The following is a 57,671-nucleotide window of genomic DNA, read 5'->3' as shown; positions in this document are numbered from 1 at the left end:
CAAATCTAGAAGTATTGCTACTGTTAATATTTATGGTTGCTGGCATTTACTTCATGAAGCAGCTACTGCTGTTTGCCTTTACCAAAATGATTACTAAGGTGCGATCTAAAGTCGCCGTGTCTATCATGTTTTGTGTCGCATCTGCTTTTTTATCAGCATTTCTAGACGCATTAACGGTGATCGCAGTCATTATTGCTGTCGCGGTAGGTTTCTATTCGATTTACCACAAAGTGGCATCGGGCAAAAACTTTAATGATAACCATGACCATACTAACGATGGCAAAAACCAGTTATGTGAAGAGGAGCTAGAAGCATTTAGAGGCTTTCTACGTAACTTACTTATGCACGCGGGAATTGGTACTGCATTAGGCGGCGTTTGTACGATGGTGGGCGAACCACAGAACCTCATTATCGCTGCTCAAGCAAATTGGCAGTTCGCTGAATTCGCATTACGTATGTCCCCTGTGACAGTGCCTGTTTTCTTTGCGGGTATTCTGACTTGTTACCTTGTCGAAAAATTTAAAGTTTTTGATTATGGTAAGCAGTTACCCGATGCCGTGCATAAGATTTTATCTGACTATGCGGCTCACGAAGACACTCATCGTACTAATCACGATAAGATGAAATTGGTCGTTCAAGCGCTTGTCGGTATTTGGCTAATTTTGGGACTAGCGCTGCACTTGGCATCGGTTGGTTTAATTGGTCTATCGGTTATCATTTTGACCACCGCCTTTAATGGTGTGACAAATGAGCACGCTCTCGGAAAAGCATTTGAAGAAGCCTTGCCGTTTACCGCGTTATTAGCCGTTTTCTTTGCTATTGTCGGTGTAATTATCGATCAACATCTTTTCGCCCCAGTAATTCAATGGGCGCTAAGTTACGAAGGCAACACCCAGTTAGTTATTTTCTATATAGCCAACGGTCTGCTTTCAATGGTGAGCGATAACGTGTTTGTCGGCACTGTATATATCAATGAAGTGAAAGCAGCATTGCTTGATGGTCAAATCACAAGAGATCAGTTTGATCTTTTGGCGGTTGCGATTAACACCGGAACTAACCTTCCGTCAGTAGCAACGCCCAATGGTCAGGCAGCATTCCTGTTCCTCCTCACTTCAGCTATCGCTCCTCTCATTCGTCTGTCATACGGACGTATGGTGTGGATGGCACTACCTTATACGATTGTGTTATCTATCGTTGGTATACTTGCGATACAGTTTGGTGGATTAGAACAGATGACCCAATATTTTTACGATACTGGAATACTGATCCATCACACAGTTCAAGAAGTAGGCAATAGTGCTGTATCAGCACATTGATAATGCAGTAACTGAACTATTTTAATAATAGTTAGTCATATAAAACGCCCTAATCAGGGCGTTTTTTATTTGTAATGGAGACCTTATCGTTGAATGTATTAATCCGTTTTGCCCAATCAAGAGCCGCTTGGCTTACGCTTGCAGCGACTGCTCTTTCATTAGAGTTAACAGCACTATTTTTTCAACATGTCATGAAGCTCGATCCCTGTGTGATGTGCGTCTATCAAAGATTAGCGATATTCGGCATTTTGTTTGCTGCGGTTTTAGGTTTAACAGGTTATCAATCTCGCATCACCAGATTAGCTGCAATGGGTATTTGGGGCGTAAGTGCTGCTTGGGGGCTGAAACTGGCACTCGAATTAGTGGATATGCAAACTAACCCTTCGCCATTTGCAACCTGTTCATTTCTACCTGAGTTTCCAACCTGGATGCCACTGCATGAATGGCTGCCATCCGTGTTTATGCCAACGGGAATGTGTTCAGATATTCCCTGGGAGATGATGGGTGTGACAATGGGACAATGGATGATTGTTGCATTTTCAATATACCTCGTTGCCTGGTTAATCTTTTTTGTACCTGCTTTACGGTCAAAGAAGTAGTTATTCCTCGGTTACAAATATGTGGCATTAACAACTAGCCAACCAACATATTGCCCTTGATATACAGCGACTAACTCATCCGAGCTTTCTATGAGCTCGGATTTTATCTATTCTGACTTCATTTTCGATGACGTAAAAATCAATGCACTTTAGTTAAGCCCCCTCAGCACTCTAGACACACAATGATAAAGCATCGCGTTAACGGTTCGATCTATTCCTCTCGCATTGTTAGGATCTAAAAGTGTAAAACAATGATTGATTAAGGGTCATTATTTTAAATAAAAACACGTTATTACACTATTATTCTCATCTGCAACTATTGCAATTGCAACTATTTCTTATTGTTTTTATTTACTTTTTTATCTCAGCCCTACCAAATTAGGTCTAACCTTAATAGTAGGAGGCCACTGTTATCAGCCTCTCATTCTATTTAGATTGTTTAGGGGGTGGGTTATGGGTATTTTCGAGCATTACCAACAACGTTATGAAAAAAAACTTGATGAAGAGTATTCATTAGAAGATTTTTTAAGCATATGTAAAGAGGACCATAGCGCATTTGCATCAGCAGCTGAACGACTAATAATTGCCATTGGTAAGCCAGAGTTAATTGATACGTCAAAAGAGCCTATTCTAAGTCGGCTATTTTCCAACCGTCTGGTTTCCAGATATCCTGCTTTTAAAGACTTTTATGGTATGGAAGAGGCCATTGAACAGATTGTGGCCTATTTGAAACATTCGGCCCAAGGGCTGGAAGAATCGAAACAGATCCTCTATCTCTTAGGGCCTGTGGGAGGGGGGAAATCCTCATTGGCAGAAAAGCTTAAAGCATTAATGCAAAATGTACCTATTTACGTACTGACCGCAGACGGTGTTCGCAGCCCTGTGAATGACCACCCATTTTGTCTATTTAATCTTGAAGAAGACGGCCAAATTCTTAAGCAAGAGTACAACATACCAAAACGTTACTTAAAAAGTATCATGTCGCCTTGGGCAGTTAAACGTCTGCACGAGTTTGGTGGTGATATTTCAAAATTCAAAGTAGTCAAAGTCTACCCTTCAATTTTAGATCAGCTAGCTATCGCAAAAACTGAGCCTGGTGATGAAAACAATCAAGACATTTCATCTTTGGTCGGTAAAGTCGATATTCGACAGTTGGAACATTTTGCACAAAATGATGCAGACGCCTATTCCTATTCAGGCGCATTATGCCGTGCAAACCAGGGTCTAATGGAATTTGTAGAGATGTTTAAAGCACCGATTAAAGTGCTTCACCCTCTACTTACTGCAACTCAAGAAGGTAATTATAACGGTACAGAGGGGCTTTCCGCCCTGCCCTTTGGTGGCATCATTCTGGCTCACTCTAATGAATCAGAGTGGACAACCTTTAGGAATAATAAAACCAATGAAGCATTCTTAGACCGAGTCTATATCGTTAAAGTGCCTTATTGCTTGCGCTTATCAGAAGAGGTACGCATTTACGAAAAGCTACTGACAAACTCAGAGTTAGCAAATACGCCTTGTGCCCCAGGTACTCTGGAAACCTTGGCTCAATTCAGTGTACTTTCACGTGTGGTTGCGCCAGAAAACTCCTCTATTTACTCCAAAATGCGGGTGTATAACGGCGAAAGCCTCAAAGATACCGACCCTAAAGCGAAATCATATCAAGAGTATCGTGATTATGCTGGTGTGGATGAAGGCATGTTAGGACTATCAACGCGTTTCTCATTTAAAATTCTGTCCAAGGTATTCAATTTTGACAATACAGAAATTGCCGCAAATCCTGTGCATCTCTTTTATGTACTGGAGCGTCAAATCGAGCAAGAGCAATTCCCATCAGAAACTGCTGAACGGTATTTAGAATTTCTAAAGGGCTACCTTATTCCTAAGTACGTTGAATTTATTGGAAAAGAAATCCAAACAGCTTATCTTGAATCCTATTCTGAATACGGACAAAACATTTTTGACCGTTATGTTATCTATGCTGATTTTTGGATTCAAGATCAGGAATACAGAGATCCAGAAACCGGTCAATTATTCGATAGAGCAGCGTTAAATGCTGAACTTGAAAAAATTGAAAAGCCTGCGGGGATCAGCAATCCAAAAGACTTCAGGAACGAAATTGTTAACTTTGTACTTCGAGCTAGAGCCAATAACGAAGGCACTAACCCATTGTGGACTAGCTATGAAAAACTCAGAACGGTGATTGAGAAAAAGATGTTTTCTAACACTGAAGATCTGCTTCCGGTAATCTCATTTAATGGCAAGACATCGACTGATGATCAACGTAAGCATGATGATTTTGTTAACCGTATGATGGAAAAAGGCTATACACAAAAGCAAGTTAGATTGCTGTCAGAATGGTATCTGAGAGTCAGAAAGTCTTCTTAAGAAAGCCAAATGGGGGAGATGACTCCCCTACTATTTAGGCTCGGAGGTGCGCATGGCAAATTTCATAGATAGAAGGCTCAATGCAAAAGGCAAGAGTACCGTCAATCGACAGCGATTTATTCATCGCTACAAAAAGCAGATAAAAAAAGCGGTCAGTGATGCTGTGACACGCCGTAGTGTGACAGACGTCGATAAGGGCGAGAAAATAAGCATACCCACCCGTGACATAAGCGAGCCCACGTTTCACCAAGGTCAAGGCGGAGTACGAGAACGGGTTCATCCAGGAAATGATAAGTTTAGCCGGGGTGATCAAATTGAAAGGCCCCCATCAGGCAATGGTCAAGGTGCTGGACAAGGTGAAGCTTCTGATTCTGGCGAGGGAAATGACGAATTTGTATTTGAAATCTCAAAAGATGAATATTTGGAGTTACTGTTTGAAGATTTAGAGCTGCCTAACCTGCAGAACAATCGACTTAATAAACTAGTTGAATATCAAGTCTATAGAGCAGGTTTCACCAATAATGGCGTGCCCGCCAATATCAATATTGTCCGCTCATTACGATCTTCGATTGCACGCCGCATGACGATGACCTCATCAAAAAAGCGCATGCTAAAAGAACTGCAACAAGAACTGATGGAACTTGAAGGCACAGCAGGTTCTAACGCTGAACGCATTCTATCCCTTAAAGCACAGATAGACGATCTACAACGAAGAATTAAAAAAGTCCCCTTTATCGACACTTTTGATTTACGTTATAACAATTATGCTAAGCGTGAAGTCCCTTCAAGCCAAGCAGTCATGTTCTGCCTTATGGATGTTTCAGGTTCAATGGATCAAGCAACCAAAGACATGGCAAAGCGTTTTTATATCTTGCTATACCTGTTTCTTACTCGCACCTATAAGAACTTGGATGTTGTATATATCCGCCACCACACCCAAGCAAAGGAGGTTGACGAACACGAATTCTTTTACTCACAAGAAACGGGTGGCACCATTGTTTCAAGTGCACTTAAATTAATGCATGAGATCCAACAAAAGCGTTATCCAGCAAATGAGTGGAATATATATGCGGCACAAGCCTCTGATGGCGACAACTGGGCGGATGACTCACCATCTTGTCATCACATACTCGAAAAGCAGCTATTGCCTGTCGTGAGATATTTTAGCTATATCGAGATCACAAATAGAGCGCATCAAACACTGTGGCGAGAGTACGAAACATTACAGAAGACACACGCTAATATTGCGGTTCAACACATAAAACAAGCCGAAGATATCTATCCAGTGTTTAGAGAGTTGTTTAAGAAACAGGCTGTCTAAGGGGGCGTTATGGACAAAATAGAAAAAAGAAAACCATTAGATGATGGACCCGATTGGAACTTCGATCTTCTTCAAACCTATTTAACAGAAATAGAGCGCGTCGCTCACCATTACCGATTAGATGCCTATCCAAATCAAATAGAAGTGATTACCGCCGAGCAAATGATGGACGCTTACGCAGGTATAGGAATGCCTATTGGCTATACCCATTGGTCCTTCGGCAAACGTTTTATTGAAACGGAACAAGGTTATAAGCGTGGGCAAATGGGCTTAGCTTATGAGATTGTCATCAATTCAGATCCCTGCATCGCCTATCTAATGGAGGAAAATACCATCACCATGCAAGCCTTAGTCATGGCTCATGCAAGTTTTGGTCATAATAGCTTTTTTAAAGGTAATTATCTGTTTAAGACATGGACTGATGCTAGCTCCATTATTGATTACTTAGTGTTTGCCCGAAATTACATCAGTGAATGTGAGGAGTTACATGGTGTTGAAAGAGTGGAAAGCATCATTGATTCATGCCATGCACTAATGAGTTTCGGTGTAGATAGATATAAACGCCCAAGTGAGATCTCCTTTAAAGAGGAGAAAATGCGTCAAAAAGATAGAGAAGCCTATTTACAGAGCCAAGTTAATGATCTCTGGCGTACCGTGCCAGAAACGCCTCAAGAGCAGTTAAAGGCCAAAAAGCAACATTTCCCCGCTGAACCACAAGAGAATATATTGTATTTCATTGAGAAGAACGCACCGCTTCTAGAACCTTGGCAAAGGGAGATTGTTCGCATAGTGAGAAAAATGGGGCAATACTTCTACCCACAAAAACAGACCCAAGTGATGAACGAAGGCTGGGCTACCTTTTGGCATTACACCATTCTCAATCATCTTTATGATGAAGGGCTGGTGACCGATAGATTCATGTTGGAGTTTTTACAAAGCCATACCAATGTTGTCGTTCAACCCAGCTACAATAGCCCGCATTATAGCGGTATTAACCCTTATGCCCTTGGCTTCAACATGTTTATTGATATTCGTCGAATATGTGAAAAACCAACCGAAGAAGATAAACAATGGTTTCCAGATATTGCAGGCAGCGATTGGCTAACAACACTGCACTTTGCCATGGAAAACTTCAAGGATGAAAGCTTTATTAGCCAATATCTTTCACCTAACATCATTCGACAGTTTAAGCTGTTTTCGATCCTAGATGACGACAATAAGAATCACCTCGCAGTGTCAGCTATTCATGATGAACGAGGGTACAAAGAGATAAGAGAAAAATTATCGCAGCAGTATAACTTGTCTAATATTGAGCCTAATATTCAAGTCCATAATGTGGAGGTATCGGGTGATAGGTCTCTAACACTACGTTATGTTCCAAACGCGAGGATCCCATTAGCTGACAGCCGGCATGAGGTTGTCAAACATATCCATCGTTTATGGGGATTTGATGTGCGGATTGAGCAAGGTGAAAATGGAGAGAACAAAGTGATAGCCGCCTGCCCTGAACGCAAGCTTGATAACGCCGCCAATATCTAAAACACATTTTTAAAACACAAAAAAAGCGCCTATTTAGGCGCTTTTTCAATTTACTTAAAAATTAAGCAAATTTAAAGTCAATATGTTCAACTAAAATCTTGTACGCATGACGTTGCATGTCTTGAACACGTACTAATACATCTTTACCATCTAAAGCGATAGTTAGGTCAGTACTGTAAAAATCGTCGTTCCCTTGGATGTTGATGATATCTTTATGATCAAAAACAATAGAGATAGCTTCTTTACCTGGACCATAGATAACAGCAGGAACTTTGTTAGCATGACGTAGGCGGCGGCTCGAACCTTTCCCTATTTCAGTGCGGATTTGTGCAGGAATAGTATAAGACATAATAAAACTCACTTAATATAAATAAGATGTAAAAAATTACAGTAACGGTTTTCGACCAACCCTTACTGGCTAAAAGCGGGCGGATATTAACATAAAAAGAAGAACTAAACAAAATATTCTTCGAGTTCACTTATGACGTATTAACGCTAAGCTTACCAGCTTCGGATAGGCCCGGTATCGATATGTACAAACCCAGAATTTGGGTAATAACCAACACCGCCTAATTTAAGGGCCATGGCGGCACTTCTTACATCAGCAAGTTTAACGCCAGGGATAGCGATATCTAAGGCCATCCCTTTCATATGATAACTTTTCTTTGCGACACCATGACTTCTTTTAGCTAACATCTCATTGGTTTTTGGAGAACGGTAGCCCGATATAATATGAAACTCATCATCAAAACTGAGGGACATTTTCAATTGATACGCAAAATCAAATAAACGTTTATCCATAGGGGCTGATTCATTCTGGCGATGATCTCTTAATACTTGATTAAAGCCGGTCAAAATATCCGCTTGATAATCACCATCGATCCAATAGCTTCCTTGCTCACGCTCACCAGTATGACGGTTGTAAAACCCTAAACTACGCACCCCTTTGGTTGAACGACTTGCCTGTGCCTTTGTTGGAAGCATAGAAAACATTGCAACACCACCAAGGCCTAATAATAACTGTCTACGAGCAGAACATACTACGGTCACACTTTCACCACTGACTACTTTTCCTACAATTGACAGGCAAATTACCCTGTTAGTTTTAGGATTGCAAGTTATCCATATAAAATATCGGTGAGTGCGTTATAAGTCGTTGATTTGAGCACTGGCGGTATCTGCAAAGCTACTGCCAGCCTGTATTTGGTAGATGTCATTTCTAAATTGTGCTTGATTAGACGCGTCTATCCAAGCAGTCCAATACACTAAATGCACATTGAGAGTGGCATTTAACGCAAACCATTGGGTCCGATTTCGGTCGGCATGTCTATCGACCCAAGTCTGTTGATCTTTAATTAAATTTGCCGCCATCCAATTTGCTAACCCTTCAACATTCTCAACCCTTATACACCCTGATGAAAGTGCCCGATTACTGCGCTGAAACAAGTTTGGGTCAGCTGTGTCGTGAAGGTAAATACTAAAATCATTTGGAAAATAAAACTTATATCGACCTAAAGTATTAGTACTACCTGGGCGTTGAACAAATCTAAAAGGAAAGGGTCCTCTTGCTAGATCACTCCACTGCTGCGGTGTTCTCACTACCAAATTATTATTACGATCAAATACATCAAAATTACGCGCTGCGATATAATTACCGTCTTTTCTGACTTGTGGCAGTAAGTCTTTATGGAGGATTGTTTTTGGCACTCGCCAACTCGGATTGATCACGACATTAGAAATTGAACTACTGAGTAACGGCGTTGCTCTGTAGGGTTTTCCGACTATTACCCTTGAAAAAAGCTCAACTTTTCCTTTGTTAAACAGTTCCATTTCGAATGCAGGGATGTTGATCACCAGAAAACGTTCGTCACGTTGAGCCATAAACTCAGCTCGTTGGATATAATTTTTAGCCAGAATGGATGCGCGCTGCTCTGGGGATACATTTAGCCACTTTACCGTTTCAGGACCAATGATCCCATCGGCTTTCAAGCCATGTCTTAGTTGAAAACGTTTTAATGCATCAACAATGTCTTGATTTAGCACTGTCGACTCTGTAACGGCACTTTTAGCATCACCAAGCAACCATAATCGCTTAACAATAACAGGGATAACCGGATGACTTTTCCCTGGGCGGATCAAACCATCAATGATTATCGGCTGCCACCAATCTTGTTCAGCTAACCATTGTAAATGGCGGATACGATTTTGAACCTGCAGATAACCATTTAATTGTGGCTCTAAACCCATCGCTCTAACGAAAGGATCACTAATTTCACTTAATGCTTTGTTTCTAATGGGTATATGATGTTCACTCCAAAATAGTTCGATATCACTTTCAAGCTGATTTAACTCTTTAGAGGAAAGTTTGTTAATAGAGAGTGCTTCTTTATATTGAATAAATTTGCCGTCGGTATCGACTAATGCAAGCAAGGACACCTGTTGGTATAACATCTTTTCAGCACGAGTAAGCCGTTCATCAGCATACCCATTAAAGCTCATGAAAAGCATACTTATACAGCATATGAAACCACAAAATCGCATTTAACCACCCTATTAACATCCCAATGTTAAGTATGGCAAACAATTATGTTTTGTATATGACGTAATAAAGAATTACCGCTGTAAATATAGATATCTCAAGCCAATAAAAAGCACTTACGATAAAGGAGCTAGATTATTGGTTAAAAAAGCACAAGTTAGCTACGGTGTATGGCTAAGGACACCTTTACCTACCTCGGTCTTACCTGTAGCCGGGTAGTATTTTAGCTGCCAGTTTTTGGCGTCTATTGTACGATCCTCAGCGATATAGTTGTAATAGCAATAAGTAGTGGCTTCACTTAACAAACCACCTGAATACCAGTAAATAACGTCATCGCCGTTATCGAACGTATTGTTACCGTGGCTCTCTAAAGTATATTCGTCATTTTCAAGCAGACCTTGCCATATTTCTTTGCAAAATTGTCCCTGCAACCTTGTGCCACTTTCGCTTGAAGTGGTATCTATACCGAGTGGGAATCCCGTCACCCCAGAATCCAATGTCCCATCACCATAACAGCTTACATCGACTTGATAACCGCTTTTACCTGACGCCAACCAACAACTGTGATAAAGCTAAAGTTTATTAATATTAAGACACAAAAAAGCCCTGACGTTAGTCAGGGCTTAAATGATGGTACCCGAGGCCGGACTTGAACCGGCACGCCTATTAAGCGAGGGATTTTAAATCCCTTGTGTCTACCGATTCCACCACTCGGGCAAACTCGTTGATTTTGATGATGCGTGTTATCGGTAGAAACACTGTAGTTAATCACTTAACCACTCATCAAACTCTTAATCTTTGGAGGCGCGACCCGGAGTCGAACCGAGATAGGCGGATTTGCAATCCGCAGCATAGCCATTCTGCCATCGCGCCGGCGTTAAATTGGAGCGACATATCAGGTTCGAACTGATGACCTATACCTTGGCAAGGTATCGCTCTACCAACTGAGCTAATGTCGCGTTTCAATTTAATCTGTAATCAAGTTCTTGCTTAGTTCGCTTCCCCTTGACTACGGAATGGCATTCTACCGATTTATATCGAAGAGTCAACGCTATATTTAGAGATAAACAACTGCTTGCGCACTAATTAATCTCATTGATTTTAAAACGAGCTACTCGGCGGTTAAATCGCCCCAAGCGGCACGTATATAGCTCATCATTGACCAAAAAGTGAGAACTGCAGCAACGTAAAACAAACCAAATGCACTATAAGTAATAAAATCGTTTGGCTGCCATATTAATCCTGTAATCGCAGTCATCTGTGCCGCTGTTTTATATTTACCGATCCAAGAAACGGCTACAGTGCCTCGTTTACCTATTTCAGCCATCCACTCTCTTAAAGCAGAAATAACAATCTCCCTGCCAATCATAAATAATGCTGGTAAAGTCAACCACACACTATCGTATTGAGCCACTAGCAGTACTAATGCAGTGGTCACCATGATTTTGTCAGCAACGGGGTCAAGGAAAGCACCAAATCGAGTCGATTGTTTTAGTTTTCGTGCAGCGTATCCATCGAGCGCATCGGTAACCGCGGCTAACCAGAAAACAAAAGCTGCGGCGAAAAGGGCCCAACTGTCAGGCATGTAAAAAAGAACGATAAACACAGGTAACAGTAATAACCTGAAAAGTGTTAACGCAATAGGAATGTTAAACGGCATTATAAGACCTAGAATTCAAAATCTGCGCTAATCTTGCCTTAATTTTACTACCCTCGCAATGCATCATGTATTGTTTGTGCCATTTCTAAGCTGATACCAGGTACTTTTCCCAATTCTGCCACGCTCGCCCCCTTAACTTCCTGTAAACCGCCTAAATGTTGCAATAATGCCTTACGTCGTTTAGGTCCCACGCCTTCAATAGATTCTAGTGAAGAGGTATTGCGGGTTTTCTGCCGCTTATTACGATGCCCTGTAATGGCAAAGCGGTGTGACTCGTCACGTATTTGTTGGATCAAGTGTAGGGCACCGGAATCTGCGGGCAGAGAAAAAGACACTTCATTTTCGCCATAGATCAATGTTTCGAGACCGGGCTTCCTGCCTTCCCCTTTGGCAACGCCTATTAATGTCGGCGCTTGATCTAACGAAACAAATTTCTCATCCACTATCTTTTGAGCGATGCGTAACTGCCCTATTCCGCCATCAATAAACAAAATATCAGGTATCTTGCCACCACTAACAACCTTATCAAAACGGCGACTAATAGCTTGTTTCATTGCAGCGTAGTCATCCCCAGGAGTAATGCCATTAATATTATAACGACGGTAATCGGCTTTGTGCGGACCTTCTCTATTAAATACAACGCAAGAAGCAACCGTACTTTCCCCCATAGTGTGGCTGATATCAAAACATTCCATTCGCTGTATTTTATGACTGACTTCAATTGCCTCCTCTAGTAACAAGAAGCGTTGCTCAACCGTATTCTTATGTGACAGCCTGGTATTCACCGCATTGGTCGCATTGGTTAACGCTAACCGCAAGAAACGGGCACGTTCGCCTCGCACCTGACTCTTTATCTCTACTTTTTTTTCTTGAGCGGCTTTAATGGCATCAGCAAGCTGCTCTTGCTCTTCAAAAGTATCACTGACAAGGATCTCTTTAGGTGTGATTCGCTGGCTGTCCGAATTAAGATAAAATTGAAACATAAAGGCGCGTAACACTTCAGACAATTCCGTATCGACCGGCACTTTTGGATAGTAGCTTCGGCTACCAAAAATTTTTCCTTCACGAATAAACAACAGATGAAAACAAGCCACTCCAGATGCGAAGTGAACGCCTATCACGTCCATATCACCTGAAGAGTGAGAAACCTCTTGTTGCTCCGCAACTCGCCTTAGCGCTGTGATCTGGTCTCGGTAACGAGCGGCGTCTTCATAATGGAGTTCACCGGCCGCTAGCTCCATCTTTTCGACGAGTGCTTTGGTAACCTGTTGATCTTTACCTTTTAAAAACAGGCCAGCTAATGTGACTTGTTCTTGATAGTCTTTAAGCGATACTAGGTCTACACACGGCGCACTGCAACGGCCAATTTGATATTGCAAGCAAGGACGAGATCTTGCTTTGTAATACAGGTCATCACATTGCCGAATAGGAAATATTTTTTGCAATAGATGCAAGCTTTCACGCACAGCGCCGCCATTTGGATAAGGCCCAAAGTATTGGCCTTTATCTCTCTTCGGCCCCCTGTGATACGAGAGCCTTGGGTGCTTATGGTTACTTAATAAAATATAGGGATAGGACTTATCGTCTCTAAGCAGTACATTGTATTTAGGCATGTACTGCTTTATATAATCATTTTCTAGAATGAGTGCATCGGTCTCACTGTGCGTGACTGTGACATCGATATTGAAGATTCTTGATACCAATGCTTGAGTTTTTACATTGGCTAGATTTTTACGAAAATAGGAAGATAACCGCTTTTTGAGATCTTTTGCTTTACCAACATAGATAACGGTATCTGCAACATCATACATCCGGTAAACACCAGGCGAGGATGTCACCGTTTTCAAAAACTCATTTGAATTAAACGCTGCTGTCATACGCTCTTTATATATCTATAGACACTAATTAGAACTGACCAGTATCGAGCATTTTATAGCGTATGGCTAATCGAGTGAGTTCAACATCACCACCAATACCTAATTTTGCGAACAAACGATAGCGATAGCTGTTAACCGTTTTGGGACTCAAGTTAAGTTGCTCTGAAATATCACTGACCTTTTCACCATTGGTGATCATCAACATGATCTGCAGCTCTCTTTCAGAGAGGGTTTTAAATGGATTGTCTTCCGACTGATTAAATTGACTAAGCGCCATTTGCTGAGCAATTTCTGGCGATAAGTAACGCTGTCCATGTGCCACTTGTCGAATAGCTTGCATCACTTCTGGCGAGGTAGCCCCTTTAGTTAGATAACCAGACGCTCCTGCTTGCATCACTTTAGTGGGAAAGGGATCTTCAGTATGTATCGTCAGTACGATAATTTTAGCATGCGCTTGAAATCTGAGTATTTTACGAGTGGCTTCTAAGCCCCCAATACCCGGCATATTCATGTCCATTAAAATGACATCAGCTTCGTTTTTACGACACCATTGAACCGCGGTCTCTCCATCACCGGCTTCACCTACGACTTTAATTCCACGTTCGTCTTCTAAAATCCGTCGAATACCGGTGCGTACGAGCTCATGGTCATCGACCAAATATACTGATATCAAAGCTGCTCTACCTTAAAATGAATCTGGCTTGAATCAAACTAGAATCAAGCTAACTTATTCAGTCTAATTTAGCCCATATACTTCAAATTAGAAAGCTAATTTTACACAAGTACCAACATAACAATAATGTATATCGCTTTCAATAACAATGAGTTAGCCAGAAAGCAAAAAGGCAGCCTATTAGGCTGCCTTCTTTAATGTGGCGGAGAGATAGGGATTTGAACCCTAGATGGGCTACAAACCCATGCCGGTTTTCAAGACCGGTGCATTCGACCACTCTGCCATCTCTCCGAACGCCGTAGATATTAGGCGTTTCAGCATTAATTGTAAATACCAAATACTTGATAATTTTCGTGTAACGGCACAACTGCCTATCTTACAGACAAATTGGTGGTTGTTCATCCTATCACCAGCACCCGCGCTCTGAATGTTATGGGGACGACTAATACAGACTTACTTGATAGCTAGCAGCAATACTATGGTAATATCGATTTAGTAGAAAAACTTACATGATATATATGAACTCAAACATTATTCCCACAGCTGCACTTAAACCGCAATTTACATTACCAGCGGATTTAGTTAATGAAAGTTCACCAGAGATGCGGCTAATCGGTCAATCGCGTGTGCGTGATGCATTCAAACTTTTAGGCCGCACTCACGACCAGCATATGTATTTAGCCGATTTTTCAGGCTGTAATCGTAAATACATCATCAATGCACTTGTTCATACAGAAGGCGTATTCCCAAATAAACACCTTATATTGCAAGACAGCACTACCATTTGGCTTGAGGCCGAAGTCCCTTCTAATGACACCGTTATTGCGACCAAACAAGCTCAGTATCAGTACCTTTCTGGTACGGTCAAGAAGCATGATCTTATTGGCCGTTATGATGAAAACACCAAGCAGTATAAGGCGGGGGCTCTTGCCAACTGCCATTACCTATTTGTGTGTGCTGATTCTATCTGGAAACGTGAATCGCTATGGGAGTTGCTGCTTGAAATCCTCGATAAGAAAGAGTACCAAGTGCATTCGAGCCTTCCCGCCCTTGCTTTAAACTGCAAAATCATCCTCATTGGTTCTAGTAACCAATATGGTCACTGCTGGTTAGGTGAACCTAGTTTTTCAAATCATTTCCCTCTTTTGGGGGAGCTCATCAACGAAGTAGACTTAAATGAAGTCAGCCTGGTTGAATACGACCAATGGTTAAACTGCATTTTAAACGATCTTAATCTGACTTTAGATCGACAAGCCAGATTGGCATTGTTTGAATACAGCGCCAGACTTGCCGATCATCAACAACGATTAAGTTTGATGTCTATCAACATTGAGCAGTTATTAGTCCAAGCTAGTGCATACGCGCATACACGACATATCGATATCAAGGCATTCCAACATAGTATCGATATGTTTAATCAACGCCACAACGCCTCAGAGAAGCTTTCAGAGCAGAACTTTGACGATCTATTTATCAGTCTCCCCACCCAAGATGAAATGATTGGCCAAATAAATGGCTTAACCGTCATAGAAAATGCTGAGTACAGTTATGGAGAACCCGCAAGAATTACCGCATCAGTGCATTATGGTGATGGAGAAGTCGCCGATATTGAAAGGAAATCAGAACTCGGCGGTAACATTCATGCTAAAGGAATGATGATTTTGTCTTCCTGCTTGTATCGTATTTTTGGTAAAGATGCACCTTTACATCTCAATGCCAATATTGTGTTCGAACAATCTTATCAAGAGATCGATGGCGACAGTGCCTCTCTTGCAGAATATTGCAGCTTAATCTCCGCAATTTCAGAAAAGCCGATAAAACAAAGTCTGGCTGCAACCGGTGCGATTGATCAATTTGGTAATGTACAAGCTATTGGCGGCGTTAACGAAAAAATTGAAGGTTTTTTTAAGCTGTGTCAACGCCGTGGCTTAACGGGTCATCAAGGTGTCATTATTCCTTGCTCTAATATGCAGCAATTGAACCTCAAGCAATCTGTTATTGATGCCGTTCATCAAGGGCTCTTTACACTGTATCAGGTTAAACACATTGATGAAGCCGCTGAAATTTTAATGCAGACCCCGGCCGGTACCGCAGACAAAGATAACCAGTTTCCTGATGACTCACTTTACGGCTTAGTACAGGCTAGATTAGAGAGTTTGGCGGGTTATCAAGACGAAGATAAGTCTTTTTTTGTGAGGCTCCGCGAAAAATTATCATTTTCTAGCTGATCGGAGTTGTTTAGCGTACACGTGTTCGCTAACCTTGGAGGCTCAAATAGCTGGAGAATTAAATATAATGAGTAACGCAAACAGTTTTACGAAAGAAGACCTAGTCGCCTGTGGACTTGGTACCCTTTTAGGACCTAACTCTCCTAAATTACCGAAAGACAATATGTTGATGATCGACCGCGTGCTTAAAATTAATGCAGATGGCGGTGAATTCGGTAAAGGTGAAATTGTAGCTGAGCTAGATATTAATCCTGACCTTTGGTTTTTCGACTGTCATTTTGCATCAGATCCGGTTATGCCGGGTTGCCTAGGCTTAGATGCTATGTGGCAGCTTGTTGGCTTTTTCCTTGGTTGGGAAGGAGCAGAAGGTAAAGGCCGTGCATTGGGCGTAGGTGAAGTGAAGTTCACTGGTCAAGTGCTACCAGATGCTAAAAAAGTGACCTATAAACTAACGATTAAGCGTAAAGTGTACCGCAAGTTAGTAATGGGCATTGCAGATGCCACCATGGAAGTGGATGGTCGTGAAATTTACAGCGCAAAAGATTTAAAAGTCGGTATTTTTACTGACACCTCAAGCTTCTAAGCGTTAAGTTACAGCATTAGAGATAAACAACGCCCTCAACTATGAGGGCTTTTTTCATGTTTAATATTAAATAAACGTTACTTATTAAACAAACCGCTTAACCTATCATCAATACCTTCTCGCCAACCACCAAGCCATTGTGATTTTGAGTCGAGTGTCGAATATGGACAAATCTCTTTAGAACGGCCCCCAACTCCAGCCTGAAAACCTTTCGAAAAAGCTCTGTCTAATCGATCTCTTTTTTGTCTCTTCATGCAAGCGTCCTCTCTTCCATAATGATTGAAGCTCTAATGCTTCAACACTATGAATAAAACTTTTTGCAGTAGAGATCAATCAAAAAATGCGACCATTCTGAAGGTTAAATATTAAGCTATTGAGTTGTGGGGTAAAAATAAAAATAAAAAAAATCGAGGCTATTTGCCTCGATTTAGTCTACTCATCTATTTCCGTCTGCGTCTCAGCCAAACTAGCGGTAACATTAACAACCATCCAAGGCTTGCTGCACCTTTTCTCTCATAGTCGCCACTTTCGCCACTTTCATCAATGCAGTTGTTAGCGGCTTTCCATTCATCTGTCACTTCAGCACCAGAGGTCTGGAGAACCATCATACGAGGGAGGAAAGCAGTGACAGCGTCTCCATCAGCTCGAAGCTCGAAGATTGGTTTGCCATTGTCACCGAGGACTAAGTTACCGTCCGTATCAAATTTATATGATGGTTTACGAATAAAGGCGGTGCCGACAATCGTGCCACTGTCGTTAATGCTATTTGCCTCTACTATTATAATCTCACTGTCGTAAGTAACTTCAACACCAGTACCATCTGTAAGTTTTACTTCATGACGAATCCATTTATCTGTATCGGGGTCTTTTTCAAAGCCTTTAGACTCACAGGTCAACAACTCATTCAGATTAGTAAACTCATCTTTGGCTATATCATAAAGGAAACCCGCTTTTGGTCGCGGCTTTTCTTTATCATGAGTCGTTTCAATATAACCCACCACTTGACCGTTATTGTTGATATCGCGACCACGACTCGACAGATCAGACACGTTGTTATATAAATCAAACGGGGTTATTAGCTCAGCATTAGCATCACTGGTATCCATATAGAAGAACTTATCTCTTGGATAACCTTCAATATACTTATTATAACTGCCAACCAATATACCATTGTCATTAATGTCATAAGCGATAGATGAACGCACATCTTTCACAGTATCAACATCTACCCAGTTGTATTGGTAACTGCCATCTGCACCTTTAGTCCAATAGGCAGCATCAAAGGCCAGCCTATCAGTATCACCTTTTCGATAAACGTGTGAACGGCCAGCAACAACGCCATCTGTGTTTATCCCCAAACCTTGGCCGGTATAAACGTTATCGTTGGTGGTTTCAAGCCCAAGGGGGAGCAGCAATGCTTCAGCAATGGTTCCCGCTTCATAACGCCATACATAGCCGCGAGTTTGATATTGAATATCTCTAAAGCCATTAGTGTTTGGATATTGTCTATTCTGAACACAAATATCAATCGGTGCAGTGTCGCTTTTATTCGACACACATGAATCTATAATGCTGGCACTGTTTTTACTAATATCAGTACTGGCATAGCCAGTCACCATATTGGCACTATTGACTGCCGTCGCACTCGAAAAACCACCCACATTAACCGTAACATCGCCACTGTCTTGCTTAGAAACATACTCAATATAGGGAGGGACTAATGGGATTTCAGTATTAGTATCATCTTTAACAAAACCACGCTGTTCATAATCTCGGTAATACCAATACTCTTGGGTTGTGCTTGAGCCCGAGTAATCTACTTTTTGCTCGGCTGCCGTCATTTCGCCTACTTTTACTTTGGCATCATTAATGCCGTAGTAAAAAGTATCAACTGAGTTAACAGGATCAACTTCTGGAAAAGTCGGTGCAGTAGTACCATTTACGCTTTCAAATGTGGGCAACCAAGGCGTTGTTGCATCATTTTCAATAGAGGTAAACGTGAAATTATTGGCAAGAATAGGCAAGTTAACGGAGTAAGTAATGGTTTCAGCATCGGAAACACCGTCTTCAATGTCGATTACACCATCATCGTCTTCATCGACATTGAGTTTCTTTTTACCCTTAGCTGCGCCAACTGCTTCATTATTGTTATTAACCGACATGCCATAACCGTTACGGGTATTTTCGATCGTACCATTTAGGTTAAACGTATCCGCGTCGATATTTTTGATTTCATATACAGGTGCAGCTTGTGCACCTTGAAGCACGCTTAATACGCCTACAGCCACTAAGGATAGGGTTTTTTCCAACTTAAACTTCATGAACTCACTTCCCATTTTTTTATTTTTAGCTTACTTCAATGACTCGAGCTCTTCCCATCGCTCAAAGTAATTCTCAAGTAGACTTTCCTTATCGGACAAAGTCTTTAACTTCTCATTTACTGTTTTTTGTTCCTGAGCATAAAAATCAGCACCACTAATAATACTTTGCAATGCTTCTAGTTCCTGCTCTAACTTTTCCATCATTGCAGGTAATGATTCTAATTCTTTTTGTAATTTAAACGATAATTTTTTTACCGGTTTCACGACTGCTACTGGCTTTTTCTCAGCAACTGGAGTTTGGACATTCTTTATCTCCTGAGGTTCCTCAGAATAAAATTTAGCGCCCTGAGATACTGCATCTTGGTAACCACCAACATACTCACTCCAACCGCCATTACCTGTAAACCACCAACTGCTCGTTACAGTGTTGTCTATAAATGCTCTATCGTGACTGACGAGTAACAAGGTTCCTTTATAGTCAGCAAGTAAAGACTCAAGTAGTTCCAACGTTTCGATATCGAGATCGTTTGTCGGCTCATCGAGAATAATAAGATTTGCAGGACGAAGCAACAACCGAGCGAGTAACAGGCGATTTTTTTCACCACCAGACAACGCTTTAACGGGCGTGCGTGCTCGCATAGGTGAAAATAGAAAATCTTGTAAGTAACTTAGAATATGACGGTCTTGACCATTAATCGTGACCGTTTTCTTTCCTTCACCAACGTTCTCTTCTACTGTTTTTTCAGGGTCAAGTGCTTCACGATATTGGTCAAAATAAGCTATTTCTAGCTTAGTACCCACTTTTACACTACCAGACTGCGCTTCTAACTGGCCAATAAGCAGTTTAACTAACGTTGACTTACCACAACCGTTCGGACCGATAAGTGCAATTCTGTCGCCACGCATCACGGTAGAATTAAAGTTCTTAACCAGGTTCTTATGAGGAAGGTTGTATTCTAGATTTTCAATATCAAATACAAGTTTGCCAGAACGGTCAGTGTCCGCCACTGCCATCTTAGCGCCACCTTGACGGTTAAGACGTGCCATACGTTCTTCACGAAGATCTTTAAGGGCGCGCACGCGTCCTTCATTTCGAGTACGACGGGCTTTTACGCCTTGACGGATCCACGTCTCTTCTTCTGCAAGCTTTTTATCAAAATGAGCATTCTGTTCAGCTTCTACTCGTAACCATTCTGCTTTACCTGTGATGTAAGCTTGGTAACTGCCAGGCCAAGACGTCGCAATACCGCGGTCAAGATCAACGATACGCGTAGCCATTCGATCAATAAAGCCTCTATCGTGACTGATAAAGACGATAGCGCCGCGGTAGCTGAGTAGGAACTGTTCCAACCATTCAATAGTATCAATATCAAGATGGTTAGTGGGCTCGTCTAATAATAACAGATCTGGATCGCTAACCAATGAACGTGCTAAAGCAACTTTACGCTGCCAACCGCCCGATAACTCGGATAATGATGCATCGGCATCTAAGCCTAATAGTTCGCAATTTTGGTTAATACGACTGTCTAACTGCCAACCATTTAAGTGATCAATATCGCCTTGAAGCCTTTCCATCTGCTTCAGCATTCGATCCATTTCAACGGGAGACGCTGTAGCAACATCATGAGAGAGCTGATGATAACGTTCTAGTTTTTCACCAACCTCTTTTAAACCCGCTGCAATATAAGCATAAACAGTTCCCTGCTCCGCTTTGGGTGGATCTTGCTGTAAGCGACTGACTTTGACGTCGGTTGCAATATTAAATTCACCTTCGTCAAGCAGTACATCGCCACTTAGTACCTTCATAAGACTGGACTTACCAGTACCATTTCGGCCTACAATACAAACACGTTCACCAGGTTCAATTGTGAAATCAGCTTTTTTTAATAACGGGGTATAACCGTAGGCTAAAGAGCCGTTATTTATACGTACTAAACTCAACTTACGCTCCTAAAAATTCTTCTAATGCTTCGAGGTCAAATGGCCAGTTTAGTTCACTATTACACCCTGTCTTTTTAATGACAGGAATGCGAGTGCCGTAAACTTCAGCTAATTTGTCGTTATCGCAAATATCTTGGGCAACAAAGGTTACTTGTGTTTGTTGAAGTAACCCTGCTGCAAGTTCACACAGATGGCAGGCATCTGTGTGATATAAAATAATGGAACAGGCCTTACTCGGCATGCGTGATAAGCCAGGTATTATGAATCTGCGGATTACGTTTATAATCAAGTGGTAACGTCAGGTTGTCGATGTTTTTCACACTCATACCAGCCGCTTCTAGATCCGCAATTTCCATCTTAAACTTACGCTTATTGTTCGAGAAAATAATCTCGCCGCCTGGATTAAGTAGCTTGATTAAATTACTGAGCAATGGAACATGATCGCGCAACACATCGAAAGAGTCTTCCATGCGCTTTGAATTTGAAAAGGTTGGTGGATCGACAAAGATTAGGTCAAAGCGGTCGTGAGTACGTTTAATCCACTGTAAACAGTTAGCTTGAACAAACTGATACTTATCATCATTCAAACCATTAAGTGCAAAGTTCTCTTTCGCCCAATTGATATAGGTATTAGACATATCAACAGTAGTGACCGACGTTGCGCCGCCCATTGCAGCATGAACCGAAGCGGTTCCGGTGTAAGCAAATAGATTACACACACTGCGGCCTTTAGATTTCTCGCCAACCAACTTCCGCGTTAAACGATGGTCCAAAAATAATCCGGTATCAAGGTACTCTTTAAGATTAAGTTTAAACTTTGCACCGTACTCGGTAGTAATCAATTCAAGCTTGTTTACACTTACTTTTTCATATTGAGTGGTGCCCTTTTTACGCTCACGGGTTTTCAAAACAATATTATTTGGATCAATACCTATCGCATGTGGCAGAGAAATAAGCACATCGGTTAGACGACGCTTTGAGACTGACTCAGGAATTTCAGAAGGCGCGGCATATTCATAAATAACCACGTGATCGAGGTACTTATCGATAGCAACATTGTATTCAGGAATGTCGGCATCATACAAACGATAACTGTCGATACCCTCTTTTTTAGCCCACTTTTGTAACTGTTTAAAGTTCTTTTTAAGACGATTAGCAAAAGGCACCGCAATGTCACTGACATCACCGTCTCTTTGAATATTCGCCGGGTCAACTCGACGAGTGTTCTCAGCGTGGACGGTATAAAGATTGAAAGCACATTCAAGTGCGCCGTTATTCATCTTCATCTGTTTATCAGCTTTAAGCTTTAACGCTGATAACAGTTCGACATCGCTATTGAGTATTGCCAAGCTCCAGCCACCAAACTCAGCTTTAAACTTATCGCCTAGTTGGTAGTAAAGCTGCAGTAAAGAGGTCACATTACCCAGTCTTTCACCGTAGGGAGGGTTGGTGATTAAATAACCACTCGACTCAGGAGGAGCAACATTCAACGCGTCACAGACATCAAAATTAATCAACTCTGATACACCGGCGTTTTCAGCATTATGCTTAGCCAATGAGATCAATCTTGAGTCTATATCTGAGCCATAAAACTTGACCTTACAACGCGTTTTACCAATCGATGCGCGTGCACGCGCTTCATCGAGTAGTTCTTGCCATACTTTATCGTTATGAGGTAACCACTTCTCAAAACCAAAACGTTCTCGATGGATCCCTGGCGCAATATCACATGCCAACATAGCCGCTTCTATCAAGATGGTACCGCTACCACAAAAAGGATCGAGCAAAGTAACCGGTGACGTTTTCCAGCCGCTGCGTACTAGCATGTTTGCCGCGAGGTTTTCTTTTAGCGGCGCTTCACCCGTTGTTGAACGGTAACCACGTTTGTGCAATGCAGGCCCAGAAAAGTTTATGCCGAGGGTAATTTCACCGCGGCGATAATGTGCATCAATTTTGTAGTCTGCATCTATTTTTTCAACATTGGGACGCGCAAAATCATCATCACGAAAACGGTCAACAATCGCATCTTTAATCTTCAAAGCACCAAATTGGGTATTATTAATAAAACCACCCATGCCATGAAAATCAACACTGAAAGTACTACGATTAGAGAACTGCATCTGCCAATCAATACCATAAGCGGCATTGTAGAGCTGTTCTGGAGACTCACACGGACCTTTATAGATCACTAAAATGATTCTGCTGGCTAGTCGCGACCACAAGGTGATCCGATAACCAAGTTCTAGAGAAGCAGAAAAATAAACCCCCGCGACACTTTCTTTGATATCTGAAGCGCCAAGCTCCGCTAATTCAAGCGATAACGCGTATTCGTAGCCCCGAGGAGCTGCAGCAAAAAATTTTAACATCGATAGATAGACACTGAATAAAAATTAGTTGGTGATTATACCTGTAAGCGTCACTAAATGATAAAAAGATATTGTCTTAAAATCGATATATTGTGGGAGTTTCAATGAAACGCTTGTATTTTTCAGCGCTTTGCGATGAGGTGCGGAGCATTAATCGATGGAAACCTAAAAGGCATTAGTGGCAGTAACGGAATACAACGCGCCAAATTGTTCAATAAAAGCACAGATCAACCATTGAGACTTAATTTGTCTAACTGCCTAAAACTGCAACACTTTGTAACTAGCCGCCATCCTCTATTGCTCACAACTCCGTAGCATGTAAACTGCATAAAAAACACCAACACAACAAATACGACACATAAGTAATCAGAATGGATCCTCACCCTTGCTCTGAATTACAAACCATAATAATAAGGTCTAAATATGAAAAAGCTGTTCCCACTACTAGCCTGTCTAACCATTGTCGCTTGTGGCTCTGAGAGTTCAGATAGCCCAGATATCCCAGAGCCACCAAAAGTAGTACCAGAGCTAAAAGCAGATGTGTGTTATTTGATGTCAACGACTAAAGGCGATATGACTCTGGCAATTGATCTAACCAATATGCCTGTTACAGGAAAGAACTTTAAGGAGTATGTCGATTCAAGCTTTTACAATGGCACTCTTTTTCATCGAACTATTAACAACTTTATGATCCAAGGTGGAGGTTTCACCACTGGGCTTGTTTTTAAGCCTACCAATGACCCGATTATTAACGAAGCCAGTGTTGGCATAAGTAATGACCGCAGTACTGTTGCAATGGCACGAACCGATAATCCCAACTCAGCTACATCGCAATTTTTTATCAATGTATTAGATAACCCACATTTAAATGCATCAGCTTCGAGTGCAGGTTATGCGGTATTTGGCCAAGTGATTAGTGGCATGGAAGTCGCTGACCAAATCAGCATTGTTACCACTCAAGGAAATGATATTCCAGTAGACGAAATTCTAATTAATAGCGTTGTTGAAATCAGTTGCCCTACAAGTTAATCCACTTTTATTACCATATTCGAGCACTAGTTTACAGCATGAAAAAACCGGCAACTGAATAACACCAGTTGCCGGTTTTTTATGCATTTAATAGAGCGAAAAATCACGTATTACAATTTTAAAGCTGATACACATATTGATTATGCGACGTTTATTTGTCTCTCAACAGTTAAAGGCGCTAAACGATTATGCATAACCTTAATGGTTTCGAATTGAGCCAATTTTTTTGAATCCGTTAGGCGACACTCTGGGGATAAAATCATCATAAGTGATGCTTGTAATCCTGACTCAATAACCATTGCAGAGACACTATGCTCACAGGTTCTAAGTTGGAAAACCTTACCTATATCGCTATATACACATTCGTGTGAAGCTTCGAAAAACCAAGACTTAGGCATTTGTGGTTTTAATAAAAAATGTGCAGCTGTAGCATTTAATGCTATTTGGACGATAAGCGCATCGTTTAGAGAAAGTGTTCTCGATAAACAGTCAACCAAAGTAATATAGAACTTAGCATGTTCAACGCTAAACTCAGTCGTAATTTTGGCATCAGGTATTAGGGACTTTAGTTTATAAGGTGATAGAAACTCCATATCACGACCTAACGAAACAGTTAATACACCATATGTTTCGTTATATCCCCATTGCCAATCCCTTTTTGGCATTAATAACATAACGTTTACCTTTATTTAGATACAATTGAATAATAGATGAAAATTTCATCAATATCAAAATAAATTTAAAGTAAACATTACGATCATATAAAACAAAAAACGATCACCTGGATCTATTGCGAGATCTGAATGATCGTTTTATGATCGATTAATAAATCAACCATGCTATTGCTGTTATTTTATACGGTATGCTTCAACAATCTCTTTTATTAATTGCGGGCCTTGATAAATAAATCCAGAATAAATCTGCACCATTTGAGCACCCGCATCTAATTTATCCAATGCATCGGCTGCACTATTAATACCACCAACCCCAATGATAGGGACTAGTCCTTTAAGACAATCTGACAATTTCTTTATCACCACTGTCGACAATGAATTCAGTGGTTTACCACTTAAACCACCGGCTTCGTTTGCATTAAGCAAGCCACTAACTCCATCACGAGTTAAGGTGGTGTTGGTAGCAATTACCGCATCAAATTCATTACGAATAAGTGAATCTGCAATATTTTCAATCTCTTCGATTGAAAGGTCTGGTGCGATTTTTAATGCTATTGGTACATATTTCCCATGCTTTTCTGCAAGATCCTTTTGCTTTTGCTTAAGTGATCCTAAAAGATCATCTAGCAGATCACCGTATTGTAGCGATCGTAAACCGGGCGTATTGGGTGAAGAAATATTAACCGCAATATACGCTGCATATGGATAAACTTTATCCATACAGATCAAATAATCATCTTTGCCTTGCTCAACGGGGGTGTCTTTGTTCTTACCTATATTCACACCGACCATTGCTGGTGATTTAACCGCTTTCAGATTCTCAACCAGACTATCTACGCCTTTGTTGTTAAAACCCATACGATTAATAATCGCTTTAGCAGGTTTAAGCCTAAACAACCTAGGTTGCTCATTACCTGCTTGAGGACGTGGCGTAACCGTACCGACTTCAATGTGACCAAATCCCATCGCATAAAATGCATCAATACATTCACCATCTTTATCCATTCCCGCCGCTAAGCCGACTGGATTTGGAAATGTCAGGCCCATCATAGTGACTGGTGCAGGTTTTATCTTTTGCGCATAGAAGCAGTTTAGTGGTGAATTACCCGTGGATTTTAAACTGCCGATAGCGACATTATGCGCCAATTCAGGATCCATCTGAAACATGAACTTTTGTGCGATTTTATAAAACATGTTTTCTCCTAGACCGAAAAAAGCCCCGGCATTTGCCAGGGCTTCTGATTTATATCAGATTACTTTTGACCTTCACAATGAAGGATCAAAAGATTAAGTTCACGTAGGGCTACAGAGAACTTAGCAAACTCATGGCTTTGCGAAGTCTTGAAATCAGCCAGCATATGGAACCATCGTTCCAACAAGCCTTGATTTGATTCAATCCATTCTGAAATGATCTTACTAGCATCACAGCTTTCAGTACAAGTTCTCAAGACAACTGAACTCAGTGAACGCTGCTGCCAATCAAGCTCTTCTCTAAATGCGGCTCTTGCCAGTGCTTGCCAATGATTCGTTACCGGTTGTGCACTAATTTGTTCGAGGAACCAATGTAGATCTACACTAGCGCCTAACTTAAAGTAAGTTTCCGCAACCAAAGGAACTGGCTTGGCCTCGAGATCACAAATTTGTGCAATATCTAACGCGGAGAATAACGTGCTCACGTTAGCGACAACCATTGCTACATCTTCTGGTACACCCTCTTTAATCAGTGCATCAGACTCTGCGCGTATGCCTTCGACTTCATCGTTAACCATATATTGATGTACATTTGCTTTAAGCTCATCAAAGACAGGTCTAAAGAATTCAATAGTCTGTTCAATATTTAGATTACGGTTACGATGACGTAAGAACCAACGGCTAGCACGACGAATATTGCGTCGTAACTGATGTAACATTTCGCACTGTACAACAGCTGGGATAATGCCATTTAGATCAGTAATTGATTTAGTTAAATCAGCCAAACCAAACACTTCGCGAGCCATAGTGTAACAAATGGCAGCTTCAGCTACTGAGGCACCTGTCTCATCTTGCATACGTTGAACAAAATTAAGACCCATGTCATTAACGAGTTCATTCGCTAGTGAGGTAGCAATAATTTCACCGCGCAGTGGATGAGCCGCCATATTGACCGTGTACTTCTCTTGAAGCTGCTGCGGGAAATAGGCAACCAATAACTGACTTAAGAAACTATCTTCAGTGATCTCTGTAGTCAATAATTGCTCTTTAAGCACCATCTTCGCGTAAGCAACGAGCACAGAAAGCTCAGGACGAGTCAGTGATTTGCCATTAACTAAACGATCAGCAAGCTCATCTTCATTAGGTAAGAACTCAAGCGCTCTGTCCAACTTACCCTCTTTTTCAAGGTAATGGATAAAACGAATTTGATCTTTTAATTGCTCTGCACCACGCACCTGAGTAACAGAAATAGTACGCGTCTGATCTTTACAGTCTTGCAGAACGATACGGCTAACTTCATCCGTCATCTCTACTAACAAGCGGTTACGTTGCTTAACGGTCATTTCGCCATCAGCAACTAGCGCATTAAGTAAAATCTTAATGTTGACTTCGTTATCAGAGCAATCAACACCACCCACGTTATCAACAAAGTCGGTATTCATACGGCCGCCATTAGCGCAATATTCAATACGACCTAATTGAGTACAGCCTAAGTTGCCGCCTTCACCAACAACTTTGGCTCGAACTTCGTTACCGTTGACACGGATAGAATCATTGGCGCGATCGCCCACTTCTGCATGTGTTTCTCTTGTGGCCTTAACATAAGTTCCAATACCGCCATTCCAGAGCAAATCAACCTGCATTTTGAGTAACTCTTTGAGTAACTCAAGTGGTGGCATAGAGGCTTTCTGAGTGCCTAACATCTTCTTCATTTCTGCAGAGAGTGGAATAGACTTCGCAGAACGCAGGAATATTCCGCCACCTTTTGAGATTAACTCGGCGTTGTAATCTTCCCAGCTTGAACGAGGCAATGCGAATAAACGCTCACGTTCGACATAGCTGCTAACAGCATCAGGATTGGGGTCAATAAAGATATGCATGTGGTTGAAAGCAGCAACTAAGCGAATGTGCTTAGACAACAACATGCCATTACCAAATACATCACCTGCCATGTCGCCGACAGCTAAACAGGTAAAGTCTGTTGTTTGGCAATTAACACCCATTTCACGAAAATGACGTTTAACAGATTCCCAAGCACCACGTGCAGTAATTCCCATCTTCTTATGGTCATAACCGTTACTACCACCAGAAGCGAACGCATCGCCTAGCCAGAAGTTGTATTCGTCAGCGATTTCGTTGGCAATATCTGAGAACGTCGCGGTACCTTTATCGGCTGCAACGACTAAATATGGGTCATCTTCATCGTGTCGAACCACATTTACAGGGGCTACAAGCTCGCCATTAATAATGTTATCGCTAATGTCGAGTAAGCCACGAATAAATAGACGATAGCACTCTTGTCCTTCGGCAAAAAAGGCTTCACGGCCGCCGTCAGTTGGCAGTTGCTTACAAACAAAACCGCCTTTAGCGCCAACAGGAACAATGACCGTGTTCTTAACTTGCTGTGCTTTTACAAGGCCAAGCACTTCAGTTCGGAAATCTTCTCTTCTGTCAGACCAACGCAATCCACCACGAGCCACTTTACCGCCACGCAGATGTACACCTTCAACCCGAGGTGAATAAACGAAGATTTCAAACTTAGGTAATGGCTTTGGCATCTCAGGGATAAGTTCTGGTGCGAACTTGAATGAGATATATGATTTTGCGCTGCCTGAAGCACTAACTTGATAGAAGTTAGTACGATTGGTTGCATTGATTAAATCAAGGTAGCGGCGAATAATTCTGTCGTCATCTAAGCTTGAAACGTCATCGAGACGAAGATCAATCTGCTCAATAAACTTGTTTAATGTACGTGTCTTCAACTTTGGATTGAATTTTCGAATGTACATTTTAACTAGTAAATCAGCTATTTGCGGATAGCTAGAAAACGTTTCTTCGATGTAGGCTTGGCTAAAGGTAGAGTCAATTTGACGCATATATTTAGCGTAGGCTCGCAGTACAGACACTTCACGACCCGTCAGACCGGTTGATAATACCAAGCGGTTAAAACCATCATCTTCAAGCTCTTTTTTCCACACTTGCGACAGCGCAGTTTGGAATCGCTCTTGGCTATCGGCTAAATTATCAGTGGCAACAGCTTGTGTTGTCATGAGGAAATCTAGGATCCAATAAGTCGCACCGTCAGCATTGATGACTTCATAAGGACGTTCGTTAATGACACGTAAGCCAAAGTTCTCCAACATAGGTAACACGTCAGAAAGGTGGATCGGTTCATCTTTATGGAATAACTTTAGACGTACTTTGCTATTTTTAAGCGCTGTTTCCTGTGGCTGATAAAACAGCATGCCCAGTTTATGATTGTCATCTAATGCTTCAAGCTGTTGAATATCAACGACAGAAGAACTGGGTAGTACATCTTCTTTATAGCTACGAGGAAACGCATTTACGTAACGCTTAACCAAGCTTGTTCCAATTTCTTCACCTTGAGCACTAATTAAAGCACTGCCCAATTTGTCTTCCCAAGAACGAGCTGCTTCAGTCAAATTATTCTCTATCGCTGCCACATCAACATCCATATTATTGTTATCAACTTTGATAATGTAATGAGTACGAGCCAAAGAAGACTCTGAGAAATATGTTGTAAACTCAACATCTTCACTACTATTAAAATGCTGAGCTAAAATCCGTTGAGTATCTTCACGTAGCTTAGTGTTGTAACGGTCTTTAGACACATATACTAAGCAAGATAAGAATCGACCAAAGCCATCTTTTCTGACAAACAATTTTAGTTTGTCCCGGTCTTGCATCTCAAGTACACCGTGTGCAATACGGGCGAGTTCTTCTACATTTGCCTGGATTAACTCATCACGTGGTAACGTCTCAAGAATATGCATTAATGCTTTATAATCGTGAGAACGAGGTGTTAGTCCTGAACGGTCAAGAACGCGCTGTACTTTCTCAGCAAGTAATGGGATCTCACGCGGGCTACGGTTATATAAGTTAGAGGCGTACAAACCGATAAAACGATCTTCGCCAATAACGTTACCGTTATCGTCAAAACGCTTAACACCAATATAATCGACATAGGCTGGACGATGAACTCGGCTCTTTTCACTACTTTTAGTCAATACCAACAAACTTGTATCAAGCGCTTCTTTGCGGGCACTTTCAGAGAAGTTAGACAGTAATAGACCGGTTTCAGTATTGGTTTTTGCCGATTTAGTCATCAAGCCCAAGCTTGTTGTCTTATCTGCAACTAGCTCTAAATCACCTTCCACTTTACGTAAATCGTAACGTCTGTAACCTAATAAGGTAAAGTGGTGGTTATTGAGGTAATCGAGAAATTTGGTCGCTTCACTTAACTCTGCTTTAGTACCAGGATAAGGTCGGTTAGCCAGTTCAGTAATCGTCTCGCCCAACTTGGCTGACATTGCATTCCAATCTTTGACCGATATTGCGACGTCCGCAATTATCGACTCAATCTCTTTGGTGAGGGCTTTAATATCCGCTTCGCTACTCTGTCTATCAATTTCAATCAAAAAGACGGCAACTTTATCAACATCAGCTTGTTCGTCAGCGCTATAACTGACTTGAATGACTGAGCCATCTTTGCGCTCAATAGCCATTGGGGTATGGAGCATCATGTGCGCCGTAATACCGAGTCGATTAATTGCCATGCCGACAGAATCGACTAGGAAAGGCATATCGGGTTGAATGATCTCAATGATCGAATGGGTCGATTCCCAACCATGCTTCGATTGGCTCGGGTTAAACACACGAATGTGCCCTTCCCCAACGGAGGTTTTATTAAGGGCATTCCACTGACTCAAAACAGCACCATAAAGGTCACTGTCATTACGGGCATTGAGATCGTCTTTCGACATATGCGCGTATAGGCAAGTCGCAAACTGTTCTACTTGTTTTGCGTGTGAATGAGGCACTTTTGAATTAATAAGGTTAACGACATTTTCTAGTAGTACTGAAGGCATTGCATCTTTCAAGGCCATGTTGGTGATTCCTTAGGGGGCTATGGCAGCTCTTTTATATTTTTATGGATGCTTCAAATCTGACCTGAGCCTTTTTCTGTGACCTAGGTCATAGCGCGAAGTCTATTACTAAACCTGCCATAATTCGAGAACTATTTTAGTGGTAGAGCCTCCTTAAAACATTGCTTAGCAGCTTTTCTGGCTGTCTGGTGAAATAACAATCGCTGATAGCGTTTTTTTATGCAAAAAAAAAGAGAAGCTTTAGCTTCTCTTCTTGTTTCATTTACTTGGGTTGCCGCCAAAATACCGCGGCTATCGCCGGAAGGATAATGATAGCACCTAGCATATTCACCAAAAACATGAAGGTGAGCAAAATACCCATGTCCATTTGGAATTTAAGGGCAGAGAAGAACCAAGTACTCACCCCTATCGCAAGTGTTAAACCGGTAAAGATAACCGCACTGCCTCGCTCCACTAACGCCTCGTAGTAGGCTTGTTGAACTGGCATACCATCTCTTAATCTTACTGCCATAGTCGACAGAATATAGATCCCGTAATCAACACCAATGCCGACGCCTAAGGCAATAACCGGTAATGTACTTACCGCAAGACCAATATCAAGCTGAGTCATCAATGCTTGCGCTAAGGTTGATACCACATACAAAGGTAAAATAACGGCAATGGTTGCCCGTAAAGAGCGGAAGCTAATCAAGCACAACACAAATACGGCACCATAGACATAAAGCATCATTGGCAGCTGCGCTTCAGCAACCGCTTCGTTAGTGGCAGCCATCACGCCAACAGGACCCGATGCCAACCTAAAGGTAAGCTGCTCATTATTCATCTGCTGTTGCAGTTGATTAACCTTGTTGATAACAACTTCAATGGTTTCTGCTTTGTGATCTTTTAAGAAAAGATACACTGGCATAACAGAACAATCGCTGTTTAATAAACCTGAAGTTGTTGGCACTCGTCCTACTGCTTGCACAAGACTGGCAGTGTTTCTAGGCAAGACTTTCCACTTAGGATTACCTTCATTAAAGCCAGCGTTTACTCTTTTAGCGACAGAGGCCAGACTTGCCGTTGATTCAACACCCACAGTGTTACTCACTTGCCACTCAAATTCATCAATTTGCGTTAATACTGAGTGGTAGGTACAAGCTTCAGGGAATGCTTCTACGATAATAGTCATTACATCGGTGGTAATTGTAAACTTATCGGTAATGAAAAAAGTATCCTGATTATATCGAGAATCTAAGTGCAGTGCAGGAGCACCGCCTTGAAGATCACCTATTTTCATTTTGTTCGCTTGCTGTAAACCAACAGCATATAAACCTGCTGTAATGAGCAAAACCCATATTGCATATTTAGGCGTTGCAAACTTTGACAGTTTGACCCAAATATTATTAGCTTTAACAGGTGCAGTGTTCTTTTGCGCCTGAACCTGCGTATAAGAAATGACAAGTGGCAACAGAATGAGGTTGGTCAGAATAATCACCGCGACACCAAGAGAGGCTGAAATAGCGAGTTCGCGAATAATACCAATATCAATCGTCAGTAGCGTCATAAATCCTATCGTATCTGATAGGAGAGCCACGCCGCCGGGGATCAATAAACTTCTAAACGCAAGCGCCGCCGCAGCTTTAGTACTTTGCCCATCGTTGACTCTGCGCTTGACCGCATTAATCATCTGTACACTATGACTAACGCCTATCGCAAACACCAAAAACGGTATCAAGATGGACATGGGGTCTAAACCAAAGCCAACAACGGTTAACAAACCAAGTTGCCAGACAACTGCGGTAAGACTGCAAACAAGCGGTAATATAGTCAGTACGATTGATTTAGAGAAAAAGTAAACCATGATCGCGGTGACGACAATTGCGATTAAGAAAAATAGTAATACGCCTTTTGCACCTTCAGCAACGTCGCCAGCCATTTTGGAGAAGCCGATAATATGAATTTTTATATCGTCAGTTTCGTATTGAGCTCTTAATTCTTGCTCTAACTGCTCTGCAATCGCTAACGTGTCAAGAGGCTTACCAGTTTGAGGATCGAAATCCATTAACTGGGCACTCACCATTGCAGCTGAATAATCCTCAGCAATAAGTCGACCGACAACTCCTGCTTTCTCAATATTGCCCCGAACGATAGCTAAGCCTTCGTCAGTCGTCCTAAAGTCTGCCGGAATAACGGGCCCACCGGCAAAACCATCTTCGACCACTTCAGTAAAACGAGTCGATGGGGAAAAGAGCGATTTTACCTGTGCCCTATCTACGCCCGGAATAAAAAATAGTTGATCGTGAACATTTTTGAGCGCATCAAAAAAGTTAGCGTTAAAGATATTTCCGCTAGTGTCTTCGACCGCAACCATAACGCTATTAGCTCCACCAAACTGCTTTTGGTGTTTCAAATAGGTTTTCATGTAACTGTGGTTTAGTGGAATGTTTTTAACAAAAGCCGCATCCATTTTCAGATTGCTTGCTTGCAAACCTAAAAACAAGGTGGTGATAATAAATAAGAAAATAACGAAAGCGCGATGCCTGAAGAGATAGGTTTCAATGCCATTTACGAGTTTATCTAACATAAGTCAGGTCCTATTATTTTTGTTCTAACTTGATGAGACCTTTATTGCCTGCAACCCACAACATACCCGTGGAGTCTTTAGCAATTGCGACTAGATTTTCGCCCTGTCGTTGTTCAACCAGTTGCGCGTCCCCGTTTTCCGTAACATCAATAATAACGCCAGCATTACCCACTAGACGCAATACAGAATCCTCCAAAAGGATCCCTGCATTAATTGTCGAGTCGATAGGTAACATAATTTCCTGCCATGTTGCGAAGTCTTTATTTGACTTAAAAAGATGCCCTCTAAGCCCCATAACATAAACACTATTATCGACGACACTTACATTAAAGAGTGAGCCTTCGTAGGGAAAATCGTTTTTCTGCCAATGGACACCTTGATCGCTCGATATAGCGACAAGGCCCAGCTCGCCAACCATAATGAGTAGATCATTCGAAACGGACACCACACGATTAAAATGCGGTAGTAAGCTGTTACGCTCTGACAAATACAGTGCTTCGTCTTCTGCTTTTAATTCTTCAAGATAAGCGACATCCTCTTCAAATAGGAGCTCTTGATGGTACTCACTAATCCAGTTTTCACCGCCGTCATTTGTGCGATAAAAAAGACCATACGCTCCGATTGCAATACCCTTATCTTTATCAAAAAAGTGTAGATCTAAAAAAGGTTTTTCAATTTCAGGGGCCTGCATCTGTAACTGCCAAGTCAAGCCGCCATCTTCGGTATGAATAATCGTAGCGTCATGGCCAACGGCCCAACCTTCATCTTCAGATACAAAAAATACTTTGGTTAATAGCGCAAATGTAGGAGTGTTGACTTGCTGCCATTTTTTATCGTAAACAAATGCGTGGCCACGATCGCCAACCGCAACCAAAGTATGACCATATTGAACAATATCGAGGACTAACGAATGGATAGCAAGGGGTTGAATTTGTTGTTCTAGTGTTTGTTCTTGCGCTAATAAAGCAGAAGAATTAAAAATACTGGCGACACTCAAAAGAGAGATAAATCGAAGCATGCTAAACGACATACAGACTTCCTTTAAATATAAGAGGGGCAAAGTGCCCCTCTTTAAGTGGGTTAACGAATACCAGCGCGTCTTAGTGCAGCGGGAGTGAAATTACTTTCGCTCAGTTTTGCATCAAAGTCGTACATACGGCCTTCATTATCTAGACCCATTGCGATATAGCGACGAGACTGTAAGTCATGGAATACTTCTAAAGTACTCCACTGAGTAGGTACTTCGTAGTAGTTCAATCCATGAGCAATTGCCACACGGTACAGCTCATCTCGGTTGTCATAGATATCAGCCACCGATACCTGCCACGAATCTTCATCAATGTAAAAAGTACGCGCTTTATAGATATGACGCATACCTTCTTTTAGCGTTGCTTTAACAACCCATACACGATGTTTTTCGTAACGAACAAACTCAGGATTGATATGCCCAGGAGTGACAATTTGATCATAGGTAATCTTGTCCGAGTGCAGCTTATAATCGTTATAAGGAATATATAACTCTTGCTTGCCGACCAACTCCCAGTTGTAACGCACTGGAGAACCGTTAAACATATCAAAATCATCAGTCGTTCTTAGACCATCAGAAACCGTACCTGGCGTGTCAAATGCCACATTTGGCGCTTTACGTACACGACGTTGGCCCGTGTTGTAAGTCCATGCTTGCCGTGGCAACTTCTCTTGATCCATTGTTTCTTTTACAAGCAGTGCCGTACCCGCTAAACGAGCTGGCTGAATCACCACTTGTTTAAAGAAAAACAGCGTATTTTCTTTTGCGAGTTTGTCCAATGTCATCTCTGGACGAGAATATTGAAAACGGATCTCTTCACCAGTCTCAACCAGTGTGTAACTACCACCTGCTGTTGGTGCTGCTTGACTACGAGAGGTTTTGATATCGACACCACGAAAACGCAGTACATGGTTCCAAATCACTTCTAGACCATTGGCAGGCATTGGGAAAGGGATACCGATAGAGGCTCCCGTAATACCGTTACCGCCATCAATTAACTCGGCGCGTGTTGCGTTAGCCATAGTTGCATCATATACAAACTGCGGTACTGATGCTGAACGACGAGTTTGATAAACATTCATTTTGAATGTTTCAGGATAAAGCTCAAATAATTTAATTTGCCCGTCACTTAAAAATGCTTTGAATTTGTCTTTGTTAGCATTAGTAATGGTAAATTCGATTTTGTCAGTTGGAAATGGGTCTGGGTGATGCATGCCCTTACTGTAACCGGCGACAGGTTCAGTGATCCCACCATCCCAAGCTGGGATACTTCCATCTTTATTACCTGCTCTCTCAGCGCCGAGTGGCGTAAACTCAGACCCTAATTTGGCTGCTTCTACATCAGAGACTTTAGCTAAAGCGCTGGTTGCGCCTAAAGCCAGAATGACTGCTGCAGACAATATCGCAAGATTTTTCATTTTTATTGTCCTTGTGATTTAGATTGAGTACTTAATGTTGAACGACACATAGTCTCGATCAGCCATAGTATTAGTCGTTCCTACGCCGCCAAAGAAAGCGTTGTAAGAGACATCAGCGCTCCAGCGACTTTGGTAATCGAAGTTGACGCCTAAAGCGACCGACTTCTTACCTTCAGTAAATAGGAACATTGGATCAGGTGTAATACCATCAACATCGTGAGAGAAAATCACTCTTGGTGCGATGTTTATCCCACCCCACACGTTGTTATAGTCGACCTTAGCCACTAAACGATAACCCCAAGCAAAGTCGGTTGGGAATGGATTTGTTTCAGGACCGTTATGCACTGCCTCAATAATACCAGGCATATCAGGGTTACCACCTGAACGTGCGGTGCCAGGTCCATTTAAGCGAAGCTCATCAAAGCTCGGCATATCATGGATCCAAACGCCACCGATTTCAGCCAGCATCGTCAGGTTATCGGTGCCCAGTGTAGGGCCAAATAGATGGGTAAATGTTGTTTGAGCTTGAGTGGTATCTAAACGGATGAAGCCTTCGGCATATTGACCCGGACCATAATTTTCAACCTGTGAAATACCGTCCAAATCAGGTCGTAAACCCGCATTTGCGAGTTGCTGTGGCATTGCTGCAAACAACAATTCAACATCATCAATCTGCAGCGGTTCATCTAAGCGATGGGCAATTTCACCCGCTACTGAAGTGTCTCCCACAAGCGTGTTGAAGCTAAAGCCCATTAACTGAATATCTTCAGGATAAACAATTTGTGCTTTTGAAAAGGTTTCCAATGCCAATAGATCTTCACGCGTCATCATTTCGCCAGACTGCGCTTTTCCACCTAGGCGTTGTAAGTCTCTGCCAATCGCTTCTTGAGTGAAATTAGCCGTGGTACCACTAATCAATGGACGACGGCTATGATAGTTCATGTAATACAAACCAAATTCGGTTTCACCCAGTTGAGGCGCATAATAACCAATTTTAACACCCCATTGGCCGTCATCACTGGCTGAAGCATCATCTTCAACCAAGGTGGCTTTAGTGGGATAAGCTAATGCAAGCTGAGCCAGAGTCGCGCCGTCTACTTGTCCTGAGCCAACCATACCCACGAGGGTATTATACTCAGACAAAAGGAAATCAAGATTCATGTCAGGATTTGAGTTAAAGCCTAACTGAGCATTTTGGTTATAACCGCCATAACCGGCAAAGTCATTACTTGAGAAGCTAGACCCAGGTGTAGGTACCCAAATTGGCTGCCAATCATATTGATAAAAACCTTCGACTGACAAGTCATCGGTTATGCCAAAAGATGCCCAAACCATGCCCTGAGGCCTAAAAGCTTCTTTAAGCTCAGCACCAGGTGCATTCAAGATGTTTAAATCAACGGCGTTAATCGAGCCGATACCGTGAGCAATTAAGGTACTTTCACCCCAAGAAACGACTTGATTACCGACACGGACGGATAGTGGGTTAGCACCATCATTAAAATCGAAATCGGCGTAAACGAACGCATCAAGTAAGCGAATGTCTTTACACTGAACTTCTGATGCCTTGCTATCTTCACAAGGATCAAATTCTTTACCCGTTAGCGGGTCATTAAAGTCATAGTTACCATCATTGAGCTTACGATCATAAAAGTACATACCACGCGCAAAAACACCGAAATTCTTATATTTTAAAGATAATTCGTGCAAACCTTTAAATATTTCAGAAGTGGTGTCGCCTTGCGAATACAGTAAATTACTTAAATCACCGTTACTTGAATAGGAACCTGGTTGTGCCCAAATCTCAGCAGAGCTGTATTTAGTATTACCAAAGGCCGAATAACCAGCCCAATCGAATTGCGGTTGGTTAACCTTACCAATCTGATTGTTCCAATCTCGCTCTTCTACTCGCCAACTCGCACCAGCAGTCCAGGTCGAATCAAATGTTCCATCTACTTCGCCCCAATTGAATGAGACTGCATTGGCACTTGTTGATATGCCAAATCCGAGCGCCGCAACTATCCCCAAAGCGAGCGTCGACTTGTTAAAGCCGTTTTTAACCTTTTTCATTTTAGCTTCTCTCCGTAACCTGCTGGATTCTTTTGTTATTGGAATTGATAGCCAACATACTGTTAGCGTACAGGTAACACCATTGTTACAGCATTTTTACGAAGTGAGCAAGAACGAAATATCGAAAATCTTTAATAGATTCAGCTATTTTGCAAGGATTCAGCGTGGTGTTTGAGGGGGTGTATTTAAATCAGGTTTAGATAATATAAAGAAGTGTTCAATTACAGGTTATATATTATTTAATAACAATACCTTATCTAAAATTAAACAAACCTAAACCAGTGCGTTTAAAGTAATCGACCGTTTTAAGTAATTACTCTATTTTTTATTAAGACTAATCAAATTTCCTTGCCCATCAACTACCATTTCGAAGTAGGCGCGGATCCCAGAACGAGTAAAAAATGGCCTAAAATGTCTGGCGCTGATCCATAAGGTTCTACCCGCGGTGTCAACGACTTCTACTTTAGTCACTTGTCCACGATAGTATGGTAGGAAATCTTCGTAGCTGATATTGAGGGGGAATTGAAATATCTGGTCTGATTGTCGCACTCGTCTTTTCTCTGGTTGATGTTAACAGCACAGCTTAAACAGAGAGTAATACTCTGAATAAGCTGATATTTTACTTAGTCGATAACAATTATGACAATGCTTTGGTCACCTTTTCATAAAGATCTTTAGAAAGATCATCAATCGCCAAAATTTCCTGTAAAGATTTACGCATCAACGCTTGCCTTGCTAGGTCGAATTTTTTGAATTGAATGAGCGGCGTGATGATCCTTGCTGCCACTTGTGGGTTAACTTTATTAAGCTTAATGATTGCTTTAGTCAGAAACTCATAACCCTTTGCATCTTTACGATGAAACTCAAATGTATTGGCAGCAGCGAAAACACCGATCAATGAGCGCACTCGATTTGGGTTAGACATGCTAAAGGCATCATGTTGTAACAGCTGTTCTAATTGGCCTATACAGTCTTTGCTGGCAAAGGTTGCGTGCAAACTAAGCCATTTATCCATCGCTAATGGGGTTTCTAACCAGCGAGTTTCAAATGCGTTCATTAGCTGATTTCTGTCAAGCGACGTTTCACCGTTCAGTGCCGTTAACGCGCCTAACGTATCAGTCATATTGTCTGAAGACTCGAACTGTTGCTTCGCTAATTCACGGTATGAATCGTCAACGTTCAAAAGCAGGCTTAAACAAACGTTTTTCAATGCTCGGGCATCTGCACTGTCCAGACTTTGTAACAGCCTTACTTTGGCGAGCAACTCATCTTCACACCCTTGTGCAATTTGCAGTACGGCAAACTGACGCGCCAGCGCCAAGTTGTCTAAATCGATTGAATCTGTTTGCTCAATCAACGAACCTGCACTTGTTAGCGTTAGAATTTCAGCCATTAAGGCTTCATTGAGGTTTTCTGACAATAAAACACCTTTAAAACCATCTACCAGGCGGCTATCTATGTGCATTGCTTTGCCATTCTGCAAATTATCAACGCATTGCCAAATAGACTGACTAAACAGTGCTACTGAAGCCTCCCATTTAGCGACTTCGCTACTCGCAAAACGCATCAAATGAAGCAGTTGCTCTATAGAGTATTCAACGCTTAGCTTAACCGGCGCAGAAAAATCTTGCAGTAACGAGGCAACCGGTTTGGCTTTCACGTCCTCAAACACAAACTGCTGAGATTGTTCTGTAAAGTCTAAGACTTGATTCACTAAACTATTACCTTCAGCATCAATAAGCTCAATATCAAAAGGAATATGTTGCGGTAATTTATTAGATTGCCCAGGCGTATCGGGTGTTGTTTGTGTCAACGTCAAGGTGTAAATGTTATTTGACGCATTAAAAGACTCTGCCACCGTCACTTGAGGTGTACCTGCTTGACTATACCAACGGCGGAACTGGTGCAAATCGACCATACTCGCATCTTCCATTGCAGCGACAAAATCATCACAGGTAACGGCCTGCCCATCGTGTCTTTTAAAATACAGCGCCATACCCGCTTGGAATTTGCCTTCACCTAACAAGGTGTGGATCATACGAATCACTTCTGCGCCCTTGTTATAAACAGTGACCGTATAAAAGTTATTCATTTCGATCACTGATTCAGGGCGGATCGGGTGTGCCATTGGGCCTGAATCTTCAGCAAACTGTTGGTTTTTCATTACCTTGATGGCATGAATACGATTAACAGCACGAGAACCTATGTCAGAGCTAAACTCCTGATCTCGAAAAACGGTTAACCCTTCTTTCAAGCTTAACTGAAACCAATCTCGACAAGTAACTCGATTTCCGGTCCAGTTATGAAAATACTCATGACCAACAACGGACTCAATACCATGATAATCATCATCTGTCGCCGAGGCTTTATCCGCAAGTACATACTTAGTATTAAAGACATTGAGCCCTTTATTTTCCATGGCGCCCATATTGAAAAAATCAACGGCTACAATCATGTAAATATCGAGATCATATTCTAAATTAAAGCGTGTTTCATCCCACTGCATCGACTTTTTAAGTGACGCTATCGCGTGATGCGCTTTATGTAAATTACCTTTATCAACAAACACCTGTAACTTGACGGGTCTATCACTGCGAGTGATATACTCATCTTCCAAAAGATCGAAATCGCCTGCAACTAACGCAAATAAGTAGGCTGGTTTTGGAAAGGGATCATGCCATTTCACATAATGTAGACCGTCTTCTAGATCACCACTAGCCACAAGGTTACCGTTACTGAGTAAGAATGGAAATAGTGCCTTACTGGCTTGAATTCGAACAGTATAAATGGCCAGCACATCGGGTCTGTCTAGGAAGTAAGTAATACGTCTGAAGCCTTCTGCTTCGCACTGAGTACAGTATGCGCCGTCAGACATGTAAAGCCCTTCAAGACTAGTATTTGCTTCAGGGTCCAGTATTGAAGTAATTTCTAAATCAAAGCTTTGAAGATCTGTCTCTATTGTCAGCTGGCTAGCCTGCTCGCTAAATTTAGCTTCAACACCATTAATTTTGACGGATTTAAGTTTAATGTCTTCACCATCAAGGATTAAAGGCTCGCTATGAGTACCGACTTTGGTCACTTTGCTTGTGGCAACTATTGCTGTTTGTATTCCCGCTAAAGAGATATCTAAATCAAGATGAGATATTTGAAAACGCGGTGCTTGGTAATCTTTGAGATACTTAGCTTGTGGTTGTGTCATTGTAGGCCTACATATTCTAATTTTAGGTTAAAAAAAACGCGCTAAAAGCGCGTTTTCTAATTCAGGATGAATCACTATTTTTGATTCTTCGCCACTTTTTCTACGTCGACTAAATCGAGTGTAATGTAAGCAGTTTCATCAAGAAATGCATCTGTTTTTTCAGTGTCATCTTCAATATCGTCTAACGATTTAACAATCTCTAGACCTTCTCGAACTCTACGTTCATTGACACGATCAAGTTGCTTCTTATCATTTTCATCACGTTCAGCGAGTCGTTCACTTTCGACCAATGAAACGGTCTTGTCGTTATGACTCTTTTTAAACTCCGCTATATCTTGGAAGATATAACTGAATTCAACGTCAGTCTTAATTCTCTGCTGATGTTTACCATCAAGATTCTGAATTAACTCTGGGTATATTTCAGTTAACGTACCGTATTGAGCAACAGGTACCTTATCCCACGGCAGTGCATTTTCTTCTTCAGCCTCACCATACTCTCCAGGCGCTAATGCACTTGGGAACGGAATATCAGGGGTTACCCCTTTAAGTTGAGTGCTGCCACCATTAATCCGGTAAAACTTTGCGATAGTGTACTGTACATGGCCAATAGGCTTCTCATACATATCGTATATACGGCCAAGGCCTTTATGCTGTTGCACAGTACCTTTACCAAAGGTAGATTCACCTACAATCAACGCGCGGTCATAATCTTGCAGCGCCGCAGCAAAAATCTCTGAGGCTGATGCACTGTAACGGTCTACCATCACGGTTAAAGGACCGTCATAAGTCACCCTTCCGTCATTGTCTCTATTTTGCGAAACTCGACCATTAGCGTCACGTATTTGTACAACTGGACCTTGTTCAATGAACAAACCGGTAAGCAAAGTTGCTTCTGTTAACGCACCGCCACCATTCCCGCGCAGGTCAATAATAATTCCTTCAACCTTTGCCTCTTTCAGCTCAGCAAGCTCTTTAGAAACATCCTTTGAAAGGTTCATATAAAAACCGGGGATGTGGATGACGCCCACTTTACGATTTGCGTAAGGACCTTCTGTAGGTTCAACAATCTTTGATGTTGCGGCACGGTCTTCTAGTCGTATTTTATCTCTAACAATTGTTAGTTCAAAAGGCTTGGCACTCGATCCACCTTTATTTGGCAAGATCTCCAAAACAACCTTACTGCCTTTTGGTCCTTTAATTAATTCGACTACATCGTCTAAACGCCAACCAATAACATCAACAACGTCTTCACCTTCTTGACCAACACCAACGATCTTATCTTCTGGTGATAACTTCTCACTTGTCGCCGCTGGACCACCGGCCACTAAGCTCTTAATAATCGTGTAATCGTCATCGACTTGAAGCACCGCACCAATACCCTCTAGGCTCAAATTCATTTCCATTTGGAAACGTTCAGCATTTCGAGGAGATAAGTAGCTAGTGTGGGGTTCTACCGTTCTTGCAAATGCGTTCATCACCCCTTGGAAAACATCTTCACTGTGGGTTTGACTCAGACGCTTAATTGAATTGTTGTATCGCTTCGACAAAACAGTCACTATTTCATCCCACTTTTTGCCTGTGAGTGAAAGATTAAGCGCATCGTATTTGACTCGCTGACGCCAGAGTTCATTTAACTCAGCTTCATTTTTAGGCCAAGCAGCCTCTTTACGATCAAATTCGTAAGCATCACCGACGACATCAAACTTCATCTCTTTATCTAGCAGAGAAAGCGCATAGGTAAACCTTTCATAGCGACGCTTTTGAATAACTTCAAACATTGAATATGCTTGCTGGAGATTGCCGCTTTTTAACATTTCGTCAAATTGAGTTGAATAAGCCATAAAGCTATCAACATCAGATTGCAACAACACATTCTTACGATAATCTAATTGCTTAAGATAACGCTCGAAAACTTGCTTTGAGAACGCATCGTCCATTTCAAAACGATGGTAATGTGATCGGGTAAACAAACCAGTGACGCGTTTACTCGCCACCTTATGTTGGGGTTCCTGCTTTAAAGCAGGTAACTCGCTGAATTGAATAGTAGGGCTAACAGCCCACGCCGAGAATCCTACAAAAATACTGGCGATAGATACAGCCAGAGACATTTTCCGCATCAACAAGTTACTCCTTTACATGCTTTTAAACCATTACAGTAGTATGTATTCCGCTTTAACTTTAATCGTTAAACCTGAATCTAGCTGAACTTGAACATCTTCTTTTTTGATATCCAAAATAACACCAGCTACTGGCGCCTTACCTAGTTTGACATTTACACGTTGATTTTTCTTCAACTCAGCCAATACCGCAGGCGTTAAAATTGCTACCGCGACTTTCTCTTTTGCAGGTTTTGCGTTAGTAGCCGCTTTCGGTCTTCTAGCAACCGGTTTTTTAGCTGGCTTGTCAGCAGTAGCTGAAGGCGCTGGAGTTTTACCTGCCTTAGCTATTCTTTTTGCTTTCGCTTTTTCCTGACTTTCTTTAAGTGTAGCTTGAGCATGGTCAACGTGCTCTTGTTCTAGCTCACCACAAGAATTACCATCTAAATCGATACGGTGTGCACCGGCTTTCACACACTTAAGGTAACGCCAGCTGCTTGTGTATCTTCTTAAAGCGATTCTTAGTTGAGTCTTACTGACTTTAGAATCATCAGCTAACCTTTCCGCTAAATCTTGAAACAACCCGATTTTTAATGGTTTCGTTTCACCTTCAGCAATAAAGCATAAAGGAAATGTTTCATATAAGTACGCAAGAATAGCGTTGGTATCGGTCAACTTTTCTGTTGATTCCATCTTTACTTCCACAGTTTAAAAAAGGGACACTATCAAAAGAGTTTATCTCTCTCATTGATTTACGTGTCGTTTATATTTGTCTGATTATGACCTAAAGAACAAATTAATAATGATTAATTTATATTTTTAGTGCCAAAATCAAACCTACCTTAGCAACAACCTATCACAAACGCTATTGATTCGCTTTAGCGAATAATCACGATTTGAAATTTCATTGCTCAAACCGCTCATTATAGAGACGCACGAAATGATTGCGACCACCAATTAGCAATAATTGGTCGGAGATTAACCAAATAGGCAGTTTTCGAGACTTTTAACCATCGTTTCCACACCACGCTGGTCAATTTCATCAAATCTTGCTAACGAAGGGCTATCGATATCGAGTACTCCGATAACAATACCATCTCGCCTAAAGGGGACAACTAATTCTGAAACACTGGCAGAATCACACGCAATGTGTCCCGAAAATTGATGTACGTCGGCAATTCTTTGTGTTTGGTTTTTTTCGACTGCTGTGCCACACACACCTTTACCTACCGGAATACGAGAGCAAGCAACTTTTCCTTGAAAGGGTCCAAGTACTAACAGGTCGTTCTTTAATAGATAGAACCCAACCCAATTAAGGTCAGCTAAGTTGTCATTTAACAACGCTGAAAAATTGGCTAAAGCGGCAATTTGATCATCTTCACCCGTCAGTAGAGCGGTAACCTGGCGGTTTAATGTGTCATAAAATGACGCGGTCATAAATATCCCTTAACAGTTTCATCAATTGAAACAAATAAATTCGTTGTATTTTACCAACAAATAATCAATTTCAAACAGACTATTTTCGACTTTTTTAGTTCGAATCAGTCTTTTTAGATGCTTTTTTAGCGGGTGTATTTTTTTCTGGTGCACTACCTTTTAATAAAGATTGCAGCTCATCTTTATGCTGCGCCAAATAAAAACCAATTTTTTCAATATCATTATCTTCGAGCCCAAGTTCAGATTTACTTAGAAAAGGGATCAAGTTGTCAGCGACATCAAGCATCTTGTCGTAGGCATCAGCCTCCTTCTTCGATGTAAAAGTCATCTTTTCAACCCCTTCTCTAACTACGACAAATTTTGTTATAACGGTCATAATTAACCTCACACTGTTTTTATATACAGTAAAGAGTCTCACACATTGAAGTTCTTATGCAAGTTTTCTTGAAAATCTGGTAGGCTTATCAATATAAGGACTCTGTATTAATCAATTGCCTACGCATAAATTGAGTTCAATATCACCATAAAGCTTTTTCTTTAACTTTGTACGTTTTATAGGGGTTTTAATTCTTATGGCATCGGACGCGCTAGATAATAGTGTTACTTTATGTCGGTCTTGTGACCTCGTCATAAGAAAGCGTGCATTGCCTACAGGCGTGAGAGCCCTTTGTCCACGCTGCCACACCCAGCTCTATGACACACCATATTGCTCATTAAATGGCATGCTAGCGCTGTGTATTACCGCAATAATATTTTTCTTTCCAGCCAATACCTACCCAGTGCTAGAATTAGAATTTCTTGGTAGCATGCGTACCACGACAGTATTAGAAGGCGCTTTAGCGGTATACCAACAAGGCTACTGGATTGTAGCCATTGCAGTAATGACTGCCGCAGTCATTGCACCAGGCATTCTACTTATGTCTATCTTGATACAAATCGTTATCATAAAACACGGATTGCAGCATCGTCTATTAAGGTCAATATTAAAGCAGGCATTAAAATTACAGGGATTGCTGACACAACTCACAATGCTCGAAATTTATGTCATTAGTTTTTTAGTGGCCGCTTTCAACCTCGCCGACTTTGCTACTGTTTCATTTGGTTTCGGCACTTTCTGCTTTACAATGCTGTTTATTATGCATTTATTCCTTTTAAGAGAGTACGATTTGGAGCATATGTGGAGTTTTCTTGAAAAGTAACCCAAACGATTCCACATTAGGTAAGGAAATAGGCCTCACATGTTGCCCAACGTGCAATAAGGTTACCTGTGCTGAATCAGCTTGTTGCAGTCGCTGTGATACCAAACTCATCATTAGAGATTATGGGAGTTTGCAAAAAAGCTGGGCTTTGTTAATCACCGCCGCGATTTTACTCATACCCGCGAATCTATACCCGATAACGACGCTGACAAACCAGGGGCAAGTCACTCAAGACACCATTTTTTCGGGTATCGCACATCTTGTAAAAACAGATATGATCCCTATTGCAATCATATTATTCACGGCGAGTATCTTGGTGCCATTATTAAAAATAATTGGCCTTACCATATACTTAACCGCGATCAGTTTTAAATTACCTATTTCAAAAAAGAATTTGATGATGGGTTTTCATATTATTGAATGGATAGGCCGTTGGTCTATGCTGGATCTTTTCGTTATTTCGTTAACCGTTGCCGTAGTTAATATGGGGCAATTACTCGATGCGAAACCCGCACCGGCTGCTACTGCATTTGCCTTGGTTATTTTACTGACGCAACTGGCAGCAAAAGTAATTGATACGCGTTTACTCTGGGACCGACTGGAAACAAAAAATGACTCAAGTACAAACACCTAAAGTCGTAAAGAAAAAACTATTCTCTCCTATTTGGTTATTGCCCATTATCGCACTTGCGTTAGGAGCTTGGCTCGGCGTAAAAAGCATCCGAGAATCCGGTGTAGAAGTGAGAATTCATTTCCCCAACGCTACGGGGATGGATATCGGTAAAACACTGGTTAAATACCAAGGCTTAACCGTAGGCAAAGTGGCCGACATCAGTATTGATGATCAACTACAAGGTGTGAATGTCGATGTATTAATGGACTATCGCTCTTCGCCCTTTATCAATAAAGGGACTAAATTTTGGTTAGTGACGCCGAAAGCTTCAATCACAGGTATCGAAGGACTAGACACGCTATTTTCAGGTAACTACATCAGCATTTTGCCCGGTGAAGGTGAATCACGTTCATTTTTTGAAGCTGAAATTACCGCGCCCGTTATTACCCCGGGTAATGAAGGCCTTATTGTCAACATAACCTCGGATAAGCTAGGGTCTTTAGACGTTGGCTCACCGCTCTTTTATCGTCAAATCCCCGTGGGACAAGTCGTAGGATACCGCTTAGACAATAGCCAAAAAATCATTGTCACGGCGTTTATTCAGCAACAATATGCCAGTTTAGTTAAAGTTGACTCACAATTTTGGAATGTATCAGGGATCAGTATTAATGCATCACTTTCAGGGATAGAAGTTCGCAGTGAAAGCCTCGCCTCTATTCTAGCCGGTGGTATTAGTTTTAGCTCTAGTGATCATTCTGACGCAGCTCAGAACCAGCATGAATTTTCTTTATACGACAGTGAAGAGCAAGCATTCGGCGGTATCGAGTTGATGCTTACGGCTACGGGAGCTGAATCCGTATCGGAACACACGGCAATTATGTTCAGAGGCATTAAAATTGGCCATGTCACTAATAAAATATTGACCGATGACGGGGTCAGTTTACTGGCTAAAATTGACAGCCAATATAGTGAACTACTCGCTGGCAGTTCGTCATTCTGGCTAGAAGGTGCAGATATCTCTCTCGATGGTATAAAGCACCCTGAAAGATTATTGACCGGCAGCGTGATTAATTTTACTCCCGGTACTGGAGAGCCACTTCAGCAATACCCACTGTTAACCGACCAACCGCAGCCTTTGAATACGCAAAAGCTGGCTTTAACGTTACATTCCGACACCAATCCGGGTATTTCTGCAGGTGCTGAACTGCGATTTAAACAGATAAAGATTGGCACTGTATTGTCTAGCCAACTCAATGCTGCGTTAACAGAAGTGGAATATGACATTGAAGTCGACGCCGATTTTAGCTCGCTGGTCACTAAAGGCAGTTACTTTATCGCCGAGTCGGCATTATCTATTGAGGCTGACCTAGAAGGCGTTGCCGTTAAAACGCGTGATTTAAGTACTTTTAGCCTTGGAGCATTAAGCTTAGTCAGAAGTAATAATAATCAGCAGATCGTTAATGGAGCATCATTAAATGTGTTTGCTAACAGCAGCGATGCTAAAAACTACTTTAAGAATAAGCAACGAATCAATAAGCAGCTCACCAGTAAAGACGGAGCGGACGTTGTTAAAGGTTCGCCGATTTATTATAAGAAAATGCAGATTGGTCAAGTAGAACAAATCGAATGGCAACGTACAGAGAATAACTTCATCATCGATATCAGTATCCAAAAATCATTTGCCAGTTTACTCACTGACAAAACGGTATTTTGGCGTAATAGCGCATTATCAATAAACGCCAGTCTCAACGGTATCGAAGTTGAAGTCGCACCACTTCAAGCTGCCATTAAGGGTGGGATCACATTGGGGCTACTCGATAGCGCGATGATAGACAGTGGCAAACACCTATACGATTCAAAGTTTCTCGCCTTGAGTCAGTCAACAACAATCGCATTAACCTTTCCTGCCACGGTTAAATTGGAGAAAAAAGCCCCCATCCGTTATTTAGGTCACAAGGTGGGTGAGGTTCACTCAGTGGTACTGAGTAAAGACCTATCTGAATTAAACGTAGAGGCTTACCTTTATGGTGATTATGCCGCGAGCTTTAATCAACAAGATGCTAGTTTCTCTATTGTCGATGTCAAAGTGTCTCTAGCAGGGATTGAAGCGCCAGAAACCATCCTTACAGGGCCCTATATTTCAGTGTTCCCTGGGGTGAGTGCTCAAACATCATCAGAGTTTACCGGCTTAATTGAAAAGCCGTTTCATAATATTAATAACGCACTCACCTTCGTCATCAGCAATGATAACTTGGGTTCGATCAATAAAGGCACCGCCATATTCTTCCGTGGTATTAAAGTCGGTCAAGTTGATGAATACAGATTGATAGCGGATGGCACCGGCGTTGAGATGACGGTACACGTAGATAACCAGTATCGACACCTTATTAATAACACCAGTGTATTTTGGGATCTTTCCGGGGTAAAAGTTGATGTAGGTCTTTTCTCTGGAGCCCAAATTGAAACGGGTTCTCTAGAAACTATTCTTGCCGGTGGCATAGGCTTAGCGACCAAAGATATTACCAGCTCGGATAACATGATTAATAACGACTACCGCTTTTCTCTTAGCTCAACAGTGGATCCGCTTTGGCTTGAGTGGGCGCCTAAACAAGCGGCACAATAGAGTCTGATACATTGAATATCTTTAAAAAGACGCTGCTATTCGGCAGCGTTTTTTATGTCTTCACTATCGGTATGTACCCAAGTCAAGTGGAGTTCCCTAGCCATAAAACTGATAACAAACAATAATTGCAGCCGAAATACCGGCGAGATCAGCAAACAAACCACACGCTAATGCATGCCTTCCATTGCGAATGCCTACCGCGCCAAAATACACAGCCAGCACATAAAAAGTGGTTTCAGTGCTACCCTGCAAAATAGCCGCCAGCCGTCCAGCAAAAGAATCAACCCCATAATGCTGCATTGTCTCTAGCATCATGGCCCTCGCCCCAGAACCACTAAATGGTTTCATTATTGCCGTTGGCATTGCATCAACAAAACGAGTATCCCCGCCTGCAAATGCGACGAGTCCTGCTAACAGATCTAAAGCGTAATCTAGCGCACCAGAGGCCCGCAGCAAAGCAATAGCAAGTAACATAGCAAGCAAGTAGGGAATAAGCTTTATTGACTGAGAAAACCCCTCTTTTGCCCCTTCAATAAACTCATCATAAACCGCCACTTTTCGAAGCCCAGCAATCAGTACAAAGCTGAAAATGAGTAACAGCAAAATACCATTGCCCATTGCAGTGCTCACCTCCCCTATCGCTGTTACTGTTAGGGTCGACAAATAGAACATCAGCGCTGTTAACGTCGCTAGAATACCTGCTGCATAAGCGATAACAACGGTATTGATAATTGATAAACGCTGCACAATGGCAACGGCCAGAACCCCTGCTAATGTCGATGCACTCGTGGCTAACAAAATAGGCAAGAATATATCAGCAGGTGCGGCCGCACCTTGCTGCGCGCGATATAGAAATACCGTGACGGGCACCAGCGTGATAGAAGAAGTGTTGAGCACCAAGAATAATATTTGCGCATTGGTCGCGGTATGCTTTACCGGGTTTAATGTCTGTAAGTCCTGCATCGCTTTTAACCCTAACGGGGTTGCTGCATTGTCTAGACCAAGCATGTTTGCCGTAAGGTTCATGGTAATACTGCCATAAGCGGGGTGTCCACGTGGCACCTCTGGCATCAATCGAGATAACAGCGGCTCGAAAGCGCGCGAGAAAAATGCCACAACCCCCGCTTTTTCCCCAACACGCATCAGTCCCATCCACAGACAAAGCACACCTATCAATCCTAATGCAATTTCAGCTGCAAGCCTTGCACTCGAAAAAATGGCTTCAACACTATGACTCAGTACAACGACATTACCGTTTAATAGTTGGATAAATATTGCGCCTAACGCTATAGCAAAAAAGCCAAACCAAATCTTATTTAGCACTGAAGTTCCGTTCCTTATCTAGTACAACGCGACACAGTTCTCTACATGTGCTCCCACTATATCGCTGTTTAGGGTTATAATCTGAATACTTTATCGCATTATCTTCGGCATATGGCTCATTTAAATCAGAATTTTATCAGTAGCATTGAACAAGATCTTCCATCTCACCTCACCATGGAAGACTTTATCCGTTTCAGCAACAAGCCACTGCGGCCCTCTATACGTATTAATACGCTAAAAATATCAGCAGAAAAATTCATCGCATTGATGACGCCTAAAGGCTGGAGTTTCACCCCGATACCTTGGTGTGAACACGGCTATTGGATTGAACTGAGCGTTGGCATACAACTCGGCAATAGCATTGAGCATTTACAAGGCCTGTTTTATATTCAAGAAGCCAGTTCGATGTTACCCCCAACGGCACTGATTACCGAAGGCCAGAACTGTGCCAAACAATATGTGCTCGACATGGCATCAGCCCCTGGGTCAAAAACCACACAAATAGCAGCTCTTATGAACAACAAGGGGTTACTTGTTGCTAATGAGTACTCCGCTAGTCGAGTTAAAGTCTTACATGCCAATATAGCGCGAATGGGTGTTTCTAATTGCGCGCTAACTCATTTTGACGCCCGCGTGTTTGGCGAGTACTTGTTTGAAACGTTTGATTCCATATTACTCGATGCGCCATGCAGTGGTGAAGGCACGATTAGAAAGGATCCCGATGCCTTAAAAAACTGGGATAACAATGATGTTAAAGGCATAGTAACCACGCAAAAGGAATTAATAGACTCAGCATTTCAATCATTAAAACCAGGGGGGGAATTAGTTTACTCAACCTGTGCTCTAAGTCGAAAAGAGAATCAAGATGTGTGCGCTTATTTAAAGGAGCGCTATTCTGATGCGGTTGAGTTTGTTAATTTATCATCACTATTCCCTGGCGCAGATAAAGCTTGTACTGAAGAAGGGTTTTTACATGTATGGCCACAAATATATGATAGTGAAGGTTTTTTTGTCGCTAAAATAAAGAAGGTATCCAGCGTAGAAAGGCTATTACCTGAACCCCGAAAGCAAAAAAACTTCCCATTTGAGAAAGCCTCTGCAAAACAGATCGAAGCACTGGCCGACTATCTTGAGACTTCGTTCAATATCATTCTGGACAATGAAGCTGATATCTATGTTCGCGATGCCGAATTATGGCTTTTCCCTATGCCCTTTCAGGCTCTTATTGGAAGAATGCGTTTTCAACGTATAGGGATCAAACTAGCCGATACCTTAAAGAAAGGCTTTAAAGTGAAGCACGAAGCGATTTCGGCATTAACGACACCGACAAGTGTTGCGTTAACCGATGCAGAGGCGCAAACGTTTCTGATGGGACGTGATATCGCATTGATTGAAAAAATTAGGCCTCAAGGGGAAACCATTGTCAGTTATGCAGGTTGTTCTTTAGGTGTCGTTAAACACCTTGGCAATAAGCTAAAAAACAATCTTCCCAGAGACTTAGTCAGAGACAAAATTGCTCGCTACCCAACATTGTAATTTTTATCGGTATTGATAAAGCGTTTAATAAAAAAAGTAGGCCTAAATACAAATGCTCTACTACACTCTATTACATTAGTTTTACTGAATTTGAGTAAATAGCAGATTTTAACCGTAAAGGTTATCAACAGTAGCGCACGGCTCTTTGAGAGCCATTCCCCTAGACCCAGAACAATTGGAATAGTTTTGGGTCTCTTTTTGCCTAAAATTTGTCGTACCTGGTCAGCTGCAGTCATTAATGCGCTTATCTTCCAACTATACGCGCCGCATCTTTGAACAAGTTAAAGAAGTTCTCCGTCGTATACTCAGCAACATCTGAGTATTTTTCGCCCCTGAGTTCGGCAACAAACTCAGCAACATCACGCACAAAAGCCGGTTGATTCTCTTGGCCTCGATGAGGCACGGGAGCTAAATAAGGTGAATCGGTCTCTACAAGTAGTCTATCTTTGGGGACTTTTCTAATGACGCTACGCAGATCACCTGCATTTTTGAAAGTGACAATACCTGAAACCGAAATGTAAAAGCCCATATCAATTGCTGCTTTCGCCATTTCCCAGTTTTCAGTAAAGCAGTGTAATACGCCACCGACGGTGTCTGCATTGCCGCGCTTGAGAAAATTAATGGTATCTTCTCTTGCATCACGGGTATGAATAATCAGTGGTTTTTTGACTTTAACGGCGAGATCTATCTGTTGTTCAAAACATGATTGCTGTAACGCTTTAGTTTCATTGGCATAGAAATAATCTAAGCCTGTCTCTCCTATCGCCACCACTTTTTCATCGCGTGCAAACTGTTCTATCTCTTCAACATTTAATCCGTCTTGCACATCGAGCGGGTGCACTCCAGCAGACAGAAAAACCTCATCAAATGAAGCCATTTTTTGCTTCATCTCTAGAAAACCTTGCTGCCTAACATTTACGCACAAAAAATAAGCGATATCACGTGCTTTGGCTGCATTAATAATGTTGGTTAATGCATCTTGATCGGGGGCAGTTTTGAGGCGGTCTAAATGACAATGTGAATCGATAAGCACTGGAGAGTCCTACTAGCTAAAAGGAGAGCAAGTCTACCGAGCTACATAGTGCAGGTCAAATTTCCAGATGCCAGTTCTGCAGAAAGCAGCTTTTCAATGTGGTGTTTGTGCATGTCTGGCTCAGAGATGATTTTGACCCCGATACCTGCAGGTCGTCCGCCAGAGGCGCCTAAAGGGTTAATCCAAACCACGATGCCCTCAAACTCCATTCTTTCCGTTGAACCAGGCAAGTGATAAGCCACGGATAGCGATTGTCCAAGGAAAAAACTCTCTGTAGTGCCAACAAATAAGCCCGCAGGTTTTATAAAAGGCATATAAGCCCTGTATAGCTGATGCAAGGTATCAAAGTTGACAACAAGATTAGTCATAATGATTTAGCGGTCCAATAACGTAACGTATTCAATAATAATGCCTTCAAACAATCCCAATACATTCACGGTTGGCATGACTGATAAGCGTACTTCTTGCTGCATGATCTTGGCTGCAAAAGTGGCGAGCGATGAGCGGATCAATGGATCCATGGTCTGATCTTTTACAAGCTTTCGATGCAGCACAAGATATAAAACCTTAATCGCGTCAGAAACTTGCTTCTCATTCACATTTTGTAAACTAGCACAGAGCTGAGCTGACGACAAACTTTGTATCCAACCTTTTCTGAAGTCTAACAAGCTCTGGTAACGGCCACTTTCGATAGCTGACACTATCGCTAATGGTCCCCCGACGACGGGTAAACACCAGCTGTAATCGTCAGCCACCTTTAGTTCTTCATTAAGCCAGCTCTTTACATCCAGTCTTGAAGGGAGCCTGACTTGGATCCGTTGGCAGCGGCTGCTAATCGTCGCCATTAACCGACTAGGTGAATTTGCCTGTAGAAAAAGAATAGTGTCTTTACCTGGTTCCTCTAAGGTTTTAAGTAACGCGTTTGCAGAAGCTTGGTTAAGGCGTTCACAGTTAAGAATCACGGCGATTCGGCGTCCACCCTGTTGAGCTGTAGTGGTCAATTTCTGGCATAACGCCCGGATTTGATCAACTTTAATCTGTGCACCATCGGCCTCAATTTTATAAAAGTCAGGATGACTACCCGCTTCTATTAGCTGACACGCTTTACAAAACCCACAAGCGCCAGAGCTCCCTACTTGACTGCATAATGACGCTTTAGCGAGCTCTAACGCTAACACTTCACCGCCATAACCTGCGTCGAGTCCAATGAGATAAGCATGTGCGACTTGTTGACGGCTTAATTGCGCGTGAAACTCATCGCTTGCGCCCTGTAACCACGGTAAATACTGCATATTACCAAGCCTGATCTTGCAGTACTGCAATGATATCTTTATGAACTGCGGCCATACTCTGGCTCGCATCAACGATCATAATAGAATCATCGTTGTCAGCGTAAGACAAAAACGTCGCTCGGGTTCGATTAAAAAATGCAATTTCTTGCTGCTCAATTCGGTCTAACTCGCCACGGTTAGCAGCGCGGGCTAAACCCAGCGTAGGGTCAATATCGAGGTAAAGCGTTAAATCCGGTTTAAACCCTTTTAAAGTCGCCTCACTAATGGCTGAAACCAATGGCATTAAGCCACGCCCACCGCCTTGATATGCAAGCGATGAAAGGTTGTGCCTATCGCCCAGTACCCATTTCCCCTCAGCAAGAGATGGCTTAATCACATTCGCGACCAATTGAGCTCTGGCAGCATAAAATATGAGGCATTCAGCTTCATCGCATAATGGGTCAGACTCATTGGCAATTTTGACTAAATCACGCATCTGTTCTGCTAAAGGCGTACCGCCTGGCTCGCGGGTGCATACCGGAGCTTGGCCAGTGTGTTTTTCAATAAAATCGCGTACTAATGCGATTGCACTGGATTTACCAGCCCCTTCAAGCCCTTCTATGACAATAAACTTTGCTTTTTTAGCCACGATTGATTCAGTGTTCATCGATTTCTCTGATATTTATTCACTGCTCGGTTATGTTCTAACAGTGTTTTTGAAAATACATGGCTACCATCATTTTGTGAGACAAAATAAAGGTAATTAACATCAGCTGGGTTGGCTGCTGCATGCAAGGCCGCAAGACTCGGAGCGGCGATTGGCGTTGGTGGTAGCCCATTAATTCTATAAGTGTTAAAAGCCGTTTGCTCGCGCAGATCTTTACGGGTGATATTACCTTGGTAACGATCCCCCATGCCATAAATGACCGTAGGATCAGTCTGCAAACGCATACCTTTGCGCAAACGATTAATAAAGACTGCGGCTATCCAAGGTCTTTCACTCGCTTTACCCGTTTCCTTTTCAATAATGGACGCGAGTATTAGTAGTTCATACGATGACTTAAGCGGTAAGCCTGCTTGCCGACTGTCCCAAGCCTTTTCCAGTTCTACTTGCATCTTGCGATAGCTTTCTCGCAATAATGTGTTTGCAGAACTATGCGCTCTGTAATGGTAGGTATCAGGAAAAAACTTACCTTCTGGCAATCCGGAATCATCGCCATTATTCACTAATATATTGGTAAATAGCGCGTCGTCAAACCTTAACTTTTGTTGCTCTGATAATTGTACCCGCCACTCTTTTACGGTTTGACCTTCCAATAACGTCAGCGCAAATGATTTTTCATTTCCTGCCACTAGCTTTTCAAGCAAACTGTTGACCGTCTCTTGTGGAACGACTTCGTATAAGCCTGACTTTATCTGTGCTAATGCGGGGTTAAGACGAACTAACCACTTTAATTTCCAACCCTCTTCTATTAATTTTTTCTGGGTTAATATGTTGGTAAACTGATTAAATGAAGTGCCTCTTTTAATCTCTAACTCTTGTGCGTTGACGACATTGAGTTGTGTTTGACCAAACGTCATTAACGTTTGGTAACCCCAATAGCCACCCACTGCGGTAATGGTGAGTAGCGTAAAACTTGTTGCTAGAAAGCCAATTAAGAATTTTTTCATAATGTCAGATCAAGCTGCTCTCTTAATGATGAAGTGTAAGGCGCTATTATAAAGGACTGTTGGTCTATTTTATTGATATCAACAACCCCGAGTAAACTATTAGTCATGAAAACATGTTTCACTTGAGAGAGTATATCAACATTCATTTCAGTCACCGATACCGAAAATTTCATCTCTAGCAATTGGTAAATGATTTGTTCTCTCATCATTCCCGCCACTCCAGCATAGGCAAGCTGAGGTGTTATGATGCCCGCATCGGTTTCAAAAAACAGATTAGCCATAGAAGATTCGATGATGTTTTTATTGCTATCAAGTACTAACCAGTCATCGATACCATTGGCTAAAGCCACCGACTTAATTAGCACTTGCTCGAGTCGATTACAGTGCTTAATGCCGGCCAAGCGAGGTTGCCTTGCCAGTAACACATCCGATGATTGTAAGCTGATGCCGGTTTTTTGCCAATGTGGGTAAAAATCAGGGAAAGGATGAACGGATACAATTTCGGTTATCGATGGGCTTGAATTTGGTGGCGTATAGCCACGTCCACCCACACCGCGAGATAGTAGTATTTTGAGGCATGACTGAGGGTTATCTTTAGCGCACTGCAACAACCGTTCTCTCAGCGCCGCTGTCGGTTGCCATTGAAAGCCTAACCGCTGTGCACCTTGAGTTAATCGCAAAAAGTGAGACTCAATAAATTGAATCTCACTTTTGTTAACTCGCATTGTTGCAAATAAACCATCGCCGTAGGCTAATCCTCGATCAAGAGGACTAATAGTGGCATCAGGTTGTCCATTAACCCAAACTACCGACATTTAGTTATCCTGGCTAATTCTGCTAGCGACCGCGTTTTGCTGATCTTTGTACTTTGCACTCTTACGTTTATTGTAAGGTCTAGCAACAGGCTGAGACAAACGTTCAAAGTTAAGCGCGCCGATCGTCATATTAGGCTTAAGAGCCAGTGGCAGTTTACCACTGTTAAAAAACTCTAATACGATTTTCCCATGCCAACCGGGATCAATACGATGCGCAGTAACGTGGACCATTAACCCTAAACGGGCCAGCGATGAACGACCATCTAACCAACCGACAATATCTGCTGGTAAAGTCACTTCCTCATGAGTGACCGACAGTGCAAGTTCACCTGGATGCAAGAAGAACGATTGATCTTCTGCTATCACAATGGTTTCACTCATGACTCTATCGAGTGCTTGCTGCATTTCTGCACTCGGACCACTTAAATCAATAAAAGGGGCGGTGTGGTCTTTAAATACGCGAAATTCATTGCCTAATTTAACGTCAACACTCACACCACTTATCGCCTCTGCGCAGGGGCGAGGCTCCATAACGATAGTGCCATTATCTAAACATTCTTCAATTTCAATATCTGTCAAACGCATAATCGTTAGGCTCCCTTATACTCATTTTTTAGGTTACTTT

The 57,671-nt window shown here is 41.9% G+C and carries 46 protein-coding genes and 4 tRNA genes (2 of these 50 cut by a window edge); 12 read left to right on the top strand and 38 right to left on the bottom strand.

Translation table 11 applies throughout. From position 1 onward, the window contains the following. From nhaB to L2729_RS09195, 5 genes are all read left to right on the top strand, one after another. Positions 1–1,316, top strand: the 3' portion of a protein-coding gene (gene nhaB / locus L2729_RS09215) for a sodium/proton antiporter NhaB (RefSeq protein WP_248988011.1). 271 nt of this gene lie to the left of the window's left edge; the window shows 1,316 of its 1,587 coding nt (coding positions 272–1,587); its start codon lies beyond the left edge, outside the window; it ends in the stop codon at positions 1,314–1,316. A gap of 89 nt (positions 1,317–1,405) precedes the next feature. Next, positions 1,406–1,915, top strand: a complete 510-nt coding sequence (dsbB, locus tag L2729_RS09210) for a disulfide bond formation protein DsbB (protein ID WP_248988010.1) — start codon at positions 1,406–1,408, stop codon at positions 1,913–1,915. Positions 1,916–2,368: 453 nt separating this feature from the next. After that, positions 2,369–4,303, top strand: a complete 1,935-nt coding sequence (locus L2729_RS09205; RefSeq protein ID WP_248988009.1) for a PrkA family serine protein kinase — start codon at positions 2,369–2,371, stop codon at positions 4,301–4,303. Positions 4,304–4,355: 52 nt separating this feature from the next. Beyond that, positions 4,356–5,624, top strand: a complete 1,269-nt coding sequence (locus tag L2729_RS09200) for a YeaH/YhbH family protein (protein ID WP_248988008.1) — start codon at positions 4,356–4,358, stop codon at positions 5,622–5,624. A 9-nt stretch (positions 5,625–5,633) separates the two neighbouring features. After that, positions 5,634–7,163 carry a SpoVR family protein gene (locus L2729_RS09195; protein WP_248988007.1) on the top strand — a complete coding sequence of 510 codons (1,530 nt, stop codon included), beginning with the start codon at positions 5,634–5,636 and terminating at the stop codon, positions 7,161–7,163. Positions 7,164–7,224: 61 nt separating this feature from the next. On the opposite strand, the gene rplY is transcribed toward L2729_RS09195, so the two are convergent. The 11 genes from rplY to L2729_RS09140 form a co-directional block, all read right to left on the bottom strand. After that, a complete protein-coding gene (rplY, locus tag L2729_RS09190) occupies positions 7,225–7,512 on the bottom strand; it encodes a 50S ribosomal protein L25 (RefSeq protein WP_248988006.1) in 288 nt (95 codons plus the stop codon). A gap of 152 nt (positions 7,513–7,664) precedes the next feature. After that, positions 7,665–8,213 (bottom strand): peptidoglycan L,D-endopeptidase MepK, encoded by a 549-nt coding sequence (gene mepK / locus L2729_RS09185; protein WP_248988005.1) that lies wholly within the window; start codon positions 8,211–8,213, stop codon positions 7,665–7,667. Positions 8,214–8,309: 96 nt separating this feature from the next. Continuing rightward, positions 8,310–9,662: a L,D-transpeptidase family protein gene (locus L2729_RS09180; RefSeq protein ID WP_248988004.1), complete on the bottom strand. Its 1,353-nt coding sequence runs from the start codon at positions 9,660–9,662 to the stop codon at positions 8,310–8,312. A 201-nt stretch (positions 9,663–9,863) separates the two neighbouring features. Further along, positions 9,864–10,256, bottom strand: coding sequence for a hypothetical protein (locus L2729_RS09175; RefSeq protein ID WP_248988003.1), 393 nt, complete (start codon positions 10,254–10,256; stop codon positions 9,864–9,866). Between the two features lie 77 nt (positions 10,257–10,333). Further along, positions 10,334–10,419 (bottom strand) — tRNA-Leu (locus tag L2729_RS09170). 82 nt (positions 10,420–10,501) lie between these two features. Beyond that, a tRNA-Cys gene (locus L2729_RS09165) sits at positions 10,502–10,575 on the bottom strand. Positions 10,576–10,585: 10 nt separating this feature from the next. Beyond that, a tRNA-Gly gene (locus tag L2729_RS09160) sits at positions 10,586–10,661 on the bottom strand. Positions 10,662–10,813: 152 nt separating this feature from the next. Next, positions 10,814–11,362 carry a CDP-diacylglycerol--glycerol-3-phosphate 3-phosphatidyltransferase gene (gene pgsA / locus L2729_RS09155; RefSeq protein ID WP_248988002.1) on the bottom strand — a complete coding sequence of 183 codons (549 nt, stop codon included), beginning with the start codon at positions 11,360–11,362 and terminating at the stop codon, positions 10,814–10,816. A gap of 47 nt (positions 11,363–11,409) precedes the next feature. Beyond that, on the bottom strand, positions 11,410–13,239 hold the full coding sequence (gene uvrC / locus L2729_RS09150; RefSeq protein ID WP_248988001.1) for an excinuclease ABC subunit UvrC: 1,830 nt from the start codon (positions 13,237–13,239) through the stop codon (positions 11,410–11,412). Positions 13,240–13,267: 28 nt separating this feature from the next. Further along, on the bottom strand, positions 13,268–13,912 hold the full coding sequence (gene uvrY / locus L2729_RS09145; protein WP_101091016.1) for a UvrY/SirA/GacA family response regulator transcription factor: 645 nt from the start codon (positions 13,910–13,912) through the stop codon (positions 13,268–13,270). A 200-nt stretch (positions 13,913–14,112) separates the two neighbouring features. After that, positions 14,113–14,203, bottom strand: a tRNA-Ser gene (locus tag L2729_RS09140). 227 nt (positions 14,204–14,430) lie between these two features. Between L2729_RS09140 and L2729_RS09135 the strand changes: the two genes are divergently transcribed. Both L2729_RS09135 and fabA read left to right on the top strand, forming a co-directional pair. Beyond that, positions 14,431–16,140, top strand: a complete 1,710-nt coding sequence (locus L2729_RS09135) for a S16 family serine protease (protein ID WP_248988000.1) — start codon at positions 14,431–14,433, stop codon at positions 16,138–16,140. A 67-nt stretch (positions 16,141–16,207) separates the two neighbouring features. Beyond that, the gene (fabA, locus tag L2729_RS09130) at positions 16,208–16,723 is read left to right on the top strand and encodes a bifunctional 3-hydroxydecanoyl-ACP dehydratase/trans-2-decenoyl-ACP isomerase (RefSeq protein ID WP_101091018.1); all 516 of its coding nucleotides are present in this window, start codon (positions 16,208–16,210) and stop codon (positions 16,721–16,723) included. A gap of 77 nt (positions 16,724–16,800) precedes the next feature. Here the strand turns inward: fabA and rmf are convergent, their stop codons facing one another. From rmf to rlmKL, 5 genes are all read right to left on the bottom strand, one after another. Then, the gene (rmf, locus tag L2729_RS09125; RefSeq protein ID WP_101091019.1) at positions 16,801–16,977 is read right to left on the bottom strand and encodes a ribosome modulation factor; all 177 of its coding nucleotides are present in this window, start codon (positions 16,975–16,977) and stop codon (positions 16,801–16,803) included. A 186-nt stretch (positions 16,978–17,163) separates the two neighbouring features. Beyond that, positions 17,164–19,044 (bottom strand): DUF3466 family protein, encoded by a 1,881-nt coding sequence (locus tag L2729_RS09120; RefSeq protein ID WP_248987999.1) that lies wholly within the window; start codon positions 19,042–19,044, stop codon positions 17,164–17,166. A 30-nt stretch (positions 19,045–19,074) separates the two neighbouring features. Continuing rightward, a complete protein-coding gene (locus L2729_RS09115; RefSeq protein ID WP_248987998.1) occupies positions 19,075–20,985 on the bottom strand; it encodes an ABC transporter ATP-binding protein in 1,911 nt (636 codons plus the stop codon). Position 20,986: 1 nt separating this feature from the next. Beyond that, positions 20,987–21,226 carry a glutaredoxin family protein gene (locus L2729_RS09110; protein WP_248987997.1) on the bottom strand — a complete coding sequence of 80 codons (240 nt, stop codon included), beginning with the start codon at positions 21,224–21,226 and terminating at the stop codon, positions 20,987–20,989. Continuing rightward, on the bottom strand, positions 21,216–23,351 hold the full coding sequence (rlmKL, locus tag L2729_RS09105) for a bifunctional 23S rRNA (guanine(2069)-N(7))-methyltransferase RlmK/23S rRNA (guanine(2445)-N(2))-methyltransferase RlmL (RefSeq protein ID WP_248987996.1): 2,136 nt from the start codon (positions 23,349–23,351) through the stop codon (positions 21,216–21,218). Before rlmKL ends, L2729_RS09110 begins: the two co-directional genes overlap by 11 nt. A gap of 423 nt (positions 23,352–23,774) precedes the next feature. Between rlmKL and L2729_RS09100 the strand changes: the two genes are divergently transcribed. After that, positions 23,775–24,380, top strand: a complete 606-nt coding sequence (locus L2729_RS09100; protein WP_248987995.1) for a peptidylprolyl isomerase — start codon at positions 23,775–23,777, stop codon at positions 24,378–24,380. Between the two features lie 140 nt (positions 24,381–24,520). Here L2729_RS09100 and L2729_RS09095 read toward each other — a convergent pair whose 3' ends face one another. The 13 genes from L2729_RS09095 to L2729_RS09035 all read right to left on the bottom strand — a co-directional run bounded on the left by L2729_RS09095 (position 24,521) and on the right by L2729_RS09035 (position 45,338). Then, the gene (locus L2729_RS09095) at positions 24,521–25,054 is read right to left on the bottom strand and encodes a cell division protein ZapC (protein WP_248987994.1); all 534 of its coding nucleotides are present in this window, start codon (positions 25,052–25,054) and stop codon (positions 24,521–24,523) included. Positions 25,055–25,228: 174 nt separating this feature from the next. Next, positions 25,229–26,248 carry a quinone-dependent dihydroorotate dehydrogenase gene (gene pyrD, locus L2729_RS09090; RefSeq protein ID WP_248987993.1) on the bottom strand — a complete coding sequence of 340 codons (1,020 nt, stop codon included), beginning with the start codon at positions 26,246–26,248 and terminating at the stop codon, positions 25,229–25,231. Between the two features lie 59 nt (positions 26,249–26,307). Further along, a complete protein-coding gene (locus L2729_RS09085; RefSeq protein ID WP_248987992.1) occupies positions 26,308–31,152 on the bottom strand; it encodes an NAD-glutamate dehydrogenase in 4,845 nt (1,614 codons plus the stop codon). Positions 31,153–31,414: 262 nt separating this feature from the next. Continuing rightward, on the bottom strand, positions 31,415–33,718 hold the full coding sequence (locus L2729_RS09080; RefSeq protein ID WP_248987991.1) for an efflux RND transporter permease subunit: 2,304 nt from the start codon (positions 33,716–33,718) through the stop codon (positions 31,415–31,417). A gap of 13 nt (positions 33,719–33,731) precedes the next feature. Next, on the bottom strand, positions 33,732–34,748 hold the full coding sequence (locus tag L2729_RS09075) for a WD40/YVTN/BNR-like repeat-containing protein (RefSeq protein WP_248987990.1): 1,017 nt from the start codon (positions 34,746–34,748) through the stop codon (positions 33,732–33,734). A 50-nt stretch (positions 34,749–34,798) separates the two neighbouring features. Beyond that, positions 34,799–36,163 (bottom strand): DUF1329 domain-containing protein, encoded by a 1,365-nt coding sequence (locus L2729_RS09070; RefSeq protein ID WP_248987989.1) that lies wholly within the window; start codon positions 36,161–36,163, stop codon positions 34,799–34,801. An 18-nt stretch (positions 36,164–36,181) separates the two neighbouring features. Beyond that, on the bottom strand, positions 36,182–38,230 hold the full coding sequence (locus L2729_RS09065; protein ID WP_248987988.1) for a DUF1302 domain-containing protein: 2,049 nt from the start codon (positions 38,228–38,230) through the stop codon (positions 36,182–36,184). A 318-nt stretch (positions 38,231–38,548) separates the two neighbouring features. Further along, a complete protein-coding gene (locus tag L2729_RS09060; RefSeq protein ID WP_248987987.1) occupies positions 38,549–38,779 on the bottom strand; it encodes a DUF2835 domain-containing protein in 231 nt (76 codons plus the stop codon). A gap of 88 nt (positions 38,780–38,867) precedes the next feature. Continuing rightward, positions 38,868–41,429, bottom strand: a complete 2,562-nt coding sequence (gene pepN, locus L2729_RS09055) for an aminopeptidase N (RefSeq protein ID WP_248987986.1) — start codon at positions 41,427–41,429, stop codon at positions 38,868–38,870. Positions 41,430–41,503: 74 nt separating this feature from the next. Further along, complete coding sequence (gene prc / locus L2729_RS09050; protein WP_248987985.1) at positions 41,504–43,546, bottom strand: carboxy terminal-processing peptidase; 2,043 nt, start codon at positions 43,544–43,546, stop codon at positions 41,504–41,506. A gap of 33 nt (positions 43,547–43,579) precedes the next feature. Beyond that, on the bottom strand, positions 43,580–44,218 hold the full coding sequence (gene proQ, locus L2729_RS09045) for an RNA chaperone ProQ (protein ID WP_248987984.1): 639 nt from the start codon (positions 44,216–44,218) through the stop codon (positions 43,580–43,582). A gap of 285 nt (positions 44,219–44,503) precedes the next feature. After that, positions 44,504–44,962, bottom strand: coding sequence for a GAF domain-containing protein (locus L2729_RS09040; RefSeq protein WP_248987983.1), 459 nt, complete (start codon positions 44,960–44,962; stop codon positions 44,504–44,506). Positions 44,963–45,056: 94 nt separating this feature from the next. Then, complete coding sequence (locus L2729_RS09035) at positions 45,057–45,338, bottom strand: YebG family protein (protein WP_248987982.1); 282 nt, start codon at positions 45,336–45,338, stop codon at positions 45,057–45,059. A 196-nt stretch (positions 45,339–45,534) separates the two neighbouring features. On the opposite strand from L2729_RS09035, the gene L2729_RS09030 reads away from it, so the two are divergent. Genes L2729_RS09030 through L2729_RS09020 form a run of 3 tightly spaced genes read left to right on the top strand, consistent with a single transcriptional unit; the run spans position 45,535 to position 49,397 of the window. Next, entirely contained in the window at positions 45,535–46,161 is a 627-nt protein-coding gene (locus L2729_RS09030) for a paraquat-inducible protein A (protein WP_248987981.1), read from the top strand. Continuing rightward, on the top strand, positions 46,151–46,795 hold the full coding sequence (locus L2729_RS09025; RefSeq protein WP_248987980.1) for a paraquat-inducible protein A: 645 nt from the start codon (positions 46,151–46,153) through the stop codon (positions 46,793–46,795). The genes L2729_RS09030 and L2729_RS09025 overlap by 11 nt, the downstream gene beginning before the upstream one ends. Continuing rightward, positions 46,773–49,397, top strand: coding sequence for a PqiB family protein (locus tag L2729_RS09020; RefSeq protein ID WP_248987979.1), 2,625 nt, complete (start codon positions 46,773–46,775; stop codon positions 49,395–49,397). The genes L2729_RS09025 and L2729_RS09020 overlap by 23 nt, the downstream gene beginning before the upstream one ends. Positions 49,398–49,493: 96 nt before the next feature. Here the strand turns inward: L2729_RS09020 and L2729_RS09015 are convergent, their stop codons facing one another. Beyond that, positions 49,494–50,720, bottom strand: a complete 1,227-nt coding sequence (locus tag L2729_RS09015; RefSeq protein WP_248987978.1) for a nucleoside recognition domain-containing protein — start codon at positions 50,718–50,720, stop codon at positions 49,494–49,496. Positions 50,721–50,831: 111 nt separating this feature from the next. Between L2729_RS09015 and rsmF the strand changes: the two genes are divergently transcribed. Then, on the top strand, positions 50,832–52,256 hold the full coding sequence (gene rsmF / locus L2729_RS09010; protein WP_248987977.1) for a 16S rRNA (cytosine(1407)-C(5))-methyltransferase RsmF: 1,425 nt from the start codon (positions 50,832–50,834) through the stop codon (positions 52,254–52,256). Positions 52,257–52,500: 244 nt separating this feature from the next. On the opposite strand, the gene L2729_RS09005 is transcribed toward rsmF, so the two are convergent. The 8 genes in view from L2729_RS09005 to udk are tightly spaced (at most 41 nt apart) and all read right to left on the bottom strand, a layout consistent with a single transcriptional unit that may run on beyond the window. Then, on the bottom strand, positions 52,501–53,289 hold the full coding sequence (locus L2729_RS09005) for a TatD family hydrolase (RefSeq protein WP_101091043.1): 789 nt from the start codon (positions 53,287–53,289) through the stop codon (positions 52,501–52,503). A gap of 41 nt (positions 53,290–53,330) precedes the next feature. Continuing rightward, positions 53,331–53,657 (bottom strand): PilZ domain-containing protein, encoded by a 327-nt coding sequence (locus L2729_RS09000; protein ID WP_248987976.1) that lies wholly within the window; start codon positions 53,655–53,657, stop codon positions 53,331–53,333. Between the two features lie 6 nt (positions 53,658–53,663). Further along, entirely contained in the window at positions 53,664–54,581 is a 918-nt protein-coding gene (holB, locus tag L2729_RS08995; RefSeq protein ID WP_248987975.1) for a DNA polymerase III subunit delta', read from the bottom strand. Position 54,582: 1 nt separating this feature from the next. After that, the gene (tmk, locus tag L2729_RS08990) at positions 54,583–55,227 is read right to left on the bottom strand and encodes a dTMP kinase (RefSeq protein WP_248987974.1); all 645 of its coding nucleotides are present in this window, start codon (positions 55,225–55,227) and stop codon (positions 54,583–54,585) included. Continuing rightward, the gene (gene mltG, locus L2729_RS08985) at positions 55,224–56,231 is read right to left on the bottom strand and encodes an endolytic transglycosylase MltG (RefSeq protein WP_248987973.1); all 1,008 of its coding nucleotides are present in this window, start codon (positions 56,229–56,231) and stop codon (positions 55,224–55,226) included. Before mltG ends, tmk begins: the two co-directional genes overlap by 4 nt. After that, a complete protein-coding gene (gene pabC, locus L2729_RS08980) occupies positions 56,228–57,046 on the bottom strand; it encodes an aminodeoxychorismate lyase (RefSeq protein ID WP_248987972.1) in 819 nt (272 codons plus the stop codon). Before pabC ends, mltG begins: the two co-directional genes overlap by 4 nt. Beyond that, positions 57,047–57,631, bottom strand: a complete 585-nt coding sequence (gene dcd / locus L2729_RS08975; protein ID WP_248987971.1) for a dCTP deaminase — start codon at positions 57,629–57,631, stop codon at positions 57,047–57,049. A 39-nt stretch (positions 57,632–57,670) separates the two neighbouring features. Then, position 57,671, bottom strand: partial view of a uridine kinase gene (udk, locus tag L2729_RS08970; protein ID WP_248987970.1) — a 1-nt sliver only. Its footprint extends 638 nt past the window's final position; just 1 of its 639 coding nucleotides falls inside the window; the start codon falls outside the window, past its right edge — the gene reads right to left on this strand; its stop codon straddles the right edge of the window (only 1 of its three bases is visible, at position 57,671).

This window comes from Shewanella gelidimarina, assembly GCF_023283945.1.
GTDB lineage: Bacteria > Pseudomonadota > Gammaproteobacteria > Enterobacterales > Shewanellaceae > Shewanella > Shewanella gelidimarina.
Note: the sequence above shows the minus strand (reverse complement) of the source record. Positions and strands in the feature narration are given on the sequence as shown.

Excerpts from the sequence above, each read along its gene's own strand:
- L2729_RS09205 (WP_248988009.1), top strand. The coding sequence starts at position 2,369 with ATGGGTATTTTCGAGCATTACCAACAACGTTATGAAAAAAAACTTGAT.
- L2729_RS09200 (WP_248988008.1), top strand. The coding sequence starts at position 4,356 with ATGGCAAATTTCATAGATAGAAGGCTCAATGCAAAAGGCAAGAGTACC.
- L2729_RS09195 (WP_248988007.1), top strand. The coding sequence starts at position 5,634 with ATGGACAAAATAGAAAAAAGAAAACCATTAGATGATGGACCCGATTGG.
- rplY (WP_248988006.1), bottom strand. The coding sequence starts at position 7,512 with ATGTCTTATACTATTCCTGCACAAATCCGCACTGAAATAGGGAAAGGT.
- L2729_RS09180 (WP_248988004.1), bottom strand. The coding sequence starts at position 9,662 with ATGAGCTTTAATGGGTATGCTGATGAACGGCTTACTCGTGCTGAAAAG.
- pgsA (WP_248988002.1), bottom strand. The coding sequence starts at position 11,362 with ATGCCGTTTAACATTCCTATTGCGTTAACACTTTTCAGGTTATTACTG.
- uvrC (WP_248988001.1), bottom strand. The coding sequence starts at position 13,239 with ATGACAGCAGCGTTTAATTCAAATGAGTTTTTGAAAACGGTGACATCC.
- L2729_RS09135 (WP_248988000.1), top strand. The coding sequence starts at position 14,431 with ATGAACTCAAACATTATTCCCACAGCTGCACTTAAACCGCAATTTACA.
- fabA (WP_101091018.1), top strand. The coding sequence starts at position 16,208 with ATGAGTAACGCAAACAGTTTTACGAAAGAAGACCTAGTCGCCTGTGGA.
- rmf (WP_101091019.1), bottom strand. The coding sequence starts at position 16,977 with ATGAAGAGACAAAAAAGAGATCGATTAGACAGAGCTTTTTCGAAAGGT.
- L2729_RS09120 (WP_248987999.1), bottom strand. The coding sequence starts at position 19,044 with ATGAAGTTTAAGTTGGAAAAAACCCTATCCTTAGTGGCTGTAGGCGTA.
- L2729_RS09110 (WP_248987997.1), bottom strand. The coding sequence starts at position 21,226 with ATGCCGAGTAAGGCCTGTTCCATTATTTTATATCACACAGATGCCTGC.
- rlmKL (WP_248987996.1), bottom strand. The coding sequence starts at position 23,351 with ATGTTAAAATTTTTTGCTGCAGCTCCTCGGGGCTACGAATACGCGTTA.
- L2729_RS09100 (WP_248987995.1), top strand. The coding sequence starts at position 23,775 with ATGAAAAAGCTGTTCCCACTACTAGCCTGTCTAACCATTGTCGCTTGT.
- L2729_RS09095 (WP_248987994.1), bottom strand. The coding sequence starts at position 25,054 with ATGTTATTAATGCCAAAAAGGGATTGGCAATGGGGATATAACGAAACA.
- pyrD (WP_248987993.1), bottom strand. The coding sequence starts at position 26,248 with ATGTTTTATAAAATCGCACAAAAGTTCATGTTTCAGATGGATCCTGAA.
- L2729_RS09085 (WP_248987992.1), bottom strand. The coding sequence starts at position 31,152 with ATGGCCTTGAAAGATGCAATGCCTTCAGTACTACTAGAAAATGTCGTT.
- L2729_RS09080 (WP_248987991.1), bottom strand. The coding sequence starts at position 33,718 with ATGTTAGATAAACTCGTAAATGGCATTGAAACCTATCTCTTCAGGCAT.
- L2729_RS09075 (WP_248987990.1), bottom strand. The coding sequence starts at position 34,748 with ATGTCGTTTAGCATGCTTCGATTTATCTCTCTTTTGAGTGTCGCCAGT.
- L2729_RS09070 (WP_248987989.1), bottom strand. The coding sequence starts at position 36,163 with ATGAAAAATCTTGCGATATTGTCTGCAGCAGTCATTCTGGCTTTAGGC.
- L2729_RS09065 (WP_248987988.1), bottom strand. The coding sequence starts at position 38,230 with ATGAAAAAGGTTAAAAACGGCTTTAACAAGTCGACGCTCGCTTTGGGG.
- pepN (WP_248987986.1), bottom strand. The coding sequence starts at position 41,429 with ATGACACAACCACAAGCTAAGTATCTCAAAGATTACCAAGCACCGCGT.
- prc (WP_248987985.1), bottom strand. The coding sequence starts at position 43,546 with ATGCGGAAAATGTCTCTGGCTGTATCTATCGCCAGTATTTTTGTAGGA.
- proQ (WP_248987984.1), bottom strand. The coding sequence starts at position 44,218 with ATGGAATCAACAGAAAAGTTGACCGATACCAACGCTATTCTTGCGTAC.
- L2729_RS09040 (WP_248987983.1), bottom strand. The coding sequence starts at position 44,962 with ATGACCGCGTCATTTTATGACACATTAAACCGCCAGGTTACCGCTCTA.
- L2729_RS09035 (WP_248987982.1), bottom strand. The coding sequence starts at position 45,338 with ATGACCGTTATAACAAAATTTGTCGTAGTTAGAGAAGGGGTTGAAAAG.
- L2729_RS09030 (WP_248987981.1), top strand. The coding sequence starts at position 45,535 with ATGGCATCGGACGCGCTAGATAATAGTGTTACTTTATGTCGGTCTTGT.
- L2729_RS09020 (WP_248987979.1), top strand. The coding sequence starts at position 46,773 with ATGACTCAAGTACAAACACCTAAAGTCGTAAAGAAAAAACTATTCTCT.
- rsmF (WP_248987977.1), top strand. The coding sequence starts at position 50,832 with ATGGCTCATTTAAATCAGAATTTTATCAGTAGCATTGAACAAGATCTT.
- L2729_RS09000 (WP_248987976.1), bottom strand. The coding sequence starts at position 53,657 with ATGACTAATCTTGTTGTCAACTTTGATACCTTGCATCAGCTATACAGG.
- holB (WP_248987975.1), bottom strand. The coding sequence starts at position 54,581 with ATGCAGTATTTACCGTGGTTACAGGGCGCAAGCGATGAGTTTCACGCG.
- tmk (WP_248987974.1), bottom strand. The coding sequence starts at position 55,227 with ATGAACACTGAATCAATCGTGGCTAAAAAAGCAAAGTTTATTGTCATA.
- mltG (WP_248987973.1), bottom strand. The coding sequence starts at position 56,231 with ATGAAAAAATTCTTAATTGGCTTTCTAGCAACAAGTTTTACGCTACTC.
- pabC (WP_248987972.1), bottom strand. The coding sequence starts at position 57,046 with ATGTCGGTAGTTTGGGTTAATGGACAACCTGATGCCACTATTAGTCCT.
- dcd (WP_248987971.1), bottom strand. The coding sequence starts at position 57,631 with ATGCGTTTGACAGATATTGAAATTGAAGAATGTTTAGATAATGGCACT.